The sequence below is a fragment of the Echinicola sediminis genome (assembly GCF_054777495.1).
This window is the reverse complement of record NZ_BAAHAP010000014.1, coordinates 1-57,671: the sequence shown is the minus strand read 5'-3', so window position 1 is coordinate 57,671 and position 57,671 is coordinate 1. Positions and strand designations below refer to the sequence as shown.

At 44.0% G+C, this 57,671-nt stretch carries 51 protein-coding genes and 1 tRNA gene (1 of these 52 running past the window's edge); 32 read left to right on the top strand and 20 right to left on the bottom strand.

The window, feature by feature from the left end; genetic code table 11:
* Together ACYVAA_RS05615 and ACYVAA_RS05610 are read right to left on the bottom strand one after the other, a co-directional pair.
* A protein-coding gene (locus tag ACYVAA_RS05615) for an efflux RND transporter permease subunit (RefSeq protein WP_460539342.1) crosses the window boundary here: on the bottom strand, positions 1-674 show its beginning. It extends 3,112 nt beyond the left edge of the window; only the first 674 of its 3,786 coding nucleotides appear in the window; it begins with the start codon at positions 672-674; its stop codon lies off the left edge, out of view.
* 318 nt (positions 675-992) lie between these two features.
* The gene (locus ACYVAA_RS05610; protein ID WP_460539395.1) at positions 993-1,310 is read right to left on the bottom strand and encodes a hypothetical protein; all 318 of its coding nucleotides are present in this window, start codon (positions 1,308-1,310) and stop codon (positions 993-995) included.
* 150 nt (positions 1,311-1,460) lie between these two features.
* On the opposite strand from ACYVAA_RS05610, the gene ACYVAA_RS05605 reads away from it, so the two are divergent.
* Both ACYVAA_RS05605 and ACYVAA_RS05600 read left to right on the top strand, forming a co-directional pair.
* Positions 1,461-1,649, top strand: a complete 189-nt coding sequence (locus tag ACYVAA_RS05605) for a CPXCG motif-containing cysteine-rich protein (RefSeq protein WP_460539340.1) — start codon at positions 1,461-1,463, stop codon at positions 1,647-1,649.
* 89 nt (positions 1,650-1,738) lie between these two features.
* Complete coding sequence (locus ACYVAA_RS05600) at positions 1,739-2,260, top strand: hypothetical protein (RefSeq protein ID WP_460539338.1); 522 nt, start codon at positions 1,739-1,741, stop codon at positions 2,258-2,260.
* Positions 2,261-2,579: 319 nt separating this feature from the next.
* Here ACYVAA_RS05600 and ACYVAA_RS05595 read toward each other — a convergent pair whose 3' ends face one another.
* The 3 genes from ACYVAA_RS05595 to ACYVAA_RS05585 all read right to left on the bottom strand — a co-directional run bounded on the left by ACYVAA_RS05595 (position 2,580) and on the right by ACYVAA_RS05585 (position 5,706).
* Complete coding sequence (locus tag ACYVAA_RS05595) at positions 2,580-3,455, bottom strand: SDR family oxidoreductase (protein WP_460539336.1); 876 nt, start codon at positions 3,453-3,455, stop codon at positions 2,580-2,582.
* 100 nt (positions 3,456-3,555) lie between these two features.
* Positions 3,556-4,872 carry an adenosylhomocysteinase gene (gene ahcY, locus ACYVAA_RS05590; RefSeq protein WP_460539334.1) on the bottom strand — a complete coding sequence of 439 codons (1,317 nt, stop codon included), beginning with the start codon at positions 4,870-4,872 and terminating at the stop codon, positions 3,556-3,558.
* 72 nt (positions 4,873-4,944) lie between these two features.
* On the bottom strand, positions 4,945-5,706 hold the full coding sequence (locus ACYVAA_RS05585) for a biotin--[acetyl-CoA-carboxylase] ligase (protein ID WP_460539332.1): 762 nt from the start codon (positions 5,704-5,706) through the stop codon (positions 4,945-4,947).
* A gap of 85 nt (positions 5,707-5,791) precedes the next feature.
* On the opposite strand from ACYVAA_RS05585, the gene rsfS reads away from it, so the two are divergent.
* The 5 genes from rsfS (at position 5,792) to ACYVAA_RS05560 (ending at position 10,754) form a co-directional block, all read left to right on the top strand.
* Positions 5,792-6,139, top strand: a complete 348-nt coding sequence (gene rsfS / locus ACYVAA_RS05580; RefSeq protein WP_460539329.1) for an RsfS/YbeB/iojap family protein — start codon at positions 5,792-5,794, stop codon at positions 6,137-6,139.
* Positions 6,140-6,203: 64 nt separating this feature from the next.
* Positions 6,204-8,243: an ATP-dependent metallopeptidase FtsH/Yme1/Tma family protein gene (gene ftsH, locus ACYVAA_RS05575; RefSeq protein ID WP_460539327.1), complete on the top strand. Its 2,040-nt coding sequence runs from the start codon at positions 6,204-6,206 to the stop codon at positions 8,241-8,243.
* Between the two features lie 221 nt (positions 8,244-8,464).
* A complete protein-coding gene (locus ACYVAA_RS05570; RefSeq protein WP_460539325.1) occupies positions 8,465-9,229 on the top strand; it encodes a UDP-2,3-diacylglucosamine diphosphatase in 765 nt (254 codons plus the stop codon).
* Positions 9,226-10,044 (top strand): hypothetical protein, encoded by an 819-nt coding sequence (locus tag ACYVAA_RS05565; protein ID WP_460539322.1) that lies wholly within the window; start codon positions 9,226-9,228, stop codon positions 10,042-10,044. Before ACYVAA_RS05570 ends, ACYVAA_RS05565 begins: the two co-directional genes overlap by 4 nt.
* A gap of 239 nt (positions 10,045-10,283) precedes the next feature.
* Positions 10,284-10,754 carry a hypothetical protein gene (locus ACYVAA_RS05560; RefSeq protein ID WP_460539319.1) on the top strand — a complete coding sequence of 157 codons (471 nt, stop codon included), beginning with the start codon at positions 10,284-10,286 and terminating at the stop codon, positions 10,752-10,754.
* A gap of 48 nt (positions 10,755-10,802) precedes the next feature.
* Here the strand turns inward: ACYVAA_RS05560 and ACYVAA_RS05555 are convergent, their stop codons facing one another.
* Complete coding sequence (locus ACYVAA_RS05555) at positions 10,803-11,231, bottom strand: FKBP-type peptidyl-prolyl cis-trans isomerase (RefSeq protein ID WP_460539317.1); 429 nt, start codon at positions 11,229-11,231, stop codon at positions 10,803-10,805.
* A 221-nt stretch (positions 11,232-11,452) separates the two neighbouring features.
* On the opposite strand from ACYVAA_RS05555, the gene ACYVAA_RS05550 reads away from it, so the two are divergent.
* Together ACYVAA_RS05550 and ACYVAA_RS05545 are read left to right on the top strand one after the other, a co-directional pair.
* Positions 11,453-12,835 (top strand): sigma-54-dependent transcriptional regulator, encoded by a 1,383-nt coding sequence (locus ACYVAA_RS05550; protein WP_460539315.1) that lies wholly within the window; start codon positions 11,453-11,455, stop codon positions 12,833-12,835.
* Entirely contained in the window at positions 12,825-14,168 is a 1,344-nt protein-coding gene (locus tag ACYVAA_RS05545; RefSeq protein ID WP_460539312.1) for a sensor histidine kinase, read from the top strand. The genes ACYVAA_RS05550 and ACYVAA_RS05545 overlap by 11 nt, the downstream gene beginning before the upstream one ends.
* 248 nt (positions 14,169-14,416) lie before the next feature.
* Here the strand turns inward: ACYVAA_RS05545 and ACYVAA_RS05540 are convergent, their stop codons facing one another.
* The gene (locus ACYVAA_RS05540) at positions 14,417-16,111 is read right to left on the bottom strand and encodes a GNAT family N-acetyltransferase (protein ID WP_460539309.1); all 1,695 of its coding nucleotides are present in this window, start codon (positions 16,109-16,111) and stop codon (positions 14,417-14,419) included.
* A 43-nt stretch (positions 16,112-16,154) separates the two neighbouring features.
* Positions 16,155-17,939: a GNAT family N-acetyltransferase gene (locus tag ACYVAA_RS05535; RefSeq protein WP_460539306.1), complete on the bottom strand. Its 1,785-nt coding sequence runs from the start codon at positions 17,937-17,939 to the stop codon at positions 16,155-16,157.
* Between the two features lie 522 nt (positions 17,940-18,461).
* Between ACYVAA_RS05535 and ACYVAA_RS05530 the strand changes: the two genes are divergently transcribed.
* The 4 genes from ACYVAA_RS05530 to ACYVAA_RS05515 all read left to right on the top strand — a co-directional run bounded on the left by ACYVAA_RS05530 (position 18,462) and on the right by ACYVAA_RS05515 (position 23,899).
* A complete protein-coding gene (locus tag ACYVAA_RS05530) occupies positions 18,462-19,322 on the top strand; it encodes a UDP-2,3-diacylglucosamine diphosphatase (protein ID WP_460539304.1) in 861 nt (286 codons plus the stop codon).
* Between the two features lie 3 nt (positions 19,323-19,325).
* Entirely contained in the window at positions 19,326-20,453 is a 1,128-nt protein-coding gene (locus ACYVAA_RS05525) for a glycosyltransferase family protein (protein ID WP_460539302.1), read from the top strand.
* 199 nt (positions 20,454-20,652) lie between these two features.
* On the top strand, positions 20,653-23,325 hold the full coding sequence (locus tag ACYVAA_RS05520) for a glucosidase family protein (protein ID WP_460539300.1): 2,673 nt from the start codon (positions 20,653-20,655) through the stop codon (positions 23,323-23,325).
* A complete protein-coding gene (locus tag ACYVAA_RS05515) occupies positions 23,297-23,899 on the top strand; it encodes a ribonuclease HII (RefSeq protein WP_460539298.1) in 603 nt (200 codons plus the stop codon). Before ACYVAA_RS05520 ends, ACYVAA_RS05515 begins: the two co-directional genes overlap by 29 nt.
* A gap of 67 nt (positions 23,900-23,966) precedes the next feature.
* Here the strand turns inward: ACYVAA_RS05515 and ACYVAA_RS05510 are convergent, their stop codons facing one another.
* From ACYVAA_RS05510 to ACYVAA_RS05485, 6 genes are all read right to left on the bottom strand, one after another.
* On the bottom strand, positions 23,967-26,186 hold the full coding sequence (locus ACYVAA_RS05510; protein WP_460539296.1) for a GH92 family glycosyl hydrolase: 2,220 nt from the start codon (positions 26,184-26,186) through the stop codon (positions 23,967-23,969).
* Between the two features lie 40 nt (positions 26,187-26,226).
* On the bottom strand, positions 26,227-28,521 hold the full coding sequence (locus ACYVAA_RS05505; protein ID WP_460539293.1) for a family 20 glycosylhydrolase: 2,295 nt from the start codon (positions 28,519-28,521) through the stop codon (positions 26,227-26,229).
* 62 nt (positions 28,522-28,583) lie between these two features.
* Positions 28,584-30,983 carry a glycoside hydrolase family 3 N-terminal domain-containing protein gene (locus ACYVAA_RS05500; RefSeq protein WP_460539291.1) on the bottom strand — a complete coding sequence of 800 codons (2,400 nt, stop codon included), beginning with the start codon at positions 30,981-30,983 and terminating at the stop codon, positions 28,584-28,586.
* A gap of 869 nt (positions 30,984-31,852) precedes the next feature.
* Positions 31,853-31,936 (bottom strand) — tRNA-Leu (locus tag ACYVAA_RS05495).
* Between the two features lie 113 nt (positions 31,937-32,049).
* Positions 32,050-32,502 carry a GNAT family N-acetyltransferase gene (locus ACYVAA_RS05490; protein ID WP_460539288.1) on the bottom strand — a complete coding sequence of 151 codons (453 nt, stop codon included), beginning with the start codon at positions 32,500-32,502 and terminating at the stop codon, positions 32,050-32,052.
* A complete protein-coding gene (locus ACYVAA_RS05485) occupies positions 32,502-32,963 on the bottom strand; it encodes a GNAT family N-acetyltransferase (RefSeq protein ID WP_460539286.1) in 462 nt (153 codons plus the stop codon). The genes ACYVAA_RS05490 and ACYVAA_RS05485 overlap by 1 nt, the downstream gene beginning before the upstream one ends.
* A 254-nt stretch (positions 32,964-33,217) precedes the next feature.
* Here ACYVAA_RS05485 and ACYVAA_RS05480 point away from each other — a divergent pair, with 254 nt between their 5' ends.
* The 4 genes from ACYVAA_RS05480 (at position 33,218) to ACYVAA_RS05465 (ending at position 37,272) form a co-directional block, all read left to right on the top strand.
* The gene (locus ACYVAA_RS05480; protein WP_460539284.1) at positions 33,218-34,147 is read left to right on the top strand and encodes a mechanosensitive ion channel family protein; all 930 of its coding nucleotides are present in this window, start codon (positions 33,218-33,220) and stop codon (positions 34,145-34,147) included.
* Positions 34,148-34,384: 237 nt separating this feature from the next.
* Positions 34,385-35,581, top strand: coding sequence for a DNA polymerase IV (gene dinB, locus ACYVAA_RS05475; protein ID WP_460539281.1), 1,197 nt, complete (start codon positions 34,385-34,387; stop codon positions 35,579-35,581).
* A 124-nt stretch (positions 35,582-35,705) separates the two neighbouring features.
* Positions 35,706-36,500 carry a DUF3050 domain-containing protein gene (locus ACYVAA_RS05470; protein ID WP_460539279.1) on the top strand — a complete coding sequence of 265 codons (795 nt, stop codon included), beginning with the start codon at positions 35,706-35,708 and terminating at the stop codon, positions 36,498-36,500.
* A gap of 13 nt (positions 36,501-36,513) precedes the next feature.
* Entirely contained in the window at positions 36,514-37,272 is a 759-nt protein-coding gene (locus tag ACYVAA_RS05465) for a DUF2490 domain-containing protein (RefSeq protein ID WP_460539276.1), read from the top strand.
* A gap of 127 nt (positions 37,273-37,399) precedes the next feature.
* Here ACYVAA_RS05465 and ACYVAA_RS05460 read toward each other — a convergent pair whose 3' ends face one another.
* Entirely contained in the window at positions 37,400-38,419 is a 1,020-nt protein-coding gene (locus tag ACYVAA_RS05460; RefSeq protein ID WP_460539274.1) for an MraY family glycosyltransferase, read from the bottom strand.
* 632 nt (positions 38,420-39,051) lie between these two features.
* Here ACYVAA_RS05460 and ACYVAA_RS05455 point away from each other — a divergent pair.
* Together ACYVAA_RS05455 and ACYVAA_RS05450 are read left to right on the top strand one after the other, a co-directional pair.
* On the top strand, positions 39,052-40,545 hold the full coding sequence (locus tag ACYVAA_RS05455) for a S41 family peptidase (RefSeq protein WP_460539272.1): 1,494 nt from the start codon (positions 39,052-39,054) through the stop codon (positions 40,543-40,545).
* Positions 40,546-40,606: 61 nt separating this feature from the next.
* Positions 40,607-41,017: a DUF3052 domain-containing protein gene (locus tag ACYVAA_RS05450; protein WP_460539270.1), complete on the top strand. Its 411-nt coding sequence runs from the start codon at positions 40,607-40,609 to the stop codon at positions 41,015-41,017.
* 62 nt (positions 41,018-41,079) lie between these two features.
* On the opposite strand, the gene ACYVAA_RS05445 is transcribed toward ACYVAA_RS05450, so the two are convergent.
* From ACYVAA_RS05445 to ACYVAA_RS05435, 3 genes are read right to left on the bottom strand one after another with little or no spacing between them, the layout of a single operon-like run.
* Complete coding sequence (locus ACYVAA_RS05445) at positions 41,080-41,796, bottom strand: tetratricopeptide repeat protein (RefSeq protein ID WP_460539268.1); 717 nt, start codon at positions 41,794-41,796, stop codon at positions 41,080-41,082.
* Positions 41,797-41,800: 4 nt separating this feature from the next.
* Positions 41,801-43,225 carry a CCA tRNA nucleotidyltransferase gene (locus ACYVAA_RS05440; protein ID WP_460539266.1) on the bottom strand — a complete coding sequence of 475 codons (1,425 nt, stop codon included), beginning with the start codon at positions 43,223-43,225 and terminating at the stop codon, positions 41,801-41,803.
* Positions 43,225-43,692 carry a hypothetical protein gene (locus tag ACYVAA_RS05435; protein ID WP_460539264.1) on the bottom strand — a complete coding sequence of 156 codons (468 nt, stop codon included), beginning with the start codon at positions 43,690-43,692 and terminating at the stop codon, positions 43,225-43,227. Before ACYVAA_RS05435 ends, ACYVAA_RS05440 begins: the two co-directional genes overlap by 1 nt.
* A gap of 575 nt (positions 43,693-44,267) precedes the next feature.
* On the opposite strand from ACYVAA_RS05435, the gene ACYVAA_RS05430 reads away from it, so the two are divergent.
* From ACYVAA_RS05430 to lepB, 7 genes are all read left to right on the top strand, one after another.
* Positions 44,268-45,890 (top strand): CTP synthase, encoded by a 1,623-nt coding sequence (locus ACYVAA_RS05430; RefSeq protein ID WP_460539261.1) that lies wholly within the window; start codon positions 44,268-44,270, stop codon positions 45,888-45,890.
* Between the two features lie 60 nt (positions 45,891-45,950).
* Positions 45,951-47,744, top strand: coding sequence for a membrane protein insertase YidC (gene yidC, locus ACYVAA_RS05425; protein WP_460539259.1), 1,794 nt, complete (start codon positions 45,951-45,953; stop codon positions 47,742-47,744).
* Positions 47,745-48,142: 398 nt separating this feature from the next.
* On the top strand, positions 48,143-48,922 hold the full coding sequence (locus ACYVAA_RS05420) for a ParA family protein (protein ID WP_460539257.1): 780 nt from the start codon (positions 48,143-48,145) through the stop codon (positions 48,920-48,922).
* Positions 48,923-48,934: 12 nt separating this feature from the next.
* Positions 48,935-49,861, top strand: coding sequence for a ParB/RepB/Spo0J family partition protein (locus tag ACYVAA_RS05415; RefSeq protein WP_460539255.1), 927 nt, complete (start codon positions 48,935-48,937; stop codon positions 49,859-49,861).
* A gap of 95 nt (positions 49,862-49,956) precedes the next feature.
* Entirely contained in the window at positions 49,957-50,490 is a 534-nt protein-coding gene (locus ACYVAA_RS05410; protein ID WP_460539253.1) for a DUF5683 domain-containing protein, read from the top strand.
* 8 nt (positions 50,491-50,498) lie between these two features.
* A complete protein-coding gene (dapB, locus tag ACYVAA_RS05405; RefSeq protein ID WP_460539251.1) occupies positions 50,499-51,221 on the top strand; it encodes a 4-hydroxy-tetrahydrodipicolinate reductase in 723 nt (240 codons plus the stop codon).
* An 18-nt stretch (positions 51,222-51,239) separates the two neighbouring features.
* Positions 51,240-52,310 carry a S26 family signal peptidase gene (gene lepB / locus ACYVAA_RS05400; protein WP_460539249.1) on the top strand — a complete coding sequence of 357 codons (1,071 nt, stop codon included), beginning with the start codon at positions 51,240-51,242 and terminating at the stop codon, positions 52,308-52,310.
* A 300-nt stretch (positions 52,311-52,610) separates the two neighbouring features.
* Here lepB and ung read toward each other — a convergent pair whose 3' ends face one another.
* The gene (gene ung / locus ACYVAA_RS05395; protein WP_460539247.1) at positions 52,611-53,273 is read right to left on the bottom strand and encodes a uracil-DNA glycosylase; all 663 of its coding nucleotides are present in this window, start codon (positions 53,271-53,273) and stop codon (positions 52,611-52,613) included.
* A gap of 73 nt (positions 53,274-53,346) precedes the next feature.
* On the opposite strand from ung, the gene apaG reads away from it, so the two are divergent.
* Entirely contained in the window at positions 53,347-53,733 is a 387-nt protein-coding gene (gene apaG, locus ACYVAA_RS05390; protein ID WP_460539245.1) for a Co(2+)/Mg(2+) efflux protein ApaG, read from the top strand.
* Positions 53,734-53,737: 4 nt separating this feature from the next.
* A complete protein-coding gene (locus ACYVAA_RS05385; protein WP_460539243.1) occupies positions 53,738-54,511 on the top strand; it encodes an O-methyltransferase in 774 nt (257 codons plus the stop codon).
* Here the strand turns inward: ACYVAA_RS05385 and ACYVAA_RS05380 are convergent.
* The gene (locus tag ACYVAA_RS05380; protein WP_460539241.1) at positions 54,505-55,098 is read right to left on the bottom strand and encodes a class I SAM-dependent methyltransferase; all 594 of its coding nucleotides are present in this window, start codon (positions 55,096-55,098) and stop codon (positions 54,505-54,507) included. The two genes, ACYVAA_RS05385 and ACYVAA_RS05380, sit on opposite strands and share 7 nt — an antisense overlap.
* Positions 55,099-55,135: 37 nt before the next feature.
* Here ACYVAA_RS05380 and ACYVAA_RS05375 point away from each other — a divergent pair, with 37 nt between their 5' ends.
* The 4 genes from ACYVAA_RS05375 to rplI all read left to right on the top strand — a co-directional run bounded on the left by ACYVAA_RS05375 (position 55,136) and on the right by rplI (position 57,424).
* Positions 55,136-56,056, top strand: coding sequence for a kinetochore Spc7 family protein (locus tag ACYVAA_RS05375; protein WP_460539239.1), 921 nt, complete (start codon positions 55,136-55,138; stop codon positions 56,054-56,056).
* A 260-nt stretch (positions 56,057-56,316) separates the two neighbouring features.
* Complete coding sequence (gene rpsF, locus ACYVAA_RS05370) at positions 56,317-56,688, top strand: 30S ribosomal protein S6 (RefSeq protein ID WP_460539237.1); 372 nt, start codon at positions 56,317-56,319, stop codon at positions 56,686-56,688.
* Positions 56,685-56,936: a 30S ribosomal protein S18 gene (gene rpsR, locus ACYVAA_RS05365; RefSeq protein ID WP_186756360.1), complete on the top strand. Its 252-nt coding sequence runs from the start codon at positions 56,685-56,687 to the stop codon at positions 56,934-56,936. The genes rpsF and rpsR overlap by 4 nt, the downstream gene beginning before the upstream one ends.
* A 44-nt stretch (positions 56,937-56,980) precedes the next feature.
* The gene (gene rplI, locus ACYVAA_RS05360; protein ID WP_460539234.1) at positions 56,981-57,424 is read left to right on the top strand and encodes a bL9 family ribosomal protein; all 444 of its coding nucleotides are present in this window, start codon (positions 56,981-56,983) and stop codon (positions 57,422-57,424) included.
* Positions 57,425-57,671: the final 247 nt, after the last annotated feature.

Sequence of the window (57,671 nt, the reverse complement as noted above, 5' to 3'; positions counted from 1 at the left end):
CGCACATCCATCATGGTCACTTGGTGGGCTTTCATGGCATTGGGATCCAGGTCCACCTGGTATTCTTTTTCCATTCCACCTACCGAAGCCACTTCGGCCACTCCTTCCACAGCTGCCAGCCCATAGCGTACATAGTAGTCCTGAACGGACCTTAGTTCATGCAAATCCCAGCCTCCAACAGGTTGGCCATGCTGGTCCCTACCCTCCAGGGTATACCAATAGACCTGCCCCAAAGCAGTGGCATCAGGCCCTAACTTTGGCTGTACATTGTCCGGAAGCAAGTTGGCAGGCAAGGAATTCAGCTTTTCCAAAATCCGTGACCGACTCCAATAATAGTCCACTTCATCCTCAAAAATGATATAGATACTGGAAATACCGAACATGGAACTGGAACGGATCGATTTGACGCCCGGAAGGCCCAACAGCGATGTAGTGAGGGGGTAAGTGACCTGATCCTCTATATCCTGTGGAGATTGCCCCATCCATTCCGTAAAGACAATTTGTTGGTTTTCCCCGATATCGGGAATGGCATCAACAGGCACGGGATCCTTTGGCAGAAAGTCCATTTTCCATTGAAATGGCACCACTACCAAGCCCCATGCGACCAGAACAAGTAGTAACAAAACAGTCACCAGCTTATTCTCCAAGAAGAATTTGATGATAGCATTGAGCATAACTTTATTTTTTTTATGCTATTGATTAAGAATTTGATCCTGAGTTTGACTTACTTAAGAAGGCTGATTCAATACCCAAACGTCATTGCGAACCTGTCTGCACCAGGCGGCCCCTTTTCCGATGGAGAAGTGCAGGGTAAAAGGGTGCGGCAACCTGCTAATTGCGAGACTCCCCCGGCTTTCTCCCCTTAGTCTCTTCCAAAGCCTCGGAGTGACGTTCTTTTTTAAATCTAACTAGGTAAAATAAACGAAATGGATAGAAACATATCCGTTTGGACACAAGCTGTCCACAGCGCCTGTTGGCTCACCAAAAAATGGCTAAATCAAAAAAATCTGATGTTCAATGTAAATTGGGATGGATTGGGGAGGTGCAGAATCCGAAATATACCGAACAGATGGTACTTCCTCCTGCTGAGCCAAACACAGCAAAATATCCGAAAGTAAATGAGGCAACGGAAGCAGGGATAAATTCCAAAATTGAACAGTGGCGATCTTGGCCATGCTCTGATCAGCATTTTGCAAATCCGCTTTTGGAATATCATCGCAGCACCCCGGCATCTCCTCACCATCTGGACAACATCCTTTGTCCTCCATGAAAAAGTTAATACGCTCAAAAGACGCTCCACAATAGTGCATAGAGTAACTCAGCCCGGCATTGAAGCACAGGTAGATAACCAACAACGATATTTGCAGAAGCCTACGCATAATTAACTTGACTAAACAAATATAAAAAAGCTTTTTGGCTTAGAGTTATATAATTTTTGTAAATTTTAAACAAAGATAGCCATGCTTACAGCCGAACATCATTTTCTCTGCCCTTATTGCGCAGCCCGGATATCAATGGTCCTAGACCTGAGCATTAGCCCCCAACAATATATTGAGGACTGTGAAGTCTGCTGCCAACCCATAGAAGTAACTTTTGAAGTAAAAAACGGTCACGTTATCAATTTTTCAACACAGACTACAGATCAGTAAAAATCAACAACTAAAAACTACTTATTTTTATTAATCTTGCATTTTTAAAATTATGCCTTTACTTTTGCGCTACCCAATATAAACTACTAATGATCAGAACATTACCTACTCTTCTCCTTTTATTGGCTTTTGCTTTTGGAGCAAAGGCCCAGACGACAGATGGCATCAATGAAGCAGCCCATGAATTTGCTTTGGCCAATTTAAATGAGGACTATGAAACCCTGATCAAACACACCTATCCTTTTATCCTGGAAAAATCCGGTGGTAAGGAGGCTTTCCAAAAAGCACTTGAGGATTCCTATGACCTTCTCAAAATAAGGGGCATGAAAATCAAAAGTTTTGAAATCGGAAACCCCATAAAGGCAACCCATTGCTCGGATGAGGTGCATGCTCTAGTTCCGGTAACTTCCATCCTATCCGTACCCAATGGGGAGATTGTTTCTCACATCACCTTGATCGCGGTATCCAAAGATTCCAGTGATGAGTGGTATTTTATAGAAGCCTCCAATCTGGAACCTAAAACCATCCATAATTACCTGCCTACTTGGGACTATACCTTGGGCCTGACCTTCGAAAACACCAAGGAATTTGTTGCCAAAAAATTCGAATAGTTTAAAAAAACTTTAAGAAATGAAGGGAATTAAGAGACTGTCTCAAAAGTAATATTCAAGATTCGATGACCAAATAAATTGAGGGGAGATTATTAAACCCGAAATATGCAATAGAAAATCTATTACGGACTGAAACTGCTTTAAAATCAGTCGCTTCGCTGCTGTTTTCGACTTCACCATAGCGGTGCTATGCTTCAGTCTCCAAACAGCCTGATTTTCTTGCATTTTCAGGCCTCATAACGAATCCTATTGCATAATCCAGGTTAAACCTGCCAACCTTTATGTTCCTTAACTTCTTCATGTTTAAAAAGTTCCACTCCTAACTGTTCTTCTTTTTTCGCATAGCATCCATCTGATCCCATAATTCTTCAGGAATCTGATCCAGGTGACTGAATTCTCCAGCACCTTTGAGCCATTCCCCGCCATCAATGGTCATCACTTCCCCATTGACAAAACTCGAAAAGTCCGACACCAGATAAGCTGCCAGATTGGCCAGCTCCTGGTGTTCCCCCACCCTTCCTAAGGGCACTTTTTTGGCCGGATTAAATTTATCCGCCAGATCACCCGGCAAAAGCCTACTCCAGGCCCCTTCCGTGGGAAATGGCCCGGGGGCAATGGCATTGGAGCGGATATTATATTTCCCCCACTCCACCGCCAAGGACCTTGTCATGGCCAACACTCCGGCTTTGGCTGCAGCGCTGGGCACCACGTAACCTGAACCGGTCCAGGAATAAGTGGTCACAATATTCAAAAAAACCCCTCTTTGCTTTTCCTTTATCCATTGCTTGCCTGCCGTTAAGATCATGTTCACCGTCCCTTTCAATACAATGTCCAACACCGTATGAAAGGCATTAGCAGAGAGGCGTTCTGTGGGGCTGATAAAATTCCCAGCGGCATTGTTGACCACGGCATCTACTTTACCCATTTCCTGAACCGCTTCGGCATACATAGCATTCACCTGATCAACATCCCTTACGTCACATGCCAGGGGCAGCACCCTTCCTCCTGTCTCCTTCTCCAAGGCATCCGCAGTTTTTTCCAGCACCGCTAACTTTCGACTGCTGATCACCAAATTCGCTCCGAGTTCCAAAAAGTATTTCCCCATGGCTCTCCCCAAGCCGGTCCCCCCGCCGGTGATCAAAATAGTTTTGCCTTTTAGGGCATCTTCTTTCAGCATTCCTTGAGTACTGCTCATATTTCTTTGGCTTAAATTAAAAATCCATTTTTCAATATACCCAAAAATAAAAAGAGCCGCTCTATGGCGGCTCTTTTTAATACTTTTATATAAATACAGATTAATACCTGTAATAATCTGGCTTGAAAGGTCCAGCAACCTCCACTCCGATATATTTGGCCTGATCTTCAGAAAGCTCCTCTAACTCCACACCTAACTTTCCTAAGTGAAGGGCAGCCACTTTCTCATCCAAATGCTTAGGCAGAACATATACTTTATTTTCATACTGATCCGTATTGTTCCAAAGCTCAAGCTGGGCTAAAGTTTGGTTGGTAAAGGAATTGGACATCACAAAAGAAGGGTGCCCCGTGGCACAGCCAAGGTTTACCAACCGGCCTTCGGCCAATAGGATAATGTCGTTCCCGTCTACATTGTAAAGGTCCACCTGAGGCTTGATCTCATCCTTGGTGTTACCATAATTTTTGTTCAGCCAAGCAACATCGATTTCATTATCGAAGTGGCCGATGTTACATACAATGGTTTTGTCCTTCATCACTTTGAAGTGCTCTCCGGTGATGATGTCCTTATTACCTGTTGCGGTCACCACGATATCGGCTTCAGCGGCAGCATTGATCATCTTTTTCACTTCAAAACCATCCATAGAGGCCTGAAGCGCACATATTGGATCGATTTCAGTGACAATGACCCTGGCCCCTGCACCTCTCAAGGAAGCAGCAGAACCTTTTCCTACATCTCCATATCCAGCCACAACAGCGACCTTACCGGCCAACATCACATCGGTAGCCCTTCGGATGGCATCCACCAAAGACTCCTTACAGCCGTACTTATTATCAAATTTCGATTTGGTAACAGAATCGTTGACGTTGATCGCTGGAAGCGGCAAGGTTCCGTTCTTCATTCTGTCATAAAGACGGTGCACACCGGTAGTAGTCTCTTCAGAGATACCTTTGATCGCCTGCACCAATTCAGGATATTTATCCAGTACCATATTGGTCAGATCCCCACCATCATCCAAAATCATGTTTAACGGCTGTCTGTCCTCACCGAAAAACAATGTTTGCTCTATACACCAGTCAAATTCTTCTTCTGTCAGGCCTTTCCAAGCATAAACGGATATTCCAGCAGCAGCAATGGCAGCAGCAGCATGGTCCTGCGTGGAAAAAATATTACAAGATGACCAGGTAACTTCTGCACCCAGCTCCACCAAGGTCTCAATCAACACGGCAGTCTGAATGGTCATGTGAAGACAACCGGCAATTCTAGCTCCTTGCAGAGGTTTCGATGCACCGTATTCTGTCCTCAAGGCCATCAATCCAGGCATTTCTGCCTCAGCCAACCTGATTTCCTTTCGGCCCCATTCGGCCAAAGAAATATCCTTTACTTTATACTTGACGTATTTTGATTTAATTTCTGACATGAATTTATTATTTGATCAAATTTTTAGGAACACAAATTTACTCAATCCACAAGACATTACGAAATAACCGTCTTAGAGGAATTTAACTTCTTTGAAGGTATATTGGTTTAAACTTTCGTCACTTTTCTTCATTTTCAGCAAACCAGCGGCACTGACACCGATTATCTTCCCTTCAAAGACACCTTGGCTATCCTCATAATTTGCCCATAGTTCTTTCCTGTACAGGTGATGGTAGTATTCATCATGGAGGTTACTGAGCTGTCTCTTCTTCAGCTGAATGTATTTTTTTTCCAGGTTAGCCAAAATACCTCCTAAAATCTCCCATTTTTCCAGCTGCCTTCCTGCTAAATTAGCCATAGAAACTGGCCCGGGAAAGGGGAATTCCGTTTGGTTAATGTTCAGGCCAATCCCCACCACCGATGATTCAATCCGTTCTTTATGAATGGTATTTTCAATCAATATCCCTCCTATTTTGCCCTCGGACTCATGGACAATATCATTAGGCCATTTGACTTTTATCCCTGTTGAATACTTGGAAAGTTCTTCCCTGACAGCCAGTGAGACTATTCTATTCAACTCAAACTGCTCCACAGGCGTTAAAAAATAAGGGGACAGGACCAAAGAAAAGGTAAGGTTCACCGATGGCTCGCTAAACCAGCGATTGCCCCGCTGGCCCTTGCCCTTGGTTTGCTTGTCCGTGATAATGATGCTACCTTCCTTGGCGGTGCCTTCTTTTACTTTCTGGACAGCTATGTCATTGGTAGAATGACACTCTGTCAGGTAAACAATATCTTTCCCCAAAAAAACAGTATTGGCAAGGATTTTATGCATCATTTTATTAGTTATTTTGTCGCACAATAAAGATATTTATCCTTTTATTGCGGCACGAACATGATTTAGTAAAATTACACACAAAAGTATGACAGCAGAAGAGCTGAGTAAAATAATAGTGAAGGGTATGGAAGATAAAAAAGCTTCCGATATAGTGGTGATGGATTTGAGGGAGATAAACAATTCCATATCAGATTTTTTTGTGATTTGTTCCGGCTCCTCTGATACACAGATAGAGGCCATTTCCGATGCCATTGAAAAAGAAGTGTTTAAATCCAATAAAGAAAGACCCTGGAGAAGTGAAGGAAAAAACGCCGGTCAATGGGTTTTAGTAGACTATGTGGATGTGGTAGCGCACATTTTCTTGGAAGATAAAAGGGAGTTTTATGGCCTGGAGGATTTGTGGGGAGATGCAAAAATCACAGAAATTAACTAAATCTGGCAAACTTTCACTTTTTGAATCCGTTTTACCTAAAGTTTATCGAAATAATAATTAAACGATGAGTGATAAAAACAAAAATAAAAAGTTCATTCCAAAACCGCCTCAAAAGCCCAATTTCCAGCTTTGGCTGATTGTCACTGCGGTCATTGTGCTTATCGGCATTACTTGGTTTAACCAAAGGACTGCCGTTACGGACATTACCATGAAGCGGTTTGAGGACATGGTACTTGGCAACGATGTGGCGAAGGTAGTAGTAGTTTATAACCAGAACTATGTAGAAGTCACCCTGAAAGAAGAAGCGCTGGAAAACCAGCGATACAAAGACGAACTGGAATCACAGAATCCTTTCTTCAACCCTTCTGGCCCCCACTATAGGATTACGGTGGCCGATGTCGGAAAATTCCAGGAAGACTTCGACAAACTGGAAGAAAAGCTTCCTGCGGAACAAAGAATAGGTGTTTCAGCCAAGAAAGAAGAAAGTTGGAGCAACTGGTTTGGCAGCTTTGGTTTCCTACTGCTGGTGTTCTTCCTTTTCTGGATCATGATGAGGAGAATGGCAGGCCCAAGCGGACCTGGAGGACAGATCTTCAATGTAGGAAAATCCAAGGCCCAGCTGTTTGATGCGGAAAACAAGGTCAAAATCACCTTTGACAATGTAGCCGGATTGGACGAGGCCAAAGAGGAAGTACAGGAAATCGTGGAATTCCTGAAAAACCCCTCCAAATTCACGAAATTAGGGGGTAAAATTCCTAAGGGCGCCCTATTGGTAGGCCCTCCCGGTACCGGTAAAACCCTTTTGGCCAAGGCTGTGGCCGGAGAAGCGGGGGTACCTTTCTTTACCCTATCCGGATCTGACTTTGTGGAAATGTTCGTTGGGGTGGGTGCCGCAAGGGTAAGAGACCTTTTCAAACAGGCAAAGGAAAAAGCCCCATGTATCATCTTTATAGATGAGATTGACGCCATAGGCCGTTCGAGAGGAAAAGGGCAAATGCCCGGTTCCAATGATGAGCGGGAAAATACCCTGAACTCACTATTGGTGGAAATGGACGGTTTTGGTACGGATACCGGAGTGATTGTACTGGCGGCCACCAACCGACCAGATGTACTGGACAGTGCCTTGTTGAGAGCGGGCCGTTTTGACCGTCAGATCAGTATTGACAAGCCCGATATCATTGGACGGGAAGCCATTTTCAAAGTACACCTGAAACCGATTAAAACCGGTTCGGACATAGACCCGAAAAAACTGGCGGCCCAAACCCCAGGCTTTGCAGGTGCCGAGATTGCCAACGTCTGTAACGAAGCAGCCCTGATAGCTGCGCGAAGAAATAAGGCGGCCGTGGACATGCAGGACTTCCAAGATGCAGTAGACCGGGTTATCGGTGGTTTGGAGAAGAAAAATAAAATCATTTCCCCTGAGGAGAAAAAGATTGTTGCCTATCATGAAGCCGGTCACGCTGTGGCGGGCTGGTTCCTGGAGCATGCCGATCCTTTGGTAAAAGTAAGTATCGTTCCACGAGGCATTGCAGCCCTGGGTTATGCGCAGTACCTGCCTAAGGAACAGTTCTTATACCAAACAGAACAGCTGATCGATGAAATGTGCATGACCCTTGGAGGACGTGCTGCAGAGGAAATCATCTTCGGTAAAATTTCCACCGGCGCATTGAGTGACCTGGAGCGTGTGACCAAAATGGCCTATTCCATCGTTTCGGTATACGGGATGAATGATAAGATAGGAAACGTTTCATTCTATGACAGCAAGGGAGGAGATTATAAATTCAACAAGCCATACTCTGAATCTACTGCTGAAACCATCGATGTAGAGGTCAGAAAGCTGATCAGTTTTGCCTATGAAAGGACTAAGGAACTGCTTAGCCATAAACGCCCAGAACTCGAAACATTGGCTAAAGAACTCCTAGAGAAAGAAATCATCTTCCAGTCTGACTTGGAAAAACTCATTGGCAAGCGTCCCTTTGATAAGGAGACCACCTATGAGGCATTTACCAGGAAAGGAGATAATAAAAAAGAGGAAAAATCCGATTCCAAGGAAGACGAAAAATCTTCTGATGTGGAAGAGAGCATCAGTGAAAAGAAAGACTGATCGGAAAAAAACAAGGTTAAAAGGCTCCCAAATTAAATTTGGGAGCCTTTTTTTATCCTCATCAATTCATTCATTTCCCAATAATCAAAAGATTCTTAACTTTGACCAGCATAATGTTTTAAAGATTGACCAACAAGCGATCCACCATGATGGGCTTTGTAGAGCTTTCTTTAATTTTTGCCAATCCATCCACCAAATAAATCCCGCCTGCAAGGAAATACATGAACATCAATCTTAAAGAAAACCAAAAAGTTTTTTTCGCCTCTGATTTTCATTTAGGTTCTCCTGATCATCACACAAGTAGAAAAAGAGAAGATAAAATCATCCGATGGCTGACGTCCATTGAAGATGAAGCAGCAGCTATTTTTCTTGTGGGCGACCTATTTGATTTTTGGTTTGAATACGACAAGGTCATACCTAAGGGATTTATCAGGTTTATCGGAAAAATAGCCCAATTAAGGGATAGAGGGATTCCCATATTTTTCTTCACCGGGAACCATGATCTATGGATGCAGGATTACTTCACAAAAGAACTGAACATCCCTGTTTACCACAATCCCATAACGATAGAAATAAACCATAAAAAAATGCTCATCGGCCACGGGGACGGTCTAGGCCCTGGAGATGAAAAGTATAAGCTGCTGAAAAAAGTCTTCACCAATAAATTCTGCCAGTTCCTTTTTAAATGGCTTCACCCTGATATTGGTATAGCAATTGCTGAAAAATGGTCTGGAAGCAGCCGTATCAGTAATATCGCCAAAAATGAAGACTCCTTCAAGGGTGACAATGAATGGTTGTGGCAGTATTGCAAGGAAGTGGAAAAGAAGATGCACTTTGATTATTACATCTTTGGGCACCGCCACCTGCCTTTGCAACTTGCTGTGGGAAAAAAGTCAACATACATCAATCTGGGTGAATGGGTAAGTCAATACACCTATGCCGTTTTTGATGGAAAAGAACTCCTTCTAAAGACCTTCGATACATGAGCCTAAGGACTGTTTTTATCCTTCTGGGAATATTCCATTGCCTGGGTAGCTGGGGGCAAACTCCTGATTGGAAAAAAAAGTTTGTCATTAAAAAGAGTGCCATCAGCTTGGTGGACATTGACAATACCGGAAAAATCCTGCTTTCGGACAATTCAGGAAACCTTACTCAATATGACAAAAATGGTGATTCCATCAACTACTATTCTCCCACTATTCAGGGTAAATTAAGCCAACTGGAAGCAAGGAGAAGTCTCAACATATTCACTTTTTCCAGCGACCTTCAGCTTTTTGAAATTCTGGACAGGTTTTTAACTCCCCTCTCCACCACTCGATTCGTTGATCCTAATCTTGGAAACATTAAGGCCGCTTCACTGGGGAACAACCAAAAATTATGGCTGTATGACGACACGAACCTGTCCCTGTTACAGTACGATTATCAGCGAAATACCATTCTACAAAGACAGGCCCTAAACTTGGTTCTGGAATCCCCAACACTACCTGTCTTGGAAATCACCGAATATCAAAACACGCTTTTTGTCAATATCCTTGACAAAGGCATCTACCTATTTGACAATCAAGCCAATTTCATCAAACACCTCCCGTTAAAAACTGAGCAAAAGCTGTGTTTTTATGGAAATCAATTACTGACCCTTTCCAATGGACAATTGCTCATCACCCACTACCTGACAGAAAGCCAGCATTCTGTGGACTTGCCGGGAAACTATGAAAAGGTAACTGCGGGAAATGATGTCATCCTCTTCTACAACAGCAGGCTCATTGAAGGATACACCCTTCCCTCCTACTTATTGGAGTAACCGCTCATCATAGGATTATCCCTGCTGATGGTCTATTCTATCATAAAACAATGGATCCTCTTCCCCAGCTCCCTTCACCGATAATCTACACTATTCCCGCTATCATCCCCAGTTTTGTTTATTTCAATTTGTTAATAAATGTTAACATTCATTGCATTTAAAAGAATTACTAGAATAATTCCAATAAATATGTAAAAAGCATTCCGATTTTGGTTTGATTTTTGCAATTTTGCGTCCCGATGAAAAAACCTTTACTTAAGAAGATTTATTACGTTGCATTTCTCAGTATCACCCTCTATTTCTGTATGGGGATGGTGACGAATGACTATGCCCAAAATTTTCTTAAGAAGACAGAAAAGAACCTTACTTTTCCCAAAAACCTCAACAAGCCGGATGTTGATTTTGACCTAAAATCCACCGGTCAGAGCAAATTCAAAATTGTCTTGGAAAAAGAAATCCCAACCAATACATCCGTCAAGGTTTTTGACATCATCGGCAATTTGATTTTGGAAGATTCTCTCAAACCAGAGGACGGAAAACAAAAGTCGTACGATTTTTCCCATATCAACAGTCAATTGTTTGTAGTAGAGGTGGGAAATTCCAAGTATAACAAGACCAAAAGTATCTACGCGAGTCCTCACGGAAAAAAAAAAATGGATGAACCGGTCCTGATTACTGAAGAGGAGGACATCGATAGTGAAAAGGAATAAAAAAAACCCGGATAAACCGGGTTTTGTGATTTATATCGGATTTGCTCCTTAAGCGACCTCTACCAATTTAATATCAAAGATCAAATCTTCTCCGGCCAATGGATGATTCGCGTCCAAGGTGATTTTTTGCTCGTCCACATGAACCACTTTAACCGGTACCGGCTGACCTTGCTGATTTTGGATAGACAGATCCATGCCTACCTCAGGCTTGATATCTGCAGGTACTTGCTCTACAGGCACATCGATCATCATATCTTCTCTTTTAGCTCCATAAGCCTCATCAGAAGGTATGGTAACACTCTTATCCTGTCCCACTTCCATACCATTAACAGCAGCATCAAATCCCTTGATCATATTGCCGTCACCAACTGTAAACTGAAGTGGTTCTCTGTTTTCCGAAGAATCGAATACTGTTCCGTCTTTTAACTTACCTGTGTAGTGTACTTTTACCGTACTTCCTTTAGTTGCTACAGACATTTACTTGTTTATTTTTGTGAATAAGGCTAAAGGTAATACTTTTTGAAAGGGATAAAAAAGAATCCCCGTGTTGATATGAAAAACGTTCGTATCCGACCTTTTTTTGTTCGATTTCGGACATTTCATTATCAAAACCCCTGATATTTGACTAAATTACCCCTTATAAATTATGGCATCATTTCAGCATTCCAACTTCCTATAACAACTAAAGCCTCTATCCAATGGAAGAAACCAGTCTCGGAAAAATCCTAATCGTTGACGACAATGAAGACCTACTTTTTGCCGCCAAAATGTTATTAAAAAAATACGCCAAAGAAGTAACTATTGAAAAAGACCCCAGGCGTATCCCTTTCCTGGTCAACAACAACAGTTATGACGTCATTCTGTTGGACATGAACTTCACCGAAGACACCACTTCGGGTAAGGAAGGGTTTCATTGGTTAAGGCAGATCAAGGAAATCGATCCTAAAGCGGTAGTCATTCTCATCACGGCCTTTGGGGATGTGGAAATGGCTGTTCAAGCCCTTAAGGAAGGGGCTACGGATTTTATCCTGAAGCCTTGGCAAAACGAGAAACTCTTGGCCACTTTGTCTGCTGCCAATAAGCTTAAGGAGAGCTATAACCAGGTGGACTCCATTTCCAAAAAATCCAAACAGCTTCAGGCCGACCTGAAAAAACCCTTTTCAGAAATCATCGGCCAAAGTGCTTCCATGAAAAACATCTTTTCCATCATTGACAAAGTAGCCCAGACAGATGCCAATGTCCTTATCTTGGGTGAAAACGGTACGGGAAAAGAGCTTATTGCCCGCGCAATCCATGACCGATCCCTGAGAAATGACGAGATATTTGCCGGGGTGGACATGGGCGCCATCACAGAAACCCTTTTCGAAAGTGAACTTTTCGGCCATAAGAGAGGGGCCTTTACAGACGCCAAAGAAGACCGTGCCGGCCGTTTTGAAGTCGCCGACAAGGGCACCTTGTTTTTGGATGAAATCGGCAATCTAAGTATGCCCTTACAGTCCAAGCTGCTTACCGCCCTCCAAAAAAGAGAAGTCACCAGAATAGGAACCAACAAAGCCATCCCGGTGGATATCCGCCTGATCTGTGCCACCAACATGAAGGTCCATGAAATGGTCATGGAAAACACCTTCAGACAGGATCTTCTTTACAGGATCAACACCGTCGAGATTTTCCTTCCCCCACTAAGGGAAAGACAGGACGACATCCCCTTGCTGGCAGAGCATTTTCTTAAAATCTACTCCAAAAAATACCGTAAAGAATTCTCAGGCTTTAAGCCGGCGGCCCTACAGCTCCTTCAGCGGTACAACTGGCCTGGCAATATCCGGGAACTGCAGCATGCCATAGAAAGGGCCATCATCATGGCCGAAGGCACAGATCTTGACAGTAGGGATTTCTTTTTTCTTTCTTCCAAGCCTGTCGCTGAAAAAGTCACCAATAATGCAACGCTGAACCTGGACGAGGTTGAAAAGAACGTCATCCAAAAGGCCATTGATAAAAACGGAGGAAATATCTCCAAAGCAGCCAAAGAACTGGGGCTTACCCGGGCTTCTTTGTACAGAAGATTAGAGAAATATGGATTATAAAGTTGGTTTGTTGGGAAGGGTGGTCCTGCTTACGCTGACCCTCTTCATCCTTTCTTATTCCATTCTTAAGGGAGCTGGCGTATTTGTCACCTCCTTATTTATCATATTGGTCATTGCCCAACTGATCTTTCTGATCAACTATGCCGAAAGCAGCTTTAAAAAAGTCCGTCAGTTTCTGGACAACATCAAGCAAAACAACTATTCCACGGTATACCCGGTAAAATTTGACGGGACTGAAACCGATGATCTCCATATAGAATTCAACGCCATCCTGGCCAAGTTAAAAGAAGACCAGGCAGAAAAAGAGGCCAACTACCAATATTTTAGGTCTGTCTTTCAACACCTGAGCATCGGACTGATCACCTTCGGGGAAGACGGGAAAATCCAAATCCTAAACACCGCTGCCAAAAGGATGCTGAATATCGACCAATTGGTTTATATACAGGAGATCGAACAGGTCAACAAAGAACTCCATAATGCCATCCATACACTGAGAACAGGGGGAAGTGAGCTGATCAAAATCGCCCATCCTGACGGCATTATGCAGCTGTCCGTCTACGTCATCGAGCTTGTACTCCGCAATGTGAAGTTTAAGCTGGTGTCCCTACAGAACATCCAAAGTGAACTGGAAGAAAAAGAAATGGAAGCCTGGCAAAACCTGGTCAGGGTACTTACCCATGAGATCATGAACAGCATAGCTCCCATCTCCTCGCTGGCCTCCACCATAAAGGGCGACATTCAGTCGCAGCTGGAGAAGAAGGAACATATTGCCGCTGAGGAAATAGAGGATTACCTGATGGGGATTTCCACAATAGAAAAACGAAGTGAGGGCCTTATCGACTTTGTAAGTGATTTCAGGAGTCTCGCCCATATTCCCGTCCCTAAATTTTCTGCCATTCGCATCCATGAACTGTTTGAACAGCTGGAAGTGCTTTTTCATCACCAGACAGATCAACTCCAAATTCAATGCGAGAAAAAAATAGAGCCTGAAAATCTCCTTTTATTTGCGGACAGTTCTTTGATCGAACAGGTATTGATCAATGTCATTCAAAACGCCATTCATGCCGTAGAAGAATCTCCCATAAAAAAAATAAGCCTAAAAGCCTTCATTGACGAGGCGGGAAAAATCATTATTGAAATAACTGATTCCGGAAAAGGCATTGAAGAAGAAGCTCTTAATAAGATTTTCATTCCATTTTTCACCACAAAAAAGAAAGGATCTGGAATTGGGCTGAGCCTGTCCAAGCAAATCATGCGTAGGCACAAGGGAAATATTCAGGTAAAGTCCGTCATAGGAGAAGGCACCACCTTCAAACTGATTTTCAACGCCTAATACAACTCACTCACACGCGAAACCGAAAACCCCAACTTCTGCCCTGCCGACATAGTACGAAGGATCGGCAGGACCAAAAGATAAGGTAATAATCGATCTCTCAATGGGCCTAAATCCGCTGTCCCCTACTTTTGACTCCTCGCAGTTGTGAAAAGAGGGTGTTCTCCTAGTGTCGGACCAGACTATTGCAGGGAGCGGTTTTTGAATTGGCCATGAGACCGTTATTTTTTATCATTCCAGTGTCCCCCTCAGCTCACTTTGTCAAGGGAGAGGCCATTAAAGTTACCGTATGCTTTGGTAATATCTTCCTTAGCAGATAAGTACACCTTTTGGGCAGTGGCATTTCCACTGATCATGGAATAGACGGCAGATAAAAATGCCGGTAGGTATTTTGCGCCATCTTTGTGCACATATAAACCATGTAAATAAATGGAATCCTTTCCTAAGGACGATTTAAACTCGGACTGGGCTTTATCCTGTTCTGAGCCTAGCCATACTGCAGTCATCAGCTTCCCTTCAACAAGCCATGTCAAGGGAATACTTCCCCCTTCCACTCTTTTCATACACTCGAAAAGGAATTCTTGCTTGGTCACCAATCTACTGTCCGGCTGAAATTCCAGCAGGTCTTTTAAAGCGTTCTGCCGGACCTTACCCGACCTTGGAACTGCCCCATGCTCCTTTGACGAGGCAGCAAGGGCGAAGAGACTTTCTTTGGTTTCATTTCGCTGCAACAGCTTCTCTTTCATCCATGTGCCCATTCCATGCCTCTTGATCAGCTGAATTTTCTCCTTTCTTTCCCCCCACTTTTTCTTCATTTCCCATTTAGCTACTTTGGGATTTTTGAACATTTTAGAAATCGCCACATTCACGGCTGTTTCTATTTTTCTTTTGATTTGTTTCTTAAGCACCGTTTTCTTTTGAGGAGAAACCGTCAACTTATACACGGTATCAGACCGATTAATAAGCCTGTCCTTATAGGCCTGCCCTCCGATGGACATGTCTAAAACCGAGTACCCCATCTCCATAAGACATTGGGCCATCATGATGAAATTCAAAATCCCCGGTGAAAACTTGACATAATGAACGGAAAAGGAATTCGCGCCAGTCCCAAACACCCATCCCCCGCTGCCAAATCCCCCCATGGTAGCGGAAACCAATTCCCCGTCTACCCTTATTACTGTCAGAAAAAATACGTTGTTTTTCAGCATGCTTAGATAAAACTCCTTTTTACCTTTTGCATTTCTAAAGGGCGTTCTGTTATGTACTGCCCCTTGTCTAAAGTCGTATTGAATAGCCAGGGCATCCAATAAAAATTCAATTTCTTCGGCGTCGGTAATTCTATCAAATGTGAAATTCCCCAGCCTTTTCAATTTATTGGTGCATTCTCTGAATTGCTTCTTTCTGGTCAACTTCCCCACCACTTCCTCGGTGAGGTCTATCAAAGGCCGGTTGATTGGTTTGACTTCACAATAAGGCAACCAATCCTCATCATAGGCCCATTCCATTGGTACCTTATCTGGCACACAGCTTAAAACAATATCATTTTTCTTAAACTTCGACCTCATCATTACCAGTGCTTGGGTAATGAAGGAGGACTTATCTTCCTCTGTGGAAATCCAAGTTTGATAAAGCGCATCACTTTTACCCGCTCCCGTAATGGTTCCTTGCCCTCCCCTCTCCTTGACCAAGGTAAGCATGCTTACCAAACGCCCCTTGGACTGTTGGTACACAAGGATCGGAAGATGATCGGTAGCAAATGCTTTATACCATTCTATCACAAAAACCGGTCGCTGAAATAAGGTGGACCACTCGCAAGCTTGATATACGCCTTCCCATTGATTGATAAATTCAGGGTTTCTAAAAATCCCCATCACTTCCTCTCCGGTAAACACTCCAAGTCCATCCCTGACTAAAATATCCTCTGCCGATTTGATCTGTTCCATAGGTATGCTTTCAGTATGTAAAACTTATTTTATCCTCGACACTTTAGCGGTTTCCAGCCTTTTCTCCACCTTCAAAAAGAACTCCTCCAATGTTTTCAATAGCGTTTTTCAGCTTCCGCTCAGTTCTATTGACTTTATAAAAAAGTTCCCGGTTTTTATTTTCTTTTCTGACCAATAAAAGAGTGGCCGAAATAAAGTGCTCAAAACTTTCATAATAACTGGGATGGCAATAAAAATCCCCTATCACAATCGCCCCTTGGGGAAGCAGTTCCTGCTCCTTAGTTTTCTTCTCTCCCTGGGGGACTCTTGCTTCCCAGGCAAAAGCCAACAGGTCCGTACCGCTGCAAACGGTATAAACATTCTGATTCCTGCCGAGATTGTTCATGGCCATCTCCATAAATTCCCAACGGGTCATATGAAACTGAACAGGCTCAAAATTCAACAGGTCTTCCAACGAATTCTTCTTAATACTTAGCCCTTTTAGCCTACCAGGCCCTACATCATTCGTGCTAAAATACTGCAGGCCTTTTTCCCTCCCCTTTTCCCGCTCTTTGAACGTGGAGCTTCCTCCTTTTAAAGCTGCCCAAAAACCCTTGTGTTTGAACAGGTATTTTCTTCTAATCCAAAACAGATCGACCGACATGGGCCGGTACCCCATCTTCAGTAATAGGCGGTGGTATAATTTTCTGACAAAACGTTTGAAAAAGAAGGATCGATTTTCGGTTACCGTTAAACTATATACCGTATCGCTGTCAGTGGTCCACATTTCCTTATAAGAGTCCCAGCCGGGAGTCAAATCAAAAGTTTCCACCTGCTCATTTACCAACAATTCCCCCAACAGATAAAAATGGAGCATTCCGGGAGAAAATTTAGAATGGACAGGTGAATAAGTATTGATCCCCTGTAAATGCACCCATTTTTTACCTGCCAAAGCGACCATGGAGGCCAAAATCTCATTTCGGATCTTAAGCACCGTAACATGCAACAGCTCTTTTTCAAACAGCTCCCTATAAAAATTGGACTTGGCGGGATTGTCTCTAAATTGGTTTTTATTGAACATGGCTGCTTGCCTAAAGTCAAATTGCTTTTCTATCTCCCCCAGCACTTCTTCAAACTGCTCCTTGCCGTGGATACGGACAAAACTGAAGCCCTTGTTTCTTTTAAGCTTGCCAAGCTTGCTTTTATACTGCCCTTTTGGCGTGAGTATCTCGGAAATTTTTGGAGAGCGGCTGTGCATTAAGGGACGCATAAAAGGCTGTATCACACATCTTTTTTTCCATTTTTTTTCCTGATCCACCCAATTAAGCAATTCCCTGCTGGTCACATACCGAAAAACAATGCTGCACTTAGGAAAGGTGTCCATCAAACGCTCAAACGCCTTTTTGATAAATACGTCTTGCCTTCCCCCGCGGGCAAGCCATACCTGATACTCCGCTTCATAGCCTCCTGCTCCAAAGAGCTTGACCTTTCCTCCTTTCTCCATCTCCTCTTTGGAAACGGCCATGGAAAGCAAACCTGAAAGCCTGCCTTCAAGGTCCATTTCCATTACCATCACCGGCAGATTCTCCTCTTTAAACACAGCATACCAAGACTTTACATAAAAACAGCTTTGAAACACTGTCGCCCAATTGCATCCCGCATAGAGATCTTCCCATGCAGCCATGAATTCAGGATTTTCCAAAAGGGAAAACACCTCATCCCCCAATAAAACCTGGACTTCTTCGGCAGGCACTTTTTTGTTGTTCTCTATGGGACCTATTTCTGGCTCAAAATCAACGGTTCTCATATTGGGTTCATCAAAATTTTGACTAATTTCTTTTATATCCATTAATGGTTAGATCGCTTGAACAGATCATCACTTTCCTTTTGACAGACAGTTCTCCTTTCCCTCTTGTTTTTTTTGAGTTCTAGTCTTTTCATCACTTATATGGTTCACCTATTTTTCCCGTATCCGACGCCCAAAATGCCGGAAATCATCCACGAAAACGGTAAGAAGGATACTCATAAAGCCCAAAATCTCTTTAAAAAACCCTTCAAAAATGCTGGTTCACTCACCTCAAGCCTGTTTTCAAAACTTCAAAAATCCACAACACTTGCCCGAGGCCCTTACCAGACCATACTGAAATTTTAGAAATGTAATATCGAAAAAGTTAGGTAAACAAAAAAGTAAAAATACATTTTTTTGTTTTTTAAATATATTTATATGCATTTTAAAAACATGCCGGTAATAATATCATAACCTTCAGGTCATACACCCTGTTTATCCCGCCCATAACATCTTATTTTCATAATAAGCCGTTCATCATCAGTTAATTTACCATGTCTAAATTGCTTAAAAACAGGAAAAGCTTTGAAGACACAATTCAAAACAATCGTCATTTCAGATATCCACTTAGGCACCAAAGGCTCCAAGGCAAAGGAAGTCGTGAGGTTTCTTAAGAAATACAGGTGTGAAAACCTGATTTTAAACGGGGACATCATCGATGGGTGGCAGCTGAAAAAGTCTGGGGTCTGGAGGAGGAAACATACCCGTTTTTTTAACAGAATCCTGAAGATGATAGACCATTACAATACCAAAGTCTATTATCTGCGCGGAAACCATGACGATTTTTTGGACCAGATCCTTCCATTGGAAATCGGGAACCTTTCCATTCAAAAAGACCTGATTTATGAATCCAATGGTAAAAAATACTTTGTGCTTCATGGAGATATTTTTGACAGCATCACCACAAACCTTAGATGGATAGCCTATTTGGGGGATATTGGCTACACTTTTCTGCTGTGGCTAAACAGCGCGGTGAACCATTACCGAAGAAAAAAAGGACTGCCCTATTTTTCCCTTTCCCAGTACATAAAGGGCAAGGTCAAATCTGCGGTAACCTACATCGACAAATACGAAGAGGAACTCACCAAAATAGCCCGGGCAAAGGGCTGTGACGGCATCATATGCGGGCATATTCACAAAGCCGAATCAAGGATCATCGACGGCATAGAGTACCACAATTCAGGGGATTGGGTAGAAACAATGAGTGCTTTGGCGGAAGATTATGATGGCAACTGGCAGTTGATCTATTATAACGAAATTGACTTTGGAAAACCTGAGCTGGAGGAGAACAAGGTCATTCCGCTCCCGGCTGCCAACTCACCTTTTGCCGCGGTTTCATTCAACAAACCCGATGATGATCTAGAACTTCCTCCATTTCGCTTCTAAGCTATGAAATTTATCTTTATTGTACAGGGAGAAGGACGTGGGCACATGACCCAGGCCATTTCACTTTATCGGACCTTAAAGGAATTGGGACATGAAGTCCCCCATGTGCTGATCGGAAAAAGCCAAAGAAGATCCCTTCCGGATTTTGTAAAAAGAAACCTGACCACTCATATCAGCCAATTTGAAAGCCCTAATTTTGTCACCGACAAAAAGGAAAAGTCCATTAATATTTTTAAAACTATCTTCTCCAATTCCTTAAAATGCGGTCAATTCTACCAAAGCCTCAAAACCATTGACCAAGTGGTCAAAAAGCATCAACCCGATATCATCATCAACTTTTACGACAACCTTGCTGGCCTTTACCACTTTTTTTACCGTCCACAAGCTAAGTTCTGGGCGATCGGGCATCAATACCTTATTTACCACCCTGAGTTCCCCTTTGCCCCCAATCAGCCCTTACAGCAGGTTCTATTTAAACTGAATACCTGGCTGACCGCACTTGGAGCAGACCAATTACTGGCCTTGTCCTTTCGGCCACTGCCCGAACATACGAACAAAAGACTGGCCGTAGTTCCTCCCCTATTACGGCCAGAGATAAAACACCTACACCAAAGTAGTGAAGATTTTATCCTTACCTATATCGTCAACCCCGGATATGCGGATGAAATAATCTCCCTATGCAAAAAGCAGCCTAACATCAAAATCGAAGCCTTTTGGGACAAAAAGGATGCTCCTGACACCTATACCCCGCTTCCTAACATCACTTTTCACCAGATCAACGACCGCCTGTTCTTGGAAAAAATGGCCGGCTGTAGAGGCTTACTGTGCACAGCCGGTTTCGAGTCGGTCTGTGAAGCAATGTACTTGGGCAAGCAGGTGATGATGGTTCCGGTGAAAGGACAGTATGAGCAGGCCTGCAACGCCTTGGATGCCGTAAACGCTGAGGCCGGTATTTCAGGGACTTGTTTTGATATTGAAGGATTCGATTCATGGTTAAAAACCACCCCTCAAAAAGAGCTCACTTTCCCCAAATGGCAGGCCCAGTTTTCGGCCAAAATTTCTAAAATCATCCATGAATCCCAAGAAGAAACCGTTTATGAGTTAGGCTTCGAAACTGAATTTTACGCTTGATAATCCCATCTCTTTTTCACAATTTGATACTTGGTCGAGAAAAAAATTTAAAAAAACTTCTTTTAAAAAAACGCGTTTTCTTGCAGGGAAATCGTTTTCGGTAAAATAATCTGAATCAGTTTAAAAAGCTTAATCGTTTCAGGGGTATTGTTTTTTGTAAAAACTCGTAAATTGGAGTCTTGGACCTGAATTTAATTCCATGAATATAGAGAGATTAAGACTTAAAGAAGATCATGAAAGGGTCAAACATTGGAAGAAATGGGGACCCTACTTAACAGAGAGACAATGGGGCACCGTACGGGAAGACTACAGTGCCGATGGATCTGCCTGGGAAAATGTCACCCACGAAGATGCCAAAAGTAAAGCCTATAGATGGGGAGAAGAGGGAATAGCAGGATTCAGCGATCACAAACAAAAGCTATGTTTGTCCTGGGCCTTTTGGAACGGAAAAGACCCAATGATCAAGGAAAGGCTTTTTGGTTTGACCGGCAACCAAGGGAATCACGGTGAAGATGTCAAGGAGTTGTACTACTACCTTGACAGCACTCCTTCACACAGCTATATGAAAATGCTCTACAAGTATCCTCAGAACGAATTCCCTTACAAGGATCTTGAGGAAGAAAATGCCAAAAGGAGCAAAAGCGATCCCGAGTATGAACTCATTGACACCGGGATATTCGATGATGATGCTTATTTTGACATTTTTGTAGAATATGCAAAAAATGACTTTGAAGACATCGTCTCCAGAGCTACCATACATAACCGAGGGAAAGAGGACGCCACGATTTGGGTGATGCCAACTGTCTGGTTCAGAAAAACCTGGTTTACAGGACATGAGCCTTTCATTCCCAAACTTTCAAAAAAATCAGAGAACAGGATTTTGGCTTTTTCCCCAAAATCAGGGAATTACCATTTTCACTTTGAAGGCACGCCCGAACTGCTGTTTTGTGACAATGAGACCAACCGGGAAAAGCTTTACAATATTGGCAATCAGAAGAAATTCTTAAAAGATGCCATCAACGATTATGTGATCCACGGAGATACCAAACACCTGAATCCGGAAAATTTCGGCACCAAGGCGGCGGCACTCTACCAACTTACTGTCCCTGCAGGTAAATCCATCCAAGTCTCCTTTAGGATGAGACGGAAAGCCTCCCCTATTAACATGGAGGAATGCGATGAAATCATCCAGAACAGGCTTCATGATGCCAATGAATTCTACGAGGGGATGCAGGCACATATCCATGACGAGGAGCTGAAAAGCATCCAGCGTCAGGCCTATGCGGGAATGATGTGGGGAAAGCAGTTTTATTATTACAATGTGGAGCGGTGGCTGGAAGGAGACCCCGGAAGATATGTCCCACCAATAGAAAGGAAAAAAGGAAGGAACCACAACTGGCGGCACCTTCAAAATTATGATATTATTTCCATGCCAGACAAATGGGAATACCCTTGGTATGCTGCATGGGACCTGGCTTTCCACTGCATCCCGCTGGCCAGGCTCGACCCAGTTTTTGCAAAGGAGCAGCTCCTGTTGCTCTTGAGTGAATGGTACATGCACCCCAATGGACAGATGCCTGCCTATGAATGGAATTTCAATGATGTAAACCCTCCGATACATGCCTATGCGATTCAAAAAGTCTATCAAATAGACAAAAGCATGAATGACGGTAAGGGAGACCATGAGTTCCTGGAAAGGTGTTTGCACAAATTGATGCTCAACTTTACCTGGTGGGTCAACCAGAAAGACAGCGATGGCCAAAACATCTTTGAAGGAGGCTTCCTCGGGCTGGATAATGTCAGTCTCTTTGACAGAAGCCATGTGGATAGGTTTGGTGCAAAACTCGAACAGGCGGATGCTACATCATGGATGGCGATGTTTTGCCTGAATATGCTTAGGATCTCCTTGGACCTGTGCGAATTCAACAAGGTATACCAATATACCGCCACCAAGTTCCTGGAACACTTCCTATACATTGCCGGGGCCATGAACAATATTTCCGGCCAAAACATCAGCCTTTGGGATGATGAAGATGATTTCTTCTACGATGTGCTCCACATCGATGATATGGACCCTCAACGGATGAAGGTAAGGTCCATCGTAGGAATTATCCCTTTATTTGCCGTAGAGCCTATCAGGGAGGAAATGTACGAGAACCTCACGGAATTCAAGAAGCGGCTGGACTTTTTCCTGAAAGAAAAGCCCAAGTTGGCCTCCTTGGTGTCCAACTGGATAGAACCCGGTAAAGACAAAAGGCACTTGTTTTCTTTGCTGAGGGGCTACCGTATGAAGAGCTTGCTCAACAAACTTCTTGATCCCAATGAATTCCTATCGGATTACGGTATTCGATCGGTATCCAAATACCATAAAGATCATCCTTATTCGATGAAGCTCAATGGAGAGAAGCATACCGTTAAATATACCCCTGGAGAATCCAATACCCGGATGTTTGGGGGCAATTCCAACTGGAGAGGGCCAATATGGTTTCCGATCAACTGGCTGATCATGGAGTCACTGAAAAAGTTCAACGATTACTACGGTGGTGATTTCCCGATTGAATACCCTACGGGATCCGGAAAATTTGCTTCTTTGGACATTATCGCCAAAGAACTTTCCCTAAGGAACATTGAAATCTTCACAAGAAACAAGGAAGGAAAACGACCGGTCTTCGGTGATAATGAAAAGATGCAAAATGACCCCCACTTCAGGGACTACATTTTGTTTTTCGAGTATTTCCACGGAGACAACGGCAAAGGCCTCGGAGCGTCCCACCAAACCGGATGGACGGGGCTAGTGGCTGAAATGATCCATAAATATTATCCAAGAGAAGAAGTGGTACAGGATGAAGTTGTTACCCTATTTAGAAGCTAACCGCCTTGAAGCGGGCTGTGATGAAGTAGGAAGGGGCTGCCTATGTGGCCCCGTGGTGGCTGCTGCGGTAATACTTCCGCATGATTATGCCAACGAACTCATCAACGATTCGAAAAAGCTTTCAAAAGGAAACCGGGAATCCTTGGTCCAAGAGATCAAGGAAAATGCACTCGCTTGGGCCATTGCAGAGGCTTCCGTTGAGGAAATTGACGAAATCAACATCTTAAATGCCTCCTTTTTGGCCATGAGCAGGTCCATCAGTGCCTTACAAAAAAAGCCGGAACATCTTTTGATCGATGGCAATAGGTTTAAAAGCGAGTTGGAGATCCCTTTTAGCTGTATTGTAAAAGGCGATGGGAAATACGCCAGTATTGCGGCCGCTTCTATTCTGGCCAAAGTATACCGGGATAAGTTAATGGAAGCACACGCCAAAGAATACCCGGGCTATGGCTGGGAAAAAAATGCGGGCTATCCAACCAAACAACACCGAACAGGCATCGCTGAATTGGGCACTACCCCTCTTCACCGAAAATCCTTCAAACTTCTTCCTGATCAGATGGAAATAGCATTTTAACGATAAGTACACAAAATCCCGGTAAGTCAATTTACCGGGATTTTTCTACTACAATAGCATTCTTTTGTTACTTTTCGGCTCCCATCTCCACAACCAGCTCTCCTCCTTTTAGGATATCTTCATGCATCAAGAACTGGCTACTATAAGGCTCGCCATTGAATGTCACACTTTGGATATAGATATTTTCCGAGGAATTGTTTTTCACGGTCAGTTTTAAAGTCTTGCCATTATCCATTCTAATGACCGCTTTATCGACCGTAGGGCTGCCCCAAACGTACTTTCCACCTGCAGGATTCACCGGATAAAAACCCAGGGAAGACAAGACCAGCCAGGCCGACATTTGCCCCACATCCTCATTGCCACTCAAACCATCCGGATCATTGGCATATAGCTCATTCAAAATATACCTGACCTTGTCAGCGGTTTTGTATTGTTGGTCCACGTACCCGTACATATAAGTCACATGATGGCTTGGTTCATTGCCCTGGGCATACTGACCGATCAAACCGGTAATGTCATTGGAAGCTTCCTCTCCCATATCACCTTCTGCCACAAACAAATCATCCAGTTTGGCAATAAACGCTTCTTTTCCTCCCAGCAATTCGATCAACCCTTCCACGTCCTGAGGTACCAGGAAGGTATACTGCCAAGCATTTCCTTCCGTAAAATCCCCTTTCATATGAACAGAGGTAAAGGGGCTAAAAGGCGTTCTCCACTCCGTATCGGAAATTCTTCCCCGCATAAAACCAACCTCAGGGTCAAAGTAGTTCTTGTAGTTTTGCCCCCTTTTTGCAAAATACGCATAATCTTCCTGCTTGCCCATGGCCTTGGCCATCTGGGCAATGCTCCAATCGGAAAGTGCATATTCCAAGCCCTTGGAAACATTTTCCACCTCATGGTCTGCAGGGATATACCCTAATTCCTTTACCTTATCAAGGCCAAACTCATCCCTCATCGCCGTGGTTTTTACCGCCTCAAAGGCCAGCTCAGCATCCATTGGAATCCCCTTCAGGTAGGCATCTACGATGATAGGAACTGCACTGTAGCCCGGCATGGTATTGGTTTCATTGCCCATCAGGTGCCAGACAGGAAGTTTTCCTTGTTGCTCATAAATCTTCAACATGGACTTGACCATATCTTCCATCCTGTCCTGCTGGTAAATGGTGTATAGCGGACTGCAACCGCGATAGATATCCCACAGCGAGAAAGTGGTCAGGTTGGTAAAGGACTTGTCATTCCTGACTTCCCCATCAGTGCCACGGTAATCACCATTCACATCATTGAAAATTGATGGGGCGATCATGGTATGGTAAAGGGCAGAATAGAATTTGATCATTTCATCCTGATCCTTCATTTCCACTTGGATCTTGTTGAGTTCGTGGTTCCATTTTGCCTTGGCATCAGCCACCACTTGATCAAAATCCCAATGGGGAATTTCTGCCTGAAGATTTTCCAGGGCATTCTCCTCACTCACCGGGGAAATCCCCACTTTAAGTAGTACTTTCTCCCCCTCTGTTGTACCGAAGCCCATCAAAGCTTTTACCCTTTTTCCGGTAATTTCGTCTCCCTCTTTCTTTTCATTTAAGTCATAAAGCTCCAAGGACTGGATAGGCTTGGAAACAATAGCCTTAAAATATATTTTCTGGTCTTCCGCCCAGCCTTTGGAAAACCTATAGCCTGACAAAGTAGTATCGTTTTCCAATCGGATATGCGTTTCCGTCGACACGTCCCAGCCAATCCCCTGCTTCAGGTTAAATAGGATCTTGGCTTCTTCACTTTCAGGAAAAGTATATTGGTGGAAACCCGCCCTTTCTGTGGCTGTCAGTTCCGCATAAATATCATACCTGTCCAGTTTGACGGCATAATAACCTGGCTCCACCTTTTCCTCCTGGTGTGAAAAATAGGAAAAATAACCGGTTTCTGGCTGCTCGGGCTTTCCTTTCGTCACCATGGTCTCTCCCACCAGTGGCATCACCAAAACATCCCCCAAGTCACCAATGCCCGTTCCACTCAGATGGGTATGTGCAAAACCGATAATGGTGGAATCGGAGTAATGATAGCCGGAGCACCAATCCCAGCCCTCTGTCAGGTTGGTCGGTCCAAGCTGCACCCCTCCAAAGGGCACATTAGCCCCCACAAAGACATGGCCATGGCCTCCCGAACCGATATAGGGGTTGACGTATTGTACAAGATTTACTTCCTTTGTTGTGGTATCCTGTTGCTCATCAGTCTCCTGATTACAGGCAAATGCCAACATCCCCAAAACGGGCAATACCATTCGTTTCATGCTTGTTTTTATCATTTTAATGGGTACTTCTTTTTCTAAATTATTTTCTCACCAACCAATCAGAGGGCACCGGTTTCCTCTCCCCATCCCCGTCAATATACTCCAATGTCAGGGAGTAGCCACCACCACCTTCTATAAAGGCCAATTTGAATGGGTGTAAACCCGCTTCCAAAGCGACCTGTCCGCTCACTTCCCTCGAAGGATGAAATCCGTCATTATCGACTACTTCTCTGTCCCCAATGTACAGCTTACTCCCATCATCACTGGTAAGGATAAAATCATATATTTTCTTTTCGGGGACACGGATATAACCGGTAAATACCACCCCAAATGAACCCTTGCCGAGATCCTTTGGAATCTCCAATTCATTGACCAAGCGTACCTCATCCGGATGGTGTTCTTCCATCAAGGCAGTCTGCTTGAAAGTCCCCTTATGAAAGGCCATTGAAAGCCCTGTAGTCAATTTCTCCTCGCCCAACTCTACCGGAGAGAGGTAAGTGGTCTTTCGAAAAGGCATGGTATAGATATCCCCACGGTTTCCCGATGGCCCGAAAGCGGCAATCTTAAAATCAGTATCTTCCTCCACCTTTAAAGGCTTATCCAAAATAGGATCATCCAGTTCAGGATCGGATCCATCCGTAGTATATCGGATTTCCAGAAAATCCACCGGAGCACTCAGGGATAATGTTCCCGTTCCCACAAACATGCTCATATCCGTGATCCCTTCGAGGTCAGGAAGGCGATAATTGATTTCTTCCTTCTGCATCCATGCCATATGCGCTGCCAGCCTTTCCATATAGCCTTCAAAATCCTTTGGATCAGACCACAGACGTTCCGCCAATGCCGTCATTCGAGGCATGTACATATAATCCGCCCGAGCTTCTGATGGGATATATTCTGTCCAGATATTGGCTTGACCACCTATTACCTTTTCCGCCTGTTCTTCTGTAAAATCCTCCGGAACGATCATCGTCGTATACACATTTCTCAGCGAGGTTTTGTCAGGAGCATAATCAAAATACAAGCCCCCTCCTACTGGTGACATAATCACGTCATTGCCGTTTTCCACTGCTTTTAGAGGGGCATCTTTTACCCAACTCCTCCAATACATCACATGGGCTGTAGGGCTGATTCCCCCTGCCAAAGCATCATCCCATACAATCAACTGCTTGCCTTTGGACTTCACATAGGCCTCCATATGATTCACGAAAAAACTTTGCAATTCATCTACATTATCGATTCCATTTTCCTTCATCCAATCCTCGCACATTTCGGTCTCCCAAAACTCCCGCTCCACCTCGTCTGCTCCGATATGGACGTATTGACTGGGAAACAAAGCCATGATCTCGTCCAATACCTTTTCTGCAAATTCATACGTAGGCTCCTGACACGGGTTCAAAGGACTGGAAAACACCTTTCCCCATGCCGTCTTTTGATCTCCGGTCAAATAAGGATAAGCCCGGATCGCAGCATTCATATGCCCCGGCATATCAATTTCGGGGACCACCTCTATGTGCTGCTTGGCTGCGTAGTCAATGATGTCCTTCATTTCCTCTTGGGTATAAAAACCGCCATAAACCGTTTCTCCTCCCTCTTCTTTGATATTCCAAGGGTCGATCACAAAATCAGGATTGGTCTTGGCCCGCTCCATGCATACGGAATCGTGGTTATTAAAAGTCCTCCAGGCTCCAATCTCCGTGAGCTTGGGAAATTGCTTGATTTCTATCCTCCAGCCTTGGTCATCGGTAAGATGCAAATGCAACTTATTGAAATGGTACCGGGCCATACGATCGATAAACTTTTTCAGGTAATCCGCGGTAAAGAAATGTCTGGATACATCAATGTGCATTCCCCGCCATTCATATTTAGGAGCGTCCTGAATCGTTACCGTCGGAATCTGTACGGACCCCAGTTTCTCTCCTTCCAAATTTACCGGAATCAACTGCCCAAAGGTCTGGACTCCTCTAAAGAATCCTGCCTTACTACCGGCCTTTATCATTACTTTTTCAGTGCCTACCTCCAGCACATAGCCTTCCGTCTCCTTAACCGATGAATCGTACTTTAACTGAATCTCACCTCCATCCTTATCAGGTGATGATAAATTGGGTTCCCCCAACAATTCCTCCAGATAAGCGAGCTCATCAGACACGTCCAAGTCACCTCCTTCTGCCGAAACCTTGGTTTCGGAAGTCAAGTGAAAATACCCTTCCAAACGGGTTATCTGCTGAGGGTAGGGAATAATGGGTAAATCCCCCGAAACCTCCTGTTTTTGCGCAGTTTCACAGGCCACCAGCAGCAAAGCTGATGACACAATGAGCATTGTTTTTTTTAACATGAACAACTATTGATTATGCCCCGGCTAGGGCTATATGTACAAACTTAAATAAGCTTAATCAACTACTTGGAAACAGTGAAACTCCCCTCCAGTCGAATATCCCTGGAGGAAGCCCCCACCATCACCTTAAAATCACCGGGCTCCACCACCCAGTCCATCTTCGCGTCCAATACCTGCAAATCTTCAGCACCCAAGGTAAAGCGCACTGTTTTGCTTTCTCCGGCAGGAATGGCTACGCGCTCAAAACGCTTCAACTGTAAAACCGGAGAAACAGTGGAACTTACCAGGTCCTTCAGATACAGCTGTACCACTTCCTCACCATCTCGCTCGCTGTTATTTTTTACCGTCATGGACACCTCCACCTCTGGGCTTTCCTGCGTTCCTTTACTGCTGATTTCCAATCCTTCATAGCTGAAATCCGAATAACTCAAACCATGCCCAAAAGCATAAAGCGGCTCGGCACTTCCCTCTACGTAATCGTGTCTTTTGGGATTTTTGTAATTGTAGAAAACCGGTAGCTGGCCTACAGATTTTGGCACCGAAATGGTCAATCTACCGGCAGGGTTATAATCGCCGAACAATACATCGGCAATGGCATTGCCTCCCTCCTGTCCGGGATACCAGGCATCCAAAATGGCTGGAATATGCTCATCCGCCCAATTCAGGTTCAAAGGCCTTCCTTTGATCAAAACCAGCACCACCGGGGTCCCCGTTTTTTCAATCTCCTTTAATAATTTCAGCTGATCTCCCAGCAGTTCCAATGTCATCCGGTCAAATCCCTCTCCGCTCTCCATATCACTGATCAGCTCCCCTTCTTTGGCATCACTCACCTTGGCAGCTGCGGTTTCTTCATATTCGGTATCAAAGTCCCTGGCACTGGATCCCCCCAGAACCACCACGGCCACATCGGCCTGAGCAGCTAAAGCTGCCGCTTCCTTGACCTGACTTTGGGTAGTGTCCCGAATCGCACAGCCTTTGACATAATCCACCTGCACGGTCTTGCCCACCTTATTCTGGATTCCCTCCAGTACCGTTATCACATTGCTGTCCGGTTGGGGAGCTGTATAATCCCCCAACTGGTTATAGGTATTGTCCGCATTGGGGCCAATTACCGCAACTCTTTTCAGGGATTTGCTGAGAGGCAAAACAGCTTCTTCATTCTTTAATAGAACGACGGACTTTCTGGCTACCTCCCTGGCCAATGCCACATGGCTTTCAGAACGGACTGTTTTTTCGGCTGCTTTAGGATCAACGTAAGGGTTTTCAAAAAGCCCCATTTCAAACTTCACCTTAAGCACCCTGGCCACCGCCTGATCCAACACCGCTTCATCAACTTCTCCGGCTTTCATCGCGGCCAACAAATATTTATCAAAACCGTATCCTCCCAGGTCACTATCCACCCCCGCATTGATGGCCAAGCGGGCCGCATCCTGGTTGGTTACTGCTACATGATGACTCCCCTTCAAACCGCTGATGCTTCCCAGATCGGAAACCACAAAGCCCTCAAAACCCCAGTCATCTCTCAAGACATCGTTTAACAAGTGTCCATTGGAGGTACAAGGAACCCCATCGATCGAATTATAGGCGGTCATCACCGACAAAGCCCCCGCCTCCACGGCTGCTTTGAAAGGAGGCAAATAACTTTGTTGCAGTTCCCTTGCCCCCACACTCACACTGGTGCCATTATGCCCTCCTTCAGGGACACCATAGGCCGTAAAATGCTTAAGCGTGGAGATCACATTTTTGCCGCTTCCTATGCCCTCACCTTGAAAACCTTTCACCATGGCAATACCCATCTGACTGTTGACATAGGGATCTTCTCCGTAAGTCTCTTCCACACGCGACCACCTTGGCTCTCTGGCCAAATCCAAAACCGGACCATAACCAATATGCCCCCCTTGCAACCTTGCCTCTAGTGCTATGGCAGAGGCCATCTTTTGGATCAATTCCGGATCCCAGGTACTGGCCTGCCCTACAGATGTCGGAAAAACGGTCGTCCCTATGGCCATATGGCCATGTGGACACTCTTCTGCCAACATCATGGGAATGCCTAGACGGGTATTTTCCATCACATACTTTTGCATGGCGTTGGTGGCCTCAGCGGCCTGTCTTGGAGAAAGCCCGGTCACCAATGTTTTCTGTGTCCAAGGATCGGCCCGTAAAGTAGCCCAAAGCATTCCTATATGGCGGCTTTGCACGGCCTCTTCAAAAGCAGCACTGACTTTCACGCCTTTTCCTGTTTTTTCGTACATCTCCCAGCCCAACAAGGTGGACAGCTGGCCTACCTTTTCTTCCAATGTCATCCTTCCCAACAAATCCTCCACCCTTTCTTCCACAGGCATATCGGCCCGTCTATAGGGCAGTTTATTCTTCTGTGCAAAGACACGATGCCCTACACTGAGAAACAACACTAGCGCAAGAAATAGGTACGTTATTCGAAAGGATCGGATCGGGGTAATCATAGCCACAAATTATAGGTTTAAAACGTTGTCACTGCTTATTCAATGCCCTATTTAGCTATTTTTTTAATTAAGTAAAATCTTAATATTAAAAATATTCCCAAAACTATCCGTTTTTATAAAACCGAAGACAAAACGAAAGAAAACAAAACCACCTATTCGAAGAATTTCAGAAAACAACATCTCGATAACACCTTTAATAAATAGCTAAAACGATTATGCCACCAACTATTCGTTCGCACCAAGCTAGGGCACATCGGCTGTTCCACATTTGCAATGCGGAACTAAAAAGATAGCAGAAATTTATAATTCTCCTATATAGCCAAAAGTTAAGCATTCCCTATCCCAAAACAAGGCCCTTGGATCGGTCTTTGCTCTTTTCTCTTGTTTCATTGTTCTCCCTCCTATTTGACATGCTTAGGGTAAAAGTGATGAACCACTGATAAAGGGGATAAACTCAGATGGTTTATGGATTGCTCAAAGGTAGTAAATGTACACATTGATCCCTTCAACCTATAAAAGGTACCGCTCCCCCCCAATAAACTGAATCCGACCCAAAGGTAATCCAGTCTATCATCTTGTGTCTTATATCTAATGTCTTACAAAGACCTCTGTGCCTTCTCAGCGTCCTCTGTAGTGTAATAAAAAAATCACAAAGCAATTTCTCTCCTGATGCGGGGATCGCCACGCCCTCCTTCCCTCGGGCTCGCGATGACGTGAACGAGTCCAATCACTCCCAACCCTATCCCTTCGAAAAACAATCTTTATTCTTTGCTCTTTAATCTTGTTTCTTGATACTATTATCTAGCTACTTGATACTCTTTAGACCCAAAAACACAAAAGGCCTTCCGGAAAACCGAAAGGCCTTTTTGTGCGCATGAGAGGATTCGAACCTCCACGCCCATAAGAGCACCACCCCCTCAAGATGGCGTGTCTACCAGTTTCACCACATGCGCTTGATAGGTCTGCAAAAGTAGAAAGATATCCCTTTTGCTCCAAATGAACCCTGAACATTTATTTGCAATTGCCCGCCCAAATACTATCTCCCCCTGATTATCAAGGGCATTTATTATAACAGTTCCTTCTCCATGATGATCCTATACTCTTCTTTGGTGTCTTTCTTGATCACCTCTGTGATCATAAAGCCTTTTTTCAAACCAAAATTAATCATCTTCGCATGTTTATTCCGGGTCTTAAAAAACAGCTTGGTAAATCCTGACTTCTTGGCCCAATCGGCCTGAACGTCCGCCAAAATTCCTGCCACCCCGTTTCTTCGGAATGCCGGCAAAACACCTCCCATCCAGGAATAAAAAGCAGTGCTGTCCCAGGCATAGCCAACTTTGAACCCCACCAGCTTTCCTCCATACACCGCCACCAAAACCAGATGTGGCTTGCCTTTTAATCTTTCCGCATACACTTCCCCACCATAAGACTGTTGAAACTCCGGAATGGCCAGACTGAGGGAAAGTATTTCTGGAATACTCCCTTCCCGGATGATTATTTCCTGCTTTCCTTCTTTCATTAAAGACTGATTTCCATTTTAATATCACATCTTGAATATTGCCCCGGTTCAGGGAACACTTCCTGAAAGCCGAGTTTTCGGTACATCCCGATAGCAGGCACCAGCTTTCTGCTGCTGTAAAGCACTACTTTTTCCCCTCCCAGTTCTTTGGCCTTTGCCAAAATGGCCCGTGCCAGGGTCCAGCCTACTTTCTTCCCTTGGGCAGCAGGCAATACGCCCATCTTAGCCATCTCATAAATCCCTTCTTCTTGAAAGATCAGCGCTACCGTCCCTACTATTTCTCCCTCCAGTTCGGCAAAAAGAATCGCCCCTCCCTTATCCAAAATAGATTGTTCCGGATTTTCCAAAACCTCAATATCTATTGGTTCCAGGGTAAAGTGCGCACTGATCCATGCTTTATTAATGGATGCAAAATGCGGCTGTAATTCCGGCCTGTAGGTAAGGATGTTTATGTTCCCCATATAATTCTAAACTAAAAATATTTTTTCAAAAATGACCTATAAATTTTCAACATCCTATAGCGCCTACAAGTTGCATCTGACCGATATAAAATAATCGGAGTGGCCCTTCCCCTTCACCTTTTCACTATCCCTCCCTTTTGACAAATCTCCAATGAGAGGCGGTTAAGCACGCTCTTCATGTACATTCTCCCCCTGACCCCGTGCTTTTTACCAAAAATATTTGTAGCTTAAAAGCAACACCTACCCCTTGTCTCATGGAAGCAATCACCAATATACTCGAGAATTTCTTCACTATCATCATTGAAAAACTAGCCAGTTGGATAAAATTGGCCATTGAAATGTTACCGAATTTCTTGGTGGCGATTTTAATCACCCTTGCTTTTGTATTATTGGCCAAATTGGTCAGGAATATCTTCCACCGTTTCCTTTCAAAAATATCGGACAGTAAAAGCCTCAACACCCTTTTCAGCACGGTAGTCTATATCCTGGTCATTTCTGCAGGTGTTTTTATTGCCCTCAGTGTCCTCAAACTGGACAAAGCCGTCACTTCTTTGCTTGCCGGTGCCGGTATTATCGGTCTGGCCCTTGGTTTTGCTTTTCAGGACATCGCCTCCAATTTCATGTCCGGAGTGATCATGGCGGTACGGAAACCCATCCGTACCGGGCACTTGGTCGAGACCAACGGAATTTTTGGCACTGTTCAGCGCGTCAGCCTTCGGGCCACTGAAATCAAATCCCCGCAGGGACAATTGTATATCGTTCCCAATAAAATGATTTTCGAGAACCCCATCAAAAACTACACGGCTTCCGGCGAAAGAAGGGTTGACTTGGCTTGTGGCGTGTCTTATGGGGATGACCTCAAAAAAGTCAAGGAAGTCACCCTTCAGGCCATTGAGTCCCTGGCTACCATTGACAAAGAAAAAGGCATCAGCCTTTATTTCAAAGAGTTTGGTGACAGCTCTATCAATTACCAGGTAAGGTACTGGGTGAAGGACTCCACCTCCCAGGCGGATTTTCTTGAAGCTACCAGCCAAGGTATCATAGCCATCAAAGATGCTTACGACAAAAACGGCATCGATATACCATTCCCTATCCGTACCTTGGATTTCGGAATCAAAGGAGGGGAAAAACTGTCCGAAATGATGCCATTGGAAATCAAATCCAATTCCAAAGAAAAAGAATAAGCCACAGAATTCAACTTTAGCCCCTTATCATTTCTTGGGGGCTAAGGCTTACTTTTTATACACAAGAGCCTTGATGTCTTTTTCCGGCACCTCCCCTGACCATGGGATACCAAGCGGAAGGCAGCGTTGGCTCAAGCCCTCACAGCCATGACACTAGCTGTCATAGTTTGTCCGTGATACGACGAAGTTTCCGCATGTAATTTTAACAAACACAAATATGTTTATTAAATTTACATTATGAACCTAAGCAGTCATAGAAGCATAGTACACATGGACCTGGATTCTTTCTTCGTTTCCGTAGAAAGGCTGTTTGACAGCAGGTTAAACGGCAAACCCATCCTGATCGGAGGCTCTGGAGACCGGGGAGTGGTGGCATCATGCAGCTACGAAGCACGTGTATTTGGCATCCACTCGGCCATGCCCATGCGGACTGCCAGACAGCTATGCCCGGAAGCCCTGATCATCCGGGGAGATACGGAACGCTACAGCCAAAAATCCCATGAAATCACCGAGATCATCCGGGAAAGTGTTCCCTTGTTTGAGAAATCATCCATAGACGAGTTTTATATCGACTACTCCGGAATGGACCGTTTTTTTGGTTGCTTCAAAATGGCTCACGAACTCCGTCAACGCATCATAAAAGAATCGGGACTCCCGATTTCCTTGGGGCTTTCCGAAAACAAAACCGTATCCAAAGTAGCCACCGGAGAGGCCAAGCCCAATAATGAAAAAGAAATCCCCTACGGAACAGAAAAGCCCTTTCTGGCTCCGCTTTCGGTCAGAAAAATCCCCATGATCGGAGAAAAAACCGCCCATAGCCTCTACAATATGGGGGTCAAAAAAATCCAGACCCTGCAAACCATGCCTGCCGAACTCTTGGAAAGCGCTTTTGGAAAAAACGGGCTGGTCCTCTGGGACAAGGCTAATGGGATTGACAGAAACCCGGTGATCCCTTATACCGAAGCCAAATCCATTTCCACCGAAAACACATTCAGCCAGGACACCATCGATGTACAAATGCTCGAAGCCACCCTGGTTGCCATGACCGAACAGCTGGCTTCCAAACTCCGGAAAAACAAACAGCTTACCTGCTGCGCAAGTGTCAAAATCCGCTATTCAGATTTTGACACCCACACCATGCAGCTGCGCATCCCCTATACCGCCGCCGACCATACCCTCATCCCTGTGGTCAAGGAACTCTTCCGAAAACTCTACAACCGCCGCCTGCTCATCAGACTGATCGGCGTACGCTTCAGTGCACTGGTACACGGCAACTACCAGATCAACCTGTTTGAAGATACCCAGGAAAGCATCCGGCTGTACCAGGCCCTGGACAAAATCAATGTAAAGTATGGCGACAAAACTGTCTGCCGGGCCATTGGCATGAATGTGGGCAGACGCAGCTTCAACCCCTTCAACGGCATGGCTGTCTGACCCTTCCTTTCACAAAAGATGTTATCCTCATGCTTTTTCCTTAGCTTTGCAAATCAATGCCCCAACCCACCATAGCCTATCAACTTATATTGCTATTTCCAACCGACTAGAACACTACATTTTCGTGAAAGAAACCGAATACATCGAGACACAAATCAAACCGCTCAAAGACAGACTGTCCCATCATGCGCTCTACACACAACTTTCCAGCATTGATGACATCAAAATCTTCATGGAGCACCATGTATACGCTGTATGGGATTTTATGTCACTGCTAAAGGCCCTTCAAAAAGACCTCACCTGCACATCGGTCCCTTGGAGACCTGCTCCCCATCCTAGTTTGGCCCGATTCATCAACGAGATCGTCCTGGGAGAAGAGAGTGATCTTAACGAGCTGGGCGAATCAAAAAGCCACTATGAAATGTACCTGGATGCCATGGGGCAGGTAGGTGCCGACACCTCTGGGATACAACATTTCATTGACCTGCTCTCCCAGGGACACAAAGTATCCGAAGCCTTGGATGCAGTAAACGCTGATGCCGCAGTAAAAGACTTTGTGGCTTTCACCTTTGACATCATCAAGACAGGAAAGCCCCACCTGATTGCCTCTGCATTTACTTTTGGAAGAGAAGACCTGATTCCGGACATGTTTATCGAAATCATCAAAAAGTCTGAGCAGGAAAACAGCCTATCTTATAGCAAACTGAGCTATTACCTAAAGCGCCACATAGAAATTGACGGAGACGAACACGGCCCCCTTTCCATGCAGATGATCACCGAATTATGCGGCAGCGACAAGAAAAAATGGCAGGAATCCCTCGAAACTGCCCAAAAAGCATTGGAGCAAAGAATCCTTCTTTGGGATCAAATTGCCCTCAAGATTGCCTCCAAGCAACATGCTTTATCCAGTCTTTCATAAAAAAACCATCTCCATGACACTTTCAAGGTGCATCAACCCATTACCCATTTTGTGCTGTACCCTTCTCTTCTTTACAGGGACCTTTCTGTCTGCAAAGGCCCAAACCAAAGAAGTTGCCCATGACAACCAACAATGGCTCCAGTATTACAACTCCCTTTTGCTATCAGATAAGTGGAGCATTTCCTCAGATGCCGGCATCCGCTTCAAAAACCACTTTGACCACTTTTCCACGTATATAGTAAGGACAGCAATCAATTACCACCTCGACAATTCAACAGAAATAGGCCTGGGTTTTGCCCATCTGGGATCCTATATTGATCAGGAGAGACAATTGGTAGAATTCAGGCCTTTTCAGGAATTCAACACGACACAAACCACCCATTCCATTGGCCTGTCCCATCGTTTCCGCGTTGAAGAACGCTTCTTCAAAAGCACCGACCAAGCTCCTGTAGAAACGGAGGCTTTCAACTTCCGCTTTAGGTACCGCTTTATGGTAAAGATTCCCTTACTGAGCTTTTCCTCTGACAAAACAGCAAAAAACCTTTCCTTCAATGCAGGAGATGAAATATTCATCAATGCAGGCAAAGAAATCAGCCACAATATTTTCGATCAAAACAGGATTTTACTGGGGCCTGTCCTGGAGTTCAATGAAAACATTTCCGCTTCATTCACCTATCAGCACCAGTTTTCCTCTGGCTCTTCACCATCGCAATACCGGCAAACAGATGTGTTCTGGCTTAGCATCAAACACAAACTTAGTTTGGTTAATTAGGTTGAATTTGTCCTTTCTTTTATCAACCATGAAAAAACCATTGGCAGCAATGTTTTTTTTTTCAGACCTGTCATCCTCTTGACGGAAACGTTATTGGATTTTGGAGAAGGATGATTAAAAAAATCCCCTAAGCAGGCTCTTCGTCCAGGCGCTGTTCCCTTAATGAACTTTTTCCTCCATCAGTAGTTTGCAACACCAAAACCCTGGGAGAAGCTTTGGCTATCTTTTTTACTTTCTTGAGTGTTACCGCATCCAGTACCAAACACAGTACCACCACAGTGCCTATAACGATTGGCAACAGCAGGTTATCGGTAAAGTTTGAAAAACCAATCACCAAGCCCAAAAAAGCCAACTTAATCCCCCCGAGTATGCAAGCAACCTGATCATGTCTAAAATTCATCCGCATCAGAAAATGATGCACGTGGGTTTTATCCGCTGCCATTGGCGATTGCCCCCTCCGGATTCTTTTTACAATTACCCTAAGGGTATCAAAGCATGATACCAGCACTAAGGCCAGTCCGGCAGTGATGGGAGCATGAAACCTTAGATCGTGTGTCTCCGACAGCAACGTTCCATTTGCCTCCACAAAAAACACGCTTAACACAGCCATCAAAAACCCCAAAGTGAGCGAACCGGTATCTCCCATGAAAATTTTGGCAGGATGCCAGTTATACACCAAAAATGAAAGTATCCCTCCTGATGCTGCCAAGGCAATCCCTCCATAAACCGTAAATCCGGTGGCAAGGAACCAACCGCCCAAAAACAAAAATGAAATCAAGCTTAGCAAGCCTGCCAATCCGTCAAGACCATCAATCATATTAAAAGCATTGGTAAGCCCGATCAACGTGAAAACGGTAACCGCATAACTAAACCATAAAGGCAATTCCTCTATCCCCAGAAAACCATAAAAACTGCTCACCCTGATATCCCCCAGAAAAACAACCATCAACACGGCTATGATCTGGCCAATCATTTTTTGGATAGGCGTCAACTCAAACAGATCATCTCCGAATCCAAACAGGAACATAATTCCTACCCCTAAGATTAAAAAGCCAGCTTCTCCCCATCCTTGGGAGTCCATCACAAACAGTAAACCTGCTGCTATTCCCAGTACTATACCAATCCCCCCCATGGAAGGAATTGCCATTTTGTGAATTTTCCTTCCCCCAGGATGATCCAGAAACTCTTTCTTTTTTATAATTTTTATAATTAAGGGGATCGCTGCAAGGCCGACAAAAAAAGCCACTAAAATCGCTGATAGTTGGAGCATGACAAAATGTAAAGTTTTCAACAAATTCTTTTCGCTTATTCTAATGTAACAATAATAGTACCATAGAGAACCTCCCTATCCAGATGCTCTTGTTATTCCATTCACTTTAGTAGCCTTTAAAATACATGTAGAAAAACTACACAAGTAGTGGAAACAAAAACGCCAAAAATTTCAGTAAAAAACTTTCGGATTTCCTGCTACAAAGCTAATCATTACTTCCATACAGGACTATACCCCAAAAAGGGTATTTTCAAAATTTCATTATTCCTTAACACGCTGCTATCAGAATAAAGCCCTTAACTATTCGGTGATTTGCACAATCTCATTGTTAAATGACCGTCCTTGGCCCAACACCACCTATCAAAGCGCGCCTCCCCACTATTCTTGGCTCTTTTTTTCACCTAACACCTACTTTTATTTCGTTAATAGTCTTATATTGAGTAATTGGTCACTTATCTGGCTAAGTTATCACTCAAATCAGTATAACATCTCTAACAATTTGACTGCTTATGAAAACCCATACACACTTCCGGTTACATATTGGCCTGCTGTTATTTACTGTCCTGCTGGCATTCTCTTGTGCCGACGAGGACCTCACGCGGCCAAACCCCGTGAATAACAATAACAACAATAATAACAACAATGGGAATCCCGACCCCACCGATCCGGACGTAGCTGTAAACAATTGGATACAGGAAGTTATGGACGACTACTATTACTGGAACAGTATTATGAATTCCCCAATAGCCATGACCTCGGATCCTGAAGATTATTTCGATGCTCTTTTAGTGGAGCAGGACCGGTTTTCCGTAGCCTACCCTAACTATCAAGAACTGATCAATTCCCTTGAAGGAGTCAATAAGGAGGCCGGCTATGAATTTACCCTTTTCAGGGAAAGCTCTAGCAACCAAAATGTAATCGCTGTAGTGCTTTATATCAAAAAAGGAAGTCCTGCCGAAGAAGCCGGACTGTTGAGGGACGACATCATTACAGAGATCAACGGTACTACAATGACTTTAAGCAATTACCAAAGCGTACTCGGTTGGATCAGCGAAGACCACTCCCTTACCGTGGCGCGGTACGATGATAAGGCCAACGAAGGAGATGGAGGCTATTCTATTTTGGAAGATCCATTAGAACTTATCGCGGTAGAATTGTCGGAAAACCCCATTTTATTGGACTCCGTCTACACCATAGGCAGTCATAAAATCGGTTACCTAATGTACAATTTCTTTAGCCCTGGCGACGAAATCAATCCCGATGATGAAGAAACCTTCGGCATTTACGACCAGCAGATCGATGATATTTTTGCTGACTTCAAAGCAGAAGGCATCAATAACCTGATACTGGACCTGCGTTACAATGGCGGTGGATTTGTGACCAGTGCCATCAACTTGGCCAGCCTTATCGCTCCCGGAGTAACCAGCGGAGATATCTTCCACAAAACCAAGTACAACGAGGGATTGCAGGCAGCGATCGTTAACTCTTACGGCGCTGACTTCCTCAACACCACCTTCACCGAAAAAATCCAAAACATCGGAAATCAGCTTAGCGGCAATACCATCTATATCATTGCCACTGATAGAACTGCTTCAGCGAGTGAGCTGATCATCAACGGCCTCTCCCCCTACATGAGCGTGAAACTTATTGGGGAAACCACCTATGGTAAAAATGTAGGTTCAACAGTATTTCAGGATGAAGACAACCCTGACAACCCCTACGGCCTGCTACCGATTATTTCCCAAAGCTTCAACAGCCTGGACCAGTCAGATTACTTTAATGGGTTCAAGCCGGATGTGGAATCCAACGAATTCGACAAAGGAAATCTTTTGCCCCTTGGAGATACCAAAGAAACCATGCTGAGTGTAGCCATTGGAGAAATCACCGGTGAAGTAAGCAGTGAAAGAAACAAGAGAGTAGAGCGAAGAGAAGAGCTGGGCAACAGCATCACGACAGACCTTCGGTTTGCAAAAATGATCGGTCGGCCCATCCGACTCCAATAAACTTCTGACTTACTGTCCAAAGAGCTACTTCGGCGGCTCTTTGGACGCTAATTCCACAACAGTGAGCACTGCCGGTTATTCATCCACTCCCCTGATCAAAAAACTGGGCATTAAAGCCGGATTTGTTTTAAAATTCATCAATATCCCTGAAAACTATTTTGAGCTTCTCGGCCCGCTTCCAGAAGACATCATTCTTCAACAGGGCAGCAAACCTCCCAAAGATTTCATTCACTTTTTCACTAAATCAGATCAGGAGCTAAAACTTTTGCTCCCTTCATTAAAAAAAGAAATAAAACCCAATGGAATGATCTGGGTGAGCTGGCCCAAAAAGTCGTCCAAGATCCAAACAGACCTATCGGAAAATGACATCAGAAATCTTGCTTTGGAAATAGGCTTGGTGGACATCAAAGTATGTGCTATCGACCACATTTGGTCAGGCCTTAAACTCGTCATCCCCGTAAAAGACCGCTAGACTTACAAAAAAAGCCAGAGCTGATTCACCCTGGCTTTCCACATTCTTTTTATCAAATATCCTTAATTCAACTCTTTCAAATTTTCCTGAACAATCTCAAAACCGGGAGCATTGGCCAATGCCGATTCAAAGGCTGCTTTTGCTTCTGCAGTACTGCCCTGTTCTTTATAGATCAAGCCTTTCAAATTGAGCGCCGCTGCTTTCATGCTTACGTCCTGGGTAGTATTGTCCTTTTTAGGAAATGTCAGCTTCTGCTCTTCCGACTTGTTGTTTTTGATCAACATGTTTACCGAATTCAGGGCTTCATCATACTTTTTTAGAGAGTATTGAAGATAAGAAGTCTTGTACAAGCTGAACAAGTCCCCTGACAACAAATGTAAGGACTCAAAATGAGGCAAAGCCCTGTCCAAGGCTCCTAACTGTTCCAGAGAATAGGCCGCTACTTCAAGGGCGGGAACATTTTTGTCATCTGCTTTTAAAATGTCCAATGCCACCAATGCCGCTGAACTGTACTGCTCAAGTTCAAAATACAAGGATGCCAACCTTTCTGCATAAAAGAGATTGGAAGGGTTCTTTTCAATGAGTTCGTACAGTTTATTTTTTGCTACAATGGGGTCATTATACCTCAAGGCCATCTGATAGATCTTCACTGCCCCTTGATCCGCCGTCACTTTACTACTGTCTTTTTTTGTGCTGGGGATTGTTGTTGCCGTCTCCTGGGCCATCACTCCCCAGCTGGTCAAACACAACGCTAGCGCTGCAAGTCTAAACTTATTCATACTTTTACTCGTTTTCCTTTTTTGTAATCCCTTTTTTCTCCGCCAACTTAAACATCAGCTGGATTGCTTGTTCTTTATTATTCTCAATTTGACCTTCCAATATAGCTTCTTTTATTTCTTCTTTTAGCTCTCCTACGGTTTTTGATGGAGAAAGGCCGAATATTTCCATAATCTCTTCTCCCGAAACCGGCGGCTGGAAGTTGCGGACATGGTCTTTTTCTTCCACCTCTTCTATCTTCCTTTCCACTTTATCAAAGTTGGCCAAGAAACGCTTTACCCTACTGGGATTTTTGGAAGTCACATCCGCTCGGCAGAGTTTCATAAGGTCATCCACATCGTCTCCCGCCTCATACAGCAGCCTTCTTACTGCTGAATCAGTGACCTTGTCATTGACCAATGCAATTGGCCGTAAATGCAATCTTACTAATTTCTGCACATATTTCATGCGCTCATCCATGGGTAATTTTAACTTCCGGAAAATTTTAGGGGTCATCCGAGCCCCCTTATCCTCATGCCCGTGGAATGTCCACCCCACCTTCGCATTGAACCGTTTGGTCGCTGGCTTGGCAATATCATGCATGATCGCTGCCCACCTCAACCACAGGTCATCTGTAGATGCACATATATTATCCAGCACCTGAAGCGTATGGTAAAAATTGTCCTTGTGTGACTTATCGCCTACAGAATCCACTCCCTGTAACTCCACCATCTCCGGAAAAAACTGGTGCAACAGCTTGCTGACAAAAAGCAATTTAAAACCATAACTTGGTTTTTCTGTCAGCACAATCTTGTTCAACTCATCTATAATCCGTTCCCCGGATATAATATCAAGCCTTTTTGCGTTTCGGACCAAACCCTCAAATGTGCTGGCCTCAATATCAAAATCAAGCTGGGCAGCAAACCGCACAGCACGCATCATCCTCAGAGGGTCATCGGAAAAAGTAGTGTCTGGATCCAGGGGAGTCCTGACAATGCCCCTCTTCAGGTCTGCAATGCCGTCAAAAGGATCAACCAGTTCTCCGTACCTTTCCGAATTGATGCAAATGGCCATGGCATTAATGGTAAAATCCCTCCTCTCCTGATCCTCCTGAAGGGTACCGTCCTCCACTATTGGTTTTCTGGAATCAATGCGGTAAGATTCTTTTCGGGCACCTACAAACTCCAGCTCCCAGTCTTCCAGCTTAATCATCGCTGTGCCAAAGTTCTTAAAAACCGACAGAGGTACATGATAATCAAAAGAAGCGGCCACTTTCTTGGCCAGCTCAATGCCACTGCCTACACATACAAAATCGATATCCTTACTGGGCCTTTTCAGTAGAAGATCCCGCACAAATCCCCCCACCACATAAGCCTCCAGCCCAAGCTCATCTGCACAGCTCCCTACTTTTTTGATGACCTCAATTCTGGCTATGTCCTTTTCTAAATTCATCAATCACCTATTTTTACCTCCCCTTCTGGGCTTAAGAACATTTTCTTTACACCAGAACCAAATAATGGAAACTTTTCCTTTACCTCATGGGCTTCCGGGCATCCATCAACCTCCTTGAAAAGCAATGGCCTCCCAAAATTGAAAACCACCTTGTTCCACCACCCTTGCTTGAGGATGCTGAACTTTATCTTCCCGTCTTTTACCGGGCCTTTTTCTATCAAGGGACTTGCCAAAGTGGTATAGACAGTGGGTTTGGTCGCATATTCAACAATATCCAGCGCAATTTCAGAAAACTGCCCGGCCACACTCCTAATCTGAAAAAGATCAATTAACAGGAATACTGCCTCTTCATCTTTCTCTGCTTCATAGCAATCCGGAACAATCAACTCCAATCGTCTCCCATTTCCCTCCAAAAGGCAACTCCTACCCTTTTCCCTAAGTTCCTGAACAATGGTATTTACTTCCATCAAGCTTCATTTAGTATTTTAAAACACCAAAATTAAGAGAGTTTATGAAAGTAGCCTTCATTTTTTCTGATTTACTCTGCTCTTCATTGGCTACCTTAATATCTAGCTATATTTTTCAAACACATCTTGATGAATATACAAATAATTTCCCTACCTTTGCCCTTCATTTGGAATAGAACTAAAAACACGAAATAGATATGGCAGTTACAACACTTAAAAGAAAAGCTAGAAGAAACAGGCAGAGACAAGTCACTCGAGTGATCAAGATCAAACAACTGAACGCAAAACCTGTAATCAAAAACGTGGATGTAGAAGAACTTAAAAAAGAGTTCTCTAAATAATATTGACCACTTGTGGAAATCAAATAGGCCATCCGTCACGGCGGATGGCCTATTTGATTTTAAACACTTAATTATCAACAGGATAAACCAACCACACTCTTTAAATCAAGGGTTTGGTTCTTCCGCTGGGTGCTCAGGAGGAAAAAACGAAATTTTAATCCATCCCTCCACGATCAAATCAATTATTTTATTTAATTTTGAGCCCCATAGGAAACAAAACATTATAATATTCTTATGGCGTCACCCACCAAATATATCTTTATTACAGGGGGAGTAACTTCTTCATTAGGCAAAGGAATCATTGCAGCCTCTCTGGCGAAACTGCTACAGTCCAGAGGTTTTAAGGTAACCATCCAAAAATTTGACCCTTATCTGAACATTGACCCGGGCACTCTCAACCCTTACGAACATGGCGAATGCTATGTAACAGAGGACGGAGCTGAAACGGATTTGGACTTGGGGCATTATGAAAGGTTCCTCAATTCCAACACCTCCCAAAACAATAATGTGACCACAGGGAGAATTTACAACAACGTCATTACCAAAGAACGAAAAGGTGAGTTCTTGGGAAAAACCGTGCAGGTCATCCCCCACATCACCGATGAGATCAAAAACAGTTTTTATAAACTAGGCGAAGAGGGCAATTACGATGTGGTCATCACCGAAATCGGTGGATGCGTGGGTGATATCGAATCACTGCCCTTCATCGAAGCCGTTCGTCAAGCCCGATGGGACCTGGGACCAAATAACTTCCTGGTGGTCCACCTTACCCTGATCCCTTACCTATCGGCCGCGAAAGAACTAAAAACCAAACCTACCCAACACTCGGTCAAACAATTGCTGGAGGCCGGTATCCAACCGGATATTTTAGTGTGTAGGACAGAACACCACCTTCCGGTAGACGTCAAGAAAAAGCTGGCCCTTTTCTGCAACGTACAGCTCAATTGTGTAATCGAAGCCATGGATGCGGAAACCATCTATGATGTGCCATTGCACATGAAAAAAGAAAAACTGGATGAGCGGGTAATGACCAAACTAAAGCTACCTTCAAAGTCCGACACCAAACTGGAACACTGGAAGGAGTTCTTGGGCAGGTTAAAAAACCCTACCCAAGAAGTAAACATCGGCTTGGTAGGAAAGTACGTCACTTTACCTGATGCGTATAAATCCATTATAGAGTCCTTTACCCATGCAGGTGCCGCCTGTGAGACCAAGGTAAACCTGAGCCTGATATCCTCTGAGGAGATCAACCCGGACAATGTTTCCAAAAAACTGGAAGAACTTGACGGGATTTTGGTAGCCCCCGGATTTGGGGAGCGTGGACTTGATGGTAAACTGGAAACTGTTAAATTTGCCCGTACCAATAAGATACCGTTCTTTGGCATTTGCCTGGGAATGCAGGTAGCTGTTATTGAGTTTGCCCGAAATGTTCTGGGACTGCAGGACGCCAATTCTACGGAAATGAATCCGGAAACATCAAATCCGGTGATATCCCTGATGGAAGAACAGAAAAACATCGAACAGATGGGCGGAACCATGCGTCTGGGGTCTTATCCTTGCGAGCTCAAAAAAGGAACCAAAGTAAGTGCGGCCTATGGCAAAGCCAAAATTCAGGAAAGGCACCGTCACCGCTATGAGTTTAACAACAAATACATGGAACAGTACCAAAACGGTGGAATGGCCGCTACCGGTATCAACCCTGAAAGCGGTCTTGTGGAAATCGTTGAGCTGAATGATCATCCATGGTTTGTCGGAACACAATTCCATCCTGAATATAAAAGTACCGTATTGGACCCGCATCCTTTGTTTGTGAAATTCATCAAAGCGACGCTGGACAACAAAAAGAGCAATAATTAAATAAAATTCTGAAAGGGCGCCGCCATGCGGCACGCTTTCAGACGATAGAAAACTACTATTATGGACAGAAATCAAGCGACAGGTCTTATCCTTTTCGCAGCCGTGCTTTTGGTCTATTCCTTCTTTTTCAGCAGCCCTAAGCCAGAAACCGAGGAACAAAACAACACAAGCACCGAAACCCAGGTCATTGAAACTCCTGAAACAACCGCTCCGGCCACGATCAACATACCGGACAGCGTTGTAAGCCTCCAAAACCAGCAGAAATATGGTGAATTTGCCAGTGCTGTAAATGGCAAGGAAGAAGAAATCCTCTTGGAAAATGACCTGATCAAGATCATCTTTTCTTCGAAAGGTGGCGAAATCAAAAACGTCGAGCTCAAAGACTTTAAGACATGGTCCAAGGCCCCTTTGATCCTTATGGATGAAGAAAGTGCTTCTATAGACTATCAGCTTCAAACCAACCGTGGGCCTTTGAGCCTTAATGAGCTGTATTTTTCCTCAAGTGTTTCCAATATTCAAATAGAAGATGTAGCTGCTCAGCAACTTACCTTTACCGCCAACACCAGCTCTGGGAACATCAAAAGGACGTACACCTTGCCAGAGGGCAAGTACACGTTAGACCAACACATTTCCACTTCTGGCATTAGCAGTCTGGCTGACCAGAGCATCTCCATTAACTGGGAGGACAAGCTCAAAAAGCAGGAAGCGGACATTGCAGAATCCAGAAGAAAAACCTATATCAACTTCTACACACAAGAAGGTGATTACGACTATTTGAGTGCCTCCTCGGATGATGACCAAGAGCAGATCGCTACTCCTGTCAAATGGGTGGCATTTAAACAACGCTTCTTTACTTCAGGCTTGATTGCCCAAGAAGGCTTCTCCAAAGTAGGCTTGACTCAGACCATTCCTTCGGACACCCTTTCAGTAAAAGACATGGCCGCCAGTCTCTCCATGCCTTTTAACAATGGACAGGCAAGCAACAGTTATTATTTCGGCCCCAACAATTATAAGGTACTGAAAAAGGTAACTCCGGAGTTTGAAAAGAACGTGGACATGGGCTACTTCTTTGTAAGCTGGGTAAACAAGTACATCATTGTCAACCTTTTTCACTACCTGGAAAAAGTTTTCACCAACTACGGTGTCATCATCATCCTGATTGTACTGATCATCAAACTGTTCCTTTTCCCTTTGACCTACAAGTCCTATATAGGAATGGCCAAAATGAGGGTGATCAAACCTGAAATCGACGAGCTAAAAGAAAAGTACGGAGACGATCAGGCCAAAATGCAACAGGAGCAGATGAAACTCTTCGGCCAGCTTGGAGTAAGCCCGATCAGCGGCTGTCTTCCGATGCTGCTTCAGATGCCGTTCTTGTTTGCCATGTTCTTCTTCTTCCCTAACTCCATTGAACTTAGGCAAGAATCCTTTCTTTGGGCGCATGATTTGTCGACCTACGACTCCATCATCGGCTTGCCTTTCACTATTCCGTTTTACGGTGACCATGTGAGTCTTTTCACTCTTTTGATGACGGTATCTCAGATCGTCTACACCCGTTTCAACAATCAGCTTACCGCTGCTCAGGGCCCTATGAAGAACTTAGGCTATATCATGCCAATCACCTTCATGTTTGTCCTCAACTCCTACCCTGCGGCATTGAGCTTTTACTACTTCGTATCCAACATGGTGACCTTTGGCCAGCAGGCACTGATCAAACAATTTGTGGATGACGAAAAAATCCGGGAAAAAATCGAGGCCAACAAAAAGAAAAACGCCAATAAGAAAAAATCAAAATTCCAGGTGAGGCTGGAAGAAGCCATGAAGGCTGCTGATGCGAACAAACGCAAAAAGTAAACTAAAAACAGGCAATAAACAGTAGCAGAGGGACTTTAACAAGTCCCTCTTTTGCTTTACCGTTTTTACAGAAATATGGACTCAAAAAAACCGTTCAGGATTTTAGTAGTCAACCAGTTAGCATGTATCCACAGCTGGGTGTGGATAACAAACTGTTTCATGTAAAAATTAAACTTCTATCTTTGTGTAACGTGAAATTGGCATTTTGGTAGAAATGTCTTGACAAAGGGGCAAATCGTGAAATCAATACTTGATTCTAATGAAAATTAAGTAATTTGCGGGATGTCTCGAGACAGGTACTTTCGTACGGTGGACAAAGTAGGCCAAAAGGCGGTTCACGCTTATCAAAAATGCCAACGTTAAGTACCGAACTGACACGACCGTTTGACTCCAATACAATGGGAAAAATAGTAGCTATTGCCAACCAAAAAGGCGGAGTGGGGAAAACCACCACAGCCATGAACCTAGCGGCCAGTTTAGCTGTACTGGAGTTTAAAACTCTGGTGATCGACGCTGACCCTCAGGCCAACACTACTTCGGGATTGGGGCAGGACCCCAAAGAAATCGATAATAGCATTTACGAATGCATGGTCGATGGAGTGGACATTAGTTCCATTATATTCAAAACCGAGATAGAAAACCTGGACTTGGTGCCTTCTCACATCGATTTGGTGGGAGCAGAAGTGGAGATGATCAACCTGGATAACCGGGAAGAAAAGATGAAGGGGGTAATCAGCCAGATCAAGGACCAGTATGATTTTATCATTATCGACTGTTCTCCTTCCCTTGGCCTGATCACCATCAATGCCCTTACAGCCGCCAATTCGGTCATCATCCCTGTTCAGTGTGAGTATTTTGCCTTGGAAGGACTGGGCAAGTTACTGAACACCATAAAAATCATCCAGACCAGACTCAATCCGGACCTGGAAATTGAGGGGATCCTGCTGACCATGTACGATGTCAGGCTTAGGCTTTCCAATCAGGTGGTGGAAGAAGTAAGGATGCATTTTAATAACATGGTTTTCAATACCATAATCCCCCGAAACGTTAAGTTAGGTGAATCTCCGAGTTTCGGTCTACCGGTCATCGCCTTTGATGCCGAGGGGAAAGGAGCGCTTGCTTATCTGAACCTGGCCAATGAAATTGCGGAGCGAAACGGTCTGGTAAAAATGAATTAATACTAAATAGTCATGGCTGATAATCAAAAACCCATCAATAGGAAAAAGGCACTGGGAAGAGGATTGGGTGCTTTATTGGAGGACTCTTCAAAACAAAACAATCAAACAAAGGAAAAAGAGGTTTTGCTGCCTTCAGCGGGAATACATGAAGTGTCCTTGGATGAGATACAGGTAAACCCCTATCAGCCGAGAATCCATTTTGACAAAGAAGCGCTACAGGAACTTGCTGACTCCATCAGTGTGCAGGGAATTATACAGCCCATCACTGTCCGCAAGCTTGCTGAGCATGAATATCAATTGATATCGGGTGAAAGAAGGTTTCAGGCATCCAAACTGGCGGGACTGAAATCAGTTCCTGCCTATGTCAGAACAGCCAATGACCAGCAGATGCTGGAAATGGCCCTTATTGAAAACATCCAAAGGGAAAACCTCAATGCCCTTGAAATCGCGCATTCCTACCAAAGACTGCTGTCAGAGTGTGAACTGAAGCAGGAAGAACTGGGCGATCGCGTGGGCAAAAACAGAACCACTGTCAATAACTATCTCAGGTTGCTTAAGTTGCCGCCTGACATACAGGCAGGCATTAGAGACAAAAAAATCTCCATGGGCCATGCCAGGGCATTGATCAATGTGGAGGATGTGGACAAGCAATTGGCCATCTACAAAAAAACCCTGGAGGAAGAGTTAAGTGTAAGAAAAGTGGAGGCTTTGGTTAAAGCCCTACATGATGATCCTGAGGAAGATAAAGCGGACTCTGCTAAGCCGGAGCTTGACCCAGTAAAGAAATACGAACTGGGCAAACTCCAACAAAGGCTTGCCTCACATTTGGGTACCCGTGTGAGCCTAAAAATGGACCATAAAGACAAAGGGGAAATTAAAATTCCATTTGGATCCGCCGATGATCTGAACAGAATTCTTGAAATATTAGAGATCATTTAATGTTATCGCACGCTTATTTCAGGTGTTTTTTAAAAGCAACAACAAAGGCAATAGTCAATTCCCCGAAGACTATTGCTGTTTTTGTTTTATCTCTTGTGGTCCAATCCCATTGTTTAGGTCAGGACATCCGGCCCATAGCAACGGACACCACAGGTCAACAAGAGATCATCCTGAAAAAGGAGGCAAAAAACCCCAGAAAAGCAGCCCTTTTATCGGCCATTCTACCAGGAGCAGGACAAATTTACAATGAAAAAATGTGGAAAGTCCCCCTAATTTATGGTGGAATCATAACTAATCTTTACTTTGTGGACTTCAATAACCGAAGGTACCAGCTGTTTAAGGAAGCTTTAATGATTTACAGGGACGATGATCCGACCACGGAGAACATTTTCCCTAACCTGAACGAAGATGGACTGATCAGAAATGTGGATTATTGGAGAAGGAACAGAGATGGGGTATACCTGCTATTCGGGGCCATCTATGCCCTGAACATCGTGGATGCTTTAGTGGATGCCCACCTTTCAGGCTTTGATGTTTCCGATGATTTGTCGTTAAAAATCCAGCCCTCCGTGGAATCACTATATGCAAGCGGAAACTCGGTGGGACTATCATTGAAATTAAAATTTTAAGTTTAAAAATGAACATACTTATTTTAGGATATGGCAAGATGGGAAAAATCATTTCGCAGATTGCTGAAGAAAGAGGCCATACCATAGCCGGAAAAATAGACGAAAGCAATACCCAATTATTGGACGAACTGGACACCAAGACCATTGATGTGGCCATTGAATTCAGCCAACCTAGCGCGGCGGTCAAAAACCTCTCTTGGGCCATCAGCCATAATATCCCAGTAGTCAGTGGCACCACGGGCTGGCTGGATAAAAAACCCGAAATCGAACAACTGACCCTCTCCAAAGGCGGTGCTTTCTTTTACGCCTCCAACTACAGTATTGGTGTCAACCTATTTTTCAAGGTGAATCGCTTTCTGGCGAAGATGATGGATGACCAAACCGATTACAGTGTCAAAATGGAAGAAATCCACCACACCGAGAAAAAGGATGCCCCCAGTGGAACCGCGATTACTTTGGCCGAGGACATCATCGACAGAGTTGACCGTGTAAAACGTTGGGATCTGGACACTGAAATGGGCGATACCGAACATTCACTGCCTATCAAGGCGACAAGGGAAGACCCTGCGCCAGGCACCCATATCGTCACCTATCAATCTGAAATAGACGATATTGAAATCAAACACACTGCCCATAGTAGAAAAGGCTTTGCCCTTGGCGCAGTTTTGGTATCCGAATGGATCATTGACAAAAAAGGGGTATTGTCCATGGACGATTTCCTTACCTTTTAATTAATTCTTCTTAAGAAAATGAGTTCACAAAAAAAGAAAAAAGGTCCGGTTAGAGAATGGCTGGATGCTTTAGTTTTTGCAGTTATCGCGGCCAGTTTGATCAGGTGGTTATTTTTGGAACCATTTACCATCCCTACTGCTTCCATGGAGAAGTCCCTATTGGTAGGAGACTTTCTATTTGTGAGTAAAATGCACTATGGAACCAGGACACCACAAACCCTGCTGCAGGTGCCCCTTACCCACCAGAAAATATGGGGAACGGATCTCAGCTCCTACTCGGATGCCGTCAGACTTCCGTACTATCGTCTTCCGGGATTCAGTGATGTAAAACGCAATGATGTGGTGGTATTCAATTATCCGGACGAATTTGAACACCCGGTGGATCTGAAGACCAATTATATCAAAAGGGCCGTAGGCATACCGGGTGATGTCATTGAGATTGACGATGCCCAACTGATCATCAATGGAAATACGGCTGAAAACCCTGCTGAGATGCAGTTTTCCTACGATGTTGTGCCCAAAAGAATGCTAAATGCAGACTTCTTTGAAGGCTATGATATCAACAAGGACTCTTTCCACCCCTATAACGGCTTGTACGTCGTGTTTACCACACCGGCCATTGCCAAACAGCTGGAAAAATCACCGGCCATCAAAGAGGTGAAAATAAGAATTTACGAAAAGGGCAATGGTGACCCTGACATCCATCCCGACGGGGCATATTATACTTGGAACAGGGATAACTTTGGTCCGCTGACTGTTCCTGCAAAAGGCTGGACCATAGACCTTACCGAAGATAATGTCAGAAAGTATGCTTTTACCATCAGGCATTACGAAGGCCACGAAGACATCCGCATTGAAAATAACCAGGTCTTTATCAATGGAGAAAAACAGAATTCCTACACTTTCCAACAGGACTACTATTTCATGATGGGTGACAATCGGCACGATTCCCTTGATTCGAGGTTCTGGGGCTTTGTACCCGAGGACCATATAGTAGGCAAGGCCTGGTTCCTATGGCTGTCATTGGATAAGCACAAGAGCATGTTCAGTAAGATCAGATGGAACAGGTTCTTCCAGGGAATCCATTAAAGGAAACAGCCCATCATAAAAGATAGCTTGGCCAATCCCAAACCTTCCAGGTTTCCAAAACCTGGAAGGTTTTTTTATTCTTCAGGTTTTAGTCGTTCGACATTCACAGGGTTAGCTGTTCGGAATTCACAAGGTTAGCTGTTCGGGATTTGCAATCCCGAACCCAATATCAGCAGGGATTTAAATTCAGCTTTTATTTGTAATCCGACATTTCAAATATCCGATAGCAGGGTTGTATAGAAGGAACATGCCCCACCTTCCCACTTTCCAACCTTTAACCTTCTAGCCCAACCGGCAAAATCACCAGCTGATCTCTTTTTTCCCCTTATCTTTCAGGTAGGCATTGGTCTTGCTAAAATGTCCGCAACCTAAAAAGCCCCTATGAGCAGACAAAGGGCTAGGGTGGGGTGCATGTAACTTGAGGTGCTTTTTTTCTGATATAAAAGCAGCCTTTTTCTTGGCATAAGCGCCCCAAAGCATAAACACCAGACCTTCGTTTTCCTCCGCCAACTTTCGGATCACCGCATCGGTAAACTCTTCCCAGCCTTTGTTTTGATGGGAGCCGGCCTTCCCTCCTTCCACCGTAAGGGTGGCGTTCAGCAATAAGACTCCCTGCTCAGCCCATCGTTCCAGGTTGCCGTTGGAAGGCATCGGAACATCCAGGTCGTTCTTTAACTCCTTAAAGATATTGAGTAGAGATGGCGGAAAGGCAATTCCCTCCTGAACGGAAAAAGAAAGACCATGGGCTTGACCGGGACCATGATAAGGATCCTGTCCCAGGATAACGACCTTTACCTTATCGAAGGGACATCTTTCGAATGCATTAAAAATATCGCTGCCTTTTGGAAAAATTTGCTTTTGTTGGTATTCCTTTTTCACAAAATCCACCAGGGATGTAAAATAGGGTTTTTCAAATTCATCCGCCAGTTTCTCTTTCCAGCCATCATTTATTTTAACGTCCATTTACTTTATTTCTCTTGAGAATTCGTAATAAACCCTTAATTTCGAACAAAAATCCTGTTAGACAAAGTTTTTAATGGTAACGGCAATTACTCAAGGTATAAAAGTCAGTGTTGAAGCGACCTATCAGGCGGAATATTCCAGTCCGCACCAGCACCATTTTGTATTTACCTATAAAGTGACCATTGAAAACAACAGTCCCAGCACCATACAGCTGATGAGAAGAAAATGGGAAATTTACGATGCAGGAAGGGTCACCAAAATCGTAGAAGGTGACGGAGTAGTGGGGCAGCAACCCATACTGGAACCAGGCAAATCCCACCAGTATGTATCGGGATGTAACCTCAATTCCGGATTGGGCAAAATGAAAGGCCTTTATTTCATGGAGCGTCTTCAGGACGGGAGCACCATTGAAGTGAAGATCCCTGAATTCCAGCTTATTTCTGACATCTTCCACAACTGAGACTGTGCTCAAACGACTGCATCCATTTTTAGCTTATATCCATTATTTTTTAAAAAAAGAGGACAGGCATTCTCTGCAGTCTCCCTTTGCCTTTTCCCTTTATGAAGGTTTAATTTCCTTCGCCAAAAAAACTGATGACCATCTCCTGAAGCTCCGAAAAGACTTGCTTGGTAATCAAAAAAAAATCACCATCCGGGATTTCGGTACGGGTTCCATCCATCTGAAAAATCCTGTGCGGAAAATCGCTGACATTACCCGTCATAGTAGCAGCCCCACCAAATTCTCCCAGCTCTACCAGTACTTCTGCTCACAAACACCAGCCCAAACGGTTCTGGAACTCGGAACCTGCGTAGGCATCACCACATGTTACCTGGCCAAAGCCACACAAGGGCAGCTTTTCACCTTCGAAGGAGCTGGAGAGTTGGCCGAAGTCGCTAGGCAAACCTTTCGTACCTATCCCAATGTCTCCCTTATCGAAGAACAGATAGAAAAAACACTGCCCGTTTTTCTGGCCAATAAACACAAGCTCGATTTTGTTTTGATAGATGCCCATCATGCCTACGGAGCCACTTTGGATTTTTGGCAACTATTACTGCCCTATTTGTCGGAACAAAGCATCGTTGCCATTGGGGACATCCACCGATCACCTGGAATGGAGAAAGCCTGGAAAGAAATCAAGAATCATCCGGAAGTAACCATGACCATGGATTTTTTTGAATGTGGAATACTGTTTTTTAAGAAAGGACTTAAAAAGCAGCATTATACCCTCCACTACTGAGGTTCTTTTACAGCGATAAAGAACAGCTCTGCACCCAATCTCGGAGGGATGGAATTATGACACCTTTCCATGGTTTTTACTTTAAGACCTTTGGAGAAGCAAGCCAAGTACGCTTCCATATCACCTCCGAAAGGAGGATGCTCCTTTCCAAAATCCACATCAAAAAGAACTCCAACCAATTTCCCTCCGGGCACCAGCAATTCCTGCATTTTGCTCACGTACGCGTCCCGCAATTCAGGACTGATCGCACAAAAAAATGTCTGCTCGATTATCAGGTCGTACTGGCCCTGATGCTGAAAAAAGTCTTGCTGGTGCAATTGTTTTTTCGGAAACTGAGGATACTGTTCACTGAACCGCTTCAAGGGATAAGGCGATAGGTCAAGAACATGGACATTCTTAAAGCCCAATTTATAGGCATAGGCAGCTTCATATGCATTTCCAGCTCCTGGAATCAATATCTTCAACGTCCTATTAGAAATTTGGTCTAAATATTGCTTTAAGGGAGTTGTGGCTTCCCCGACATCCCAGCCCATTTGGTTTTGCCGGTACCTGGAAGTCCAGTAGTTTTCATCTAGTGAGTAAGACATTAATATAATTTTGATTTAAGGCCTAATTTTCAACATTATGAGTACTAATATACCTGAGGAGAAATCATCTCGGAACGAAAAGGGGAAAAACATTCTCATTATCATTTTGATTCTTCTCGTCATCTTTAGTGGGATCAAACTGTATTTTGACAGCGTGGACAAATCCCAAAAAACAGAAGAAATCCTGATTTTGTCCGAGGACAACAATAACCTGAACCTGAGGATAGACTCCATGGCTTATCAACTGGATCTAAGGATCAATGAAATCAAAAAACTTGGCGGGGATGTAGACTCATTGGTCATGCTCAAAGAAGAACTGATTCAGGAAAGGACTACTGACCGTAACAGATCAGCTGCTGAAATCGCTCAGCTCAACAAGAAAATCAACAGTTTTTCCTCTATCCTAACAGAAAAAGACGATGAAATCGCCCAATTAAAAAAGGTGAATGAGCAACTGTTTACCGAAAACCAAGACCTCAAAACTTCCAAGGCGGAAATTGAAGATTCCATTGTGCAGCTGAACCTCAAACAGGAACAACTGGCAGAAAAGGTCAATATTGCCCAAAAGCTTCACGCCCAAAACATAGTGGTAGCTGCAGTAAATTCAAGAGGCAAGGAAAGAGAGGGGACCTTTCGCAACAGACAGTTGGAAAAACTGAAAATATCTTTTGATATTATAGAAAACAAAGTAGCCGACCCAGGAACCAAAGACATTTATGTCCAAGTAGTTGCCCCCAATAACCAAGTCATATTTGACATTGCCAAGGGCTCTGGCACATTTGCCATAGACGGCAGGGAAGAGTTCTACACTGCAAAACAGGACATCTTATACGATAACTCTTCAAAGAAATTGATCTATCTCTATGAAAAAGAAACCGACTACCCCGAAGGTGTTTACCAAGTGAAAATTTACGCTGAGGGATTCAACATCGGTAATAAAAGTTTTGAGATCAAATAAGTTACTTATCAAGTTTGACATATTTTAGACTTCCATCAGTCACCTGCAGGTATTGTTACTTTCAGGTGACTTTTTTATTTCCATACTCTTTTTGAGCTCCACCATAAATCCAAGGAACTTCCATTCACCTGTGTTAGTTCTTCATTTTTATCCCTACCACCGGCTTTTATCGGCTCAATTCCTGCCTTCACCTTTGATTAATAAAAATAATCCGCTAATTTTGCCGTCTGTTTAAGTAATTATATCTAAACAATTATCAAATGTTCCAAAAAAGTTATGAAACGGTATTCATTTTAACTCCCGTTTTGTCTGATGTTCAGATGAAGGATACCGTTGACAAGTTCGTAAACTTGTTAAAAGAAGAGGGAGCAGACATTGTTAATGTTGAAAACTGGGGTCTTAAGAAGCTAGCTTACCCAATCGAAAAGAAAAGCACCGGTTTCTACGTGCTAGTAGAATTCAAAAGCGAGCCAACTCTGATCAAGAAATTTGAGCTTGAGATGAGAAGGGACGAGAAAGTAATGAGATTCTTGACCACCGCTTTGGACAAGCACGCTTTGGCTTATGCTGAAAGAAGAAGAAAAGGTGAATTCAACAAAAAATCTGAAGTAAAAGAGGAGGCTGCAAAATGACACTTAAGAACGAACCAATCAACAGAGAGCAAAACAAGAAGAAGTACTGCCGATTCAGAAAGTTAGGCATCAAGTACATTGATTATAAAGATCCTAATTTCTTGTTGAAATTTGTGAATGAGCAAGGTAAAATCCTTCCAAGAAGACTTACAGGAAACTCTGCGAAATACCAGAGAAAAGTGGCTAATGCCATCAAGAAAGCAAGACACTTGGCCTTGTTACCTTATGTAACTGACGGACTAAAATAATCCGGCCCTGTTCTATTCAATACTTATTAAATTAGACAACTACAATGGACGTTATCTTAAAAACAGACATAAAAGGACTTGGCTATAAAAATGACTTAGTTGCTGTAAAACCTGGATACGGAAGAAATTATCTTATCCCTCAAGGTTTTGCTGTTTTGGCCACAGCTTCCAACAAGAGAATTCTTGAAGAAAATATCAAGCAAGCAGCCCACAAAGCTGAGAAGATCAAAACTGAAGCTGAAGATTTGGCTGCTAAAATCGAAGGTGTTACCCTTGAGATCAAAGCTAAAATCGGTGATTCCGGTAAAATCTTCGGTAAAGTTACCACACTTCAAATTTCCGACGCCCTTGCCACTAAAGGCATTGAGGTAGACAGAAAGAAAATTTCCATCAGCACTCCTGTGGTAGGTGCCGGAGAATACCAAGCTGAAGTTGATCTTCACAGAGAAGTGAAAACTGAAGTGAAATTTGTAGTAGTAGCGGAATAATCAATTCAAGCGCTTTTACAAACTGTCCTATTTAATTAAGGCTATCTGCCCTCGCGGATAGCCTTAATTGTTTTTAGGCCCAAAGCTGCCCGATCAGGCAGAAGCTACTTTCTCCAAATCATCTATAAGCTTCTTGGAAACTGACCGGCTATTTTGCTTTTTCACTTCTTTTAAGGAGCATAAGGCTGCACCACTTTTTTCGATCAATCCTATCGGGTTACTATCGTTACGAAAGCTCCCAAGGCAC

Bases quoted from the DNA above. Each gene is read 5' to 3' on its own strand.
- ACYVAA_RS05610 (WP_460539395.1), bottom strand. From the start codon at position 1,310: ATGCACTATTGTGGAGCGTCTTTTGAGCGTATTAACTTTTTCATGGAG.
- ACYVAA_RS05605 (WP_460539340.1), top strand. From the start codon at position 1,461: ATGCTTACAGCCGAACATCATTTTCTCTGCCCTTATTGCGCAGCCCGG.
- ACYVAA_RS05600 (WP_460539338.1), top strand. From the start codon at position 1,739: ATGATCAGAACATTACCTACTCTTCTCCTTTTATTGGCTTTTGCTTTT.
- ACYVAA_RS05595 (WP_460539336.1), bottom strand. From the start codon at position 3,455: ATGAGCAGTACTCAAGGAATGCTGAAAGAAGATGCCCTAAAAGGCAAA.
- ahcY (WP_460539334.1), bottom strand. From the start codon at position 4,872: ATGTCAGAAATTAAATCAAAATACGTCAAGTATAAAGTAAAGGATATT.
- ACYVAA_RS05585 (WP_460539332.1), bottom strand. From the start codon at position 5,706: ATGATGCATAAAATCCTTGCCAATACTGTTTTTTTGGGGAAAGATATT.
- rsfS (WP_460539329.1), top strand. From the start codon at position 5,792: ATGACAGCAGAAGAGCTGAGTAAAATAATAGTGAAGGGTATGGAAGAT.
- ftsH (WP_460539327.1), top strand. From the start codon at position 6,204: ATGAGTGATAAAAACAAAAATAAAAAGTTCATTCCAAAACCGCCTCAA.
- ACYVAA_RS05570 (WP_460539325.1), top strand. From the start codon at position 8,465: ATGAACATCAATCTTAAAGAAAACCAAAAAGTTTTTTTCGCCTCTGAT.
- ACYVAA_RS05565 (WP_460539322.1), top strand. From the start codon at position 9,226: ATGAGCCTAAGGACTGTTTTTATCCTTCTGGGAATATTCCATTGCCTG.
- ACYVAA_RS05560 (WP_460539319.1), top strand. From the start codon at position 10,284: ATGAAAAAACCTTTACTTAAGAAGATTTATTACGTTGCATTTCTCAGT.
- ACYVAA_RS05555 (WP_460539317.1), bottom strand. From the start codon at position 11,231: ATGTCTGTAGCAACTAAAGGAAGTACGGTAAAAGTACACTACACAGGT.
- ACYVAA_RS05550 (WP_460539315.1), top strand. From the start codon at position 11,453: ATGGAAGAAACCAGTCTCGGAAAAATCCTAATCGTTGACGACAATGAA.
- ACYVAA_RS05545 (WP_460539312.1), top strand. From the start codon at position 12,825: ATGGATTATAAAGTTGGTTTGTTGGGAAGGGTGGTCCTGCTTACGCTG.
- ACYVAA_RS05540 (WP_460539309.1), bottom strand. From the start codon at position 16,111: ATGGAACAGATCAAATCGGCAGAGGATATTTTAGTCAGGGATGGACTT.
- ACYVAA_RS05535 (WP_460539306.1), bottom strand. From the start codon at position 17,939: ATGGATATAAAAGAAATTAGTCAAAATTTTGATGAACCCAATATGAGA.
- ACYVAA_RS05525 (WP_460539302.1), top strand. From the start codon at position 19,326: ATGAAATTTATCTTTATTGTACAGGGAGAAGGACGTGGGCACATGACC.
- ACYVAA_RS05520 (WP_460539300.1), top strand. From the start codon at position 20,653: ATGAATATAGAGAGATTAAGACTTAAAGAAGATCATGAAAGGGTCAAA.
- ACYVAA_RS05515 (WP_460539298.1), top strand. From the start codon at position 23,297: ATGAAGTTGTTACCCTATTTAGAAGCTAACCGCCTTGAAGCGGGCTGT.
- ACYVAA_RS05510 (WP_460539296.1), bottom strand. From the start codon at position 26,186: ATGAAACGAATGGTATTGCCCGTTTTGGGGATGTTGGCATTTGCCTGT.
- ACYVAA_RS05505 (WP_460539293.1), bottom strand. From the start codon at position 28,521: ATGTTAAAAAAAACAATGCTCATTGTGTCATCAGCTTTGCTGCTGGTG.
- ACYVAA_RS05500 (WP_460539291.1), bottom strand. From the start codon at position 30,983: ATGATTACCCCGATCCGATCCTTTCGAATAACGTACCTATTTCTTGCG.
- ACYVAA_RS05490 (WP_460539288.1), bottom strand. From the start codon at position 32,502: ATGAAAGAAGGAAAGCAGGAAATAATCATCCGGGAAGGGAGTATTCCA.
- ACYVAA_RS05485 (WP_460539286.1), bottom strand. From the start codon at position 32,963: ATGGGGAACATAAACATCCTTACCTACAGGCCGGAATTACAGCCGCAT.
- ACYVAA_RS05480 (WP_460539284.1), top strand. From the start codon at position 33,218: ATGGAAGCAATCACCAATATACTCGAGAATTTCTTCACTATCATCATT.
- dinB (WP_460539281.1), top strand. From the start codon at position 34,385: ATGAACCTAAGCAGTCATAGAAGCATAGTACACATGGACCTGGATTCT.
- ACYVAA_RS05465 (WP_460539276.1), top strand. From the start codon at position 36,514: ATGACACTTTCAAGGTGCATCAACCCATTACCCATTTTGTGCTGTACC.
- ACYVAA_RS05460 (WP_460539274.1), bottom strand. From the start codon at position 38,419: ATGGCAATTCCTTCCATGGGGGGGATTGGTATAGTACTGGGAATAGCA.
- ACYVAA_RS05455 (WP_460539272.1), top strand. From the start codon at position 39,052: ATGAAAACCCATACACACTTCCGGTTACATATTGGCCTGCTGTTATTT.
- ACYVAA_RS05445 (WP_460539268.1), bottom strand. From the start codon at position 41,796: ATGAATAAGTTTAGACTTGCAGCGCTAGCGTTGTGTTTGACCAGCTGG.
- ACYVAA_RS05440 (WP_460539266.1), bottom strand. From the start codon at position 43,225: ATGAATTTAGAAAAGGACATAGCCAGAATTGAGGTCATCAAAAAAGTA.
- ACYVAA_RS05435 (WP_460539264.1), bottom strand. From the start codon at position 43,692: ATGGAAGTAAATACCATTGTTCAGGAACTTAGGGAAAAGGGTAGGAGT.
- ACYVAA_RS05430 (WP_460539261.1), top strand. From the start codon at position 44,268: ATGGCGTCACCCACCAAATATATCTTTATTACAGGGGGAGTAACTTCT.
- yidC (WP_460539259.1), top strand. From the start codon at position 45,951: ATGGACAGAAATCAAGCGACAGGTCTTATCCTTTTCGCAGCCGTGCTT.
- ACYVAA_RS05420 (WP_460539257.1), top strand. From the start codon at position 48,143: ATGGGAAAAATAGTAGCTATTGCCAACCAAAAAGGCGGAGTGGGGAAA.
- ACYVAA_RS05415 (WP_460539255.1), top strand. From the start codon at position 48,935: ATGGCTGATAATCAAAAACCCATCAATAGGAAAAAGGCACTGGGAAGA.
- dapB (WP_460539251.1), top strand. From the start codon at position 50,499: ATGAACATACTTATTTTAGGATATGGCAAGATGGGAAAAATCATTTCG.
- lepB (WP_460539249.1), top strand. From the start codon at position 51,240: ATGAGTTCACAAAAAAAGAAAAAAGGTCCGGTTAGAGAATGGCTGGAT.
- ung (WP_460539247.1), bottom strand. From the start codon at position 53,273: ATGGACGTTAAAATAAATGATGGCTGGAAAGAGAAACTGGCGGATGAA.
- apaG (WP_460539245.1), top strand. From the start codon at position 53,347: ATGGTAACGGCAATTACTCAAGGTATAAAAGTCAGTGTTGAAGCGACC.
- ACYVAA_RS05380 (WP_460539241.1), bottom strand. From the start codon at position 55,098: ATGTCTTACTCACTAGATGAAAACTACTGGACTTCCAGGTACCGGCAA.
- ACYVAA_RS05375 (WP_460539239.1), top strand. From the start codon at position 55,136: ATGAGTACTAATATACCTGAGGAGAAATCATCTCGGAACGAAAAGGGG.
- rpsF (WP_460539237.1), top strand. From the start codon at position 56,317: ATGTTCCAAAAAAGTTATGAAACGGTATTCATTTTAACTCCCGTTTTG.
- rpsR (WP_186756360.1), top strand. From the start codon at position 56,685: ATGACACTTAAGAACGAACCAATCAACAGAGAGCAAAACAAGAAGAAG.
- rplI (WP_460539234.1), top strand. From the start codon at position 56,981: ATGGACGTTATCTTAAAAACAGACATAAAAGGACTTGGCTATAAAAAT.